This is a genomic window from Planococcus sp. NCCP-2050 (genome assembly GCF_023708025.1).
Classification (GTDB): domain Bacteria; phylum Bacillota; class Bacilli; order Bacillales_A; family Planococcaceae; genus Planococcus.
In genome coordinates this window covers 1-56607 of the sequence record NZ_BRCX01000008.1, presented here as the reverse complement: position 1 = coordinate 56607, position 56607 = coordinate 1, and the positions used below count along the sequence as shown (strand labels likewise).

Below are 56607 nucleotides of genomic sequence, written 5' to 3'. Positions count from 1 at the left end.
CGCGTAAATTGTTAACGCATATTTGGCAATACGTAAAAGAACAAGGCTATGAACTGGGCAATGTCGATTGCACCGTCATCGCACAAAAACCGAAGCTTGCTCCTTATATCGAACAGATGCGCGAGTCGATTGCAGGTTTATTGGAAGCGGACATTTCACAGGTGAATGTGAAAGCCACAACTTCCGAACACCTGGGATTCACTGGACGCGAAGAAGGGATCGCTGCACTTGCAGTCATCTTATTGACAAAACGCCCGCTTCCGCTGGATGCTCCAGAGTGATAAAATAGAACATACTGTTATTCAATTAGGAGGAAAAAACATGACACAAGAAGTACGCGTACGTTATGCTCCGAGCCCGACTGGCCATTTACATATCGGCGGAGCCCGGACAGCGCTCTTTAATTATTTATACGCACGCCACAACAACGGGAAGTTCATCGTCCGCATCGAGGACACGGATATTGCCCGCAATATCGAAACAGGCGAATTATCGCAATTGGATAATTTAAAATGGCTTGGTTTGGAATACGATGAGTCTGTTGATATCGGCGGCGAATACGGCCCTTACCGCCAAATGGAACGTTTGGATATTTACAAAGGCTATGCCGATGAAATGCTCGAAAAAGGAACAGCTTATAAATGCTTCTGTACGCCTGAAAAATTGGAAGCTGAACGCGAAGAGCAAAAAGCGGCAGGAATTGCTGCCCCTCAGTATAGCGGAACATGCCGCAATTTAAGCGCAGAAGAAGTGGCTGAAAAAGAAGCGGCAGGAATGCCTTACACGCTGCGCATGAAAGTGCCGGCTAACGTAACATATGCATTTGAAGATTTGGTCCGTGGACCGGTTTCATTCGAATCGAAAGATGTGGGTGACTGGGTGCTGGTAAAAACGAATGGCATCCCGACTTATAACTTTGCTGTTGTAATTGATGATCATTTGATGAAAATCTCTCACGTATTCCGCGGGGAAGAGCATTTGTCAAATACGCCAAAACAAATGATGGTTTTTGATGCTTTTGGATGGGATTATCCTTCATTCGGGCACATGACCTTGATCATCAACGAAGACCGCAAGAAATTGTCGAAGCGCGATGAGTCGATTCTTCAGTTCATTTCCCAATACAAAGACCTCGGCTATATTCCAGAAGCCTTGTTTAATTTCTTTGCATTGCTTGGCTGGTCTCCAGAAGGGGAAGAAGAGATTTTCTCGAAAGAGGAATTGATCCGCATCTTTGATGTGAAACGCCTTTCTAAATCGCCATCCATGTTCGATAAGCAAAAAATGATGTGGATGAACAATCAATACATTAAGCAAATGCCGCTTGATGAAGTGGTGAAACTCGCGCTTCCTCATTTGCAGAAAGCGGGCAAACTGCCTGAAGAATTATCAGAAGAACAAACCGTTTGGGCTGAAAAGCTGATTGCTTTGTATCATGATCAAATGAGCTACGGTGCTGAAATTACGGAGATTTCGGATCTGTTCTTCACAGAAGAATTGTCGTTCGGCGAAGAAGAGAAAGAAGTGTTGGCTGGCGAGCAAGTGCCGGAAGTGATGGCTTCGTTTATCGAGCAGCTTGAAAGCCTGGAAGCATTTGAACCTGCGGAAATCAAAGCAGCGATCAAAGCGGTCCAAAAAGCGACTGGCCATAAAGGCAAGAATTTATTCATGCCGATCCGCGTTGTTACGACAGGGCAAATGCATGGACCGGAATTGCCGGATTCCATTGCGCTTTTAGGAAAAGAAAAAACCATTGCACGCTTAGCTAAATTCGCACAGGCATAAGGGGAGTAGCTGCCGCAGAGAGTGCAAGAAATTGACTTATGGCGGCAAGCGTGTAAAATGAACTTACTATTAGTAAATCGTTGACGAGAAGAAGTAAATGCAGCAAGCTCCAAAGAGAGGATCATCACCGGCTGAAAATGATCCGGGCCGCTGCTGCGTTGAAATGCCTCTCCGAGTGCTGAGTCGAATCAAGTAGACCAGACGTATCGCCTGCGTTAAAGGCATTCGAGAGAGAAGGGCAAACGCCTTTCTAATCAGAGTGGAACCGCGCAATCATGCGTCTCTGTCATTTTTATGGCAGAGGCGCTTTTTATTTTGTACAAGAAAGGAGAGAGTGAGTTTGTGGAAATTTTTAAAAGAAGACGTTGACGTTGTGTTTGAGCAGGATCCGGCTGCCCGAAGCTATCTGGAAGTCATCTTGACCTATTCGGGGCTGCATGCCATTTGGGCACACCGCTTAGCGCATTTTTTCTTTAAGAAGAAATTATTTTTCATTGCCCGCGTCATTTCGCAGATCAGCCGCTTTTTCACAGGCATCGAAATCCATCCGGGAGCGGTGATCGGCCGCCGGTTTTTCATTGACCACGGCATGGGGGTAGTCATCGGTGAAACGTGTATCATCGGTGATAATGTCACCTTGTACCAAGGTGTGACGCTCGGAGGAACGGGAAAAGAGCGCGGCAAACGCCATCCGACGCTTGAAGATAATGTATTGGTCGCTACAGGCGCGAAGGTCCTCGGCTCAATCGTCATCGGGGAAAATTCAAAAGTCGGCGCAGGTTCCGTCGTGCTGAAAAGCGTTCCGGCAAATGCGACGGTTGTAGGGATTCCCGGGAAAGTGGTGATCCAGGACGGCGTAAAAGTGAAGCCGGATCTGAATCATCAAGATATGCCGGATCCGATGATGGATAAATGCGAAAGCATGGAAATGAAAATAGCTGAACTGAAGCGGGAAATTGAACGATTAAAAAACGCATAAAAGAAAGAAGGGCAACCGAATGGCAATTCAAATTTTTAATTCGCTATCGCGTCAAAAAGAAGCATTTATTCCTTTAGAAGAGGGAAAAGTAAAAATGTATGTGTGCGGTCCAACGGTCTATAATTACATTCATATCGGCAACGCGCGCCCGGTTATCGTCTATGACACGGTTCGCCGTTACCTGACTTACCGCGGCTATGACGTTACGTACGTGTCCAACTTTACGGATGTCGATGACAAACTGATCAAGGCTGCCAATGAATTAGGCGTGGAAGTGCCGGAAATCGCGGAACGCTTTATCCAAGCTTATTTTGAAGATACGAAAGCGCTGGGCTGCGACGAAGCGGATGTGCATCCGCGCGTCATGGACCATATGCCGCAAATCATTGATTTTATCGAAGCGCTTGTTGAAAAAGGCTATGCGTACGAATCACAAGGGGACATCTACTACCGGACGCGTAAATTCGAAGGCTACGGAAAATTATCACATCAATCGGTCGATGAGTTAAAGGTGGGCGCACGAATTGAAACCGGCGATAAGAAAGAAGATGCTTTGGATTTCGCTTTATGGAAAGCGGCGAAGCCAGGCGAAATCTCTTGGGAAAGTCCTTGGGGCAAGGGGCGTCCAGGCTGGCATATTGAATGCTCGGTCATGGCGCGCGAGCATCTGGGTGATACCATCGACATTCATGCAGGCGGACAGGATTTGACATTCCCGCATCATGAAAACGAAATTGCCCAGTCTGAAGCTTATACTGGCAAGACGTTTGCCCGTTATTGGATGCACAACGGCTATATCAATATCGACAACGAAAAAATGTCGAAATCGCTGAATAACTTCGTTTTAGTCAATGACATTTTAAAAGAATTGGACGCGCAGGTACTTCGCATGTTCATGCTGTCTGTGCATTACCGCCATCCGATCAATTATTCCCAGCAGCTGGTCGAAGATGCCATTGCTGGACTTGAGCGCCTGCGGACGGCTTATGGAAACTTGAAGCACCGTTTGGAAACTTCGGCAGGCCTTGGCGACCACTCCGATATTTGGCTGGCTAAAATGAATGCCATTAAAGAAGAGTTTATTGAAACGATGGATGATGATTTCAATACAGCCAACGCGATTTCGAAACTCTTTGATTTATCGCGGTTGTCCAATACGTATTTATTGGAAAAACAGACTTCGACGGAAGTGCTTGAAGCCTTCTTGAGTTTATTCGACGAATTGGCAGGCGTTTTAGGCTTGCCGTTTAAAAAGGAAGAAGAATTATTGGATGCGGAAGTTGAAGCCTTGCTTGCAGAGCGCATTGAAGCCCGCAAGAACCGCGACTTTGCACGAGCTGACGAAATCCGTGACTTGTTCAAAGAGAAAAACATCATTTTAGAAGATACGGCGCAAGGCACGCGTTGGAAAAGGGGGTAAGGGCGTGAATGTTTTACGAAATCAGGACGTCGATCAGATGAACGCACTGGCGCTCGCTTATATGGGCGATGCTGTATACGAGCAGGCTGTGCGTGAACATCTGCTTCGCTCTGGACGCGTTAAACCCAATATTCTACACCGCCAAGCCACCACCTTCGTTTCGGCAAAAGCGCAAGCGATTGTGCTAAAGAAAATGACAGAAGAAACGTTTTTAACCGAGGCAGAATTGGCTGTAATGAGAAGAGGGCGCAATGCGAAATCAGGATCGGTGCCGAAAAATACCGATGTCCAAACTTATAATTTCAGCACCGCTTTCGAAGCGGTCCTTGGATGGCAGTATTTAAAAGGCGAGCAAGGGCGGGTCGATGAAATCATCGCCTATGCGATTAACACAATAGAAGAGCTGAGAGGAGCGGTCAAATGACTGAGGAACTAACACCGGAAATTATCGGCGGCAAAAACCCCGTACTGGAAGCTTTACGCGCTGACCGGGATGTCAATAAAATCTGGATTGCTGAAGGCGTCCAGAAAAAAGGGATTACGGAATTGCTGCAGTTGGCAAAAGAAAAAGGGGTCCTGGTTCAGTTTGTACCGAAAAAGAAAGTGGATGGATTGACGGATTCCAACCATCAGGGAATCGTGGCAGCCGTGGCTGCTTATAATTACGCCGAACTGGATGATTTATTCAAAGCCGCGGCAGCGCGTTCAGAAGATCCTTTCTTTTTGATTTTAGATGAATTGGAAGATCCGCATAACTTAGGGTCAATCATGCGGACTGCGGATGCAATCGGCGTACATGGCATCGTGATTCCAAAACGCCGGGCAGTCGGTTTGACGGCCGTTGTTGCCAAGTCATCAACGGGTGCCATTGAGCACGTGCCGGTCGTGCGCGTCAATAATCTATCCCAAACGGTAGATGAATTGAAAAAACGCGGCGTGTGGATTGCCGGGACGGATGCAAAAGAGTCTACGGATTACCGCAACATGGATGCAGGCTTGCCGCTTGCCGTGATCATCGGAAGCGAAGGGAAAGGCATGAGCCGAATCTTGCGCGACAAATGTGATTTCCTTTACCAATTGCCGATGGTCGGGCATGTGACTTCGCTTAATGCATCAGTGGCTGCGAGTTTATTGATGTACGAAGTTTATCGAAAGCGCCATCCACTCGGGTGATTCCATGGATATTCTGCTGGTTGATGGCTATAACATCATTGGAGACTGGGTGGAACTTAGAGAATTAAAAAAAGACAAGCTTGTAGATGCCAGGGACCGTTTGATCGAACGCATGGCTGAGTATAAAAGTTACAAAGGCTGGCGGGTCATCATCATTTTTGATGCGCATCTGGTCCCGGGAATCGAAGCAAAGAATATGCACCATGAAGTTGAAGTTATCTTTACGCGGGAAAGTGAAACGGCGGATGAACGGATTGAAAAGTTGGCTACGAGTCTAAGCAACCGCAGAGACCAAATTTATGTAGCCACTTCCGATCAAACCGAACAACGGGTTATTTTTGGCAAAGGGGCTCTTCGTATTTCAGCCAGGGAACTGGAAATTGAGATGGAAGAAATTCAACGGAATATTTCGAAAAAAGTGAAAGAAATCCAAGAGCAGCGTGCATTCTCTAAAATTCATCTATCCGAAGAAGTGGCAGAAATTTTCGAAAAATGGCGACGTGGACTGAAATGACTGGTTGACGCTCAATTTTTTCTTCATGTATACTGAAGTTATCGAGGTTCACGCAACCGGAGGGATAGCCGTGGTAAATCATGAGCAAGTTCAAACGCACCGATTCACAGAAATGACAGATGAAGAACTTGTCAGTTTGGTCCACAGCGGAAATACCGAAGCCCTAGATTTTTTAATTACGAAGTTTCGGCATTTTGTTCGCATGAAAGCCCGTTCCTATTTCTTAATAGGGGCTGATAAGGAAGACATCATCCAAGAAGGGATGATTGGCTTATACAAAGCGATCCGCGATTTCCGAAGTGATAAATTGTCTTCTTTCCGGGCCTTTGCCGAATTGTGCATCATCCGCCAAATCATTACGGCGATCAAAACGGCGACAAGGCAAAAGCACATTCCGCTGAATTCCTATGTTTCCTTGGATAAGCCGATCTATGATGAAGAGTCGGATCGGACGTTGATGGATGTTTTGACTGGAACTGGTGTAGATGATCCTGAAGAGTTGATGATTAATAACGAAGAGTTTTTGTATATGGAAGAAAAAATGGGTGAAGTGCTGAGTGACTTGGAACGGGAAGTTCTGGCTTTGTACTTGGACGGCCAATCGTATCAGGAAATTTCCGATAAATTGGAACGGCATGTTAAATCGATTGATAATGCGCTGCAGCGAGTCAAACGAAAACTGGAGCGGCATCTTCAATTTGACGAGACCCAGATGTCCTAAGGCCTAGTTGACAGCTCCGTTTTAAGGTGATAACCTTGAAAAAGCTGCAAACTCGAATAGGGTGAGAAAAATGGCTAAAAAAATGGTTTTAAGCTGCTCGAAATGTGCTTCCCGTAATTATACGGTACCTTCGAAAGAAGGGCGCAGTACACGTTTGGAACTCAAAAAATTCTGTGCTCACTGCAATGGGCATACCGTGCATCAACAAACCTTATGAATTTTAATTGAATGCCGGACGATATAGAGTAATTTTGAAAGTCGGAGGTTTTTAAAACAATGGGCAACATTGGTGGTTTCTTTAAAAATGTCGTTTCGGAAATGAGAAAAGTAAGCTGGCCAAAACGCAAAGAACTGACTCGCTACACGATAGTTGTTCTTTCAACTGTAATCTTTATGGCTCTTTTCTTCGCATTAGTCGATACTGGCATCTCGGAATTATTCCGTTGGTTCTTGGCACTTTGATTTTAGGTATTCAACAAGAATAACGCATAAAAAATAGCCCGTCATTCTTAGAGAACGGGTTTTTTCATTTGGCAAAAAAGGAGGGATGGACGTCTAGTCCGCACGATTATGGAGAAAAATTGGTATGTAGTCCATACGTATTCAGGTTATGAAAACAAAGTAAAAGCAAACTTGGAAAAACGCGTAGAAACAATGGGCATGCAAGATAAAATCTTCCGCGTCATCATTCCCGAAGAACAGGAAACGGATTTCAAAGACGGAAAGAAACGTACAGTTATGCGCAAAACTTTCCCGGGATACGTTTTAGTGGAATTGATCATGACAGATGAATCTTGGTATGTTGTACGGAATACACCAGGTGTAACCGGATTTATCGGTTCATCAGGCGGAGGCGCGAAACCGACGCCTTTATTGGATGAGGAAGTTGAGTTCATCTTGAAACAGATGGGCATGACAGCGCGCAAAGTGGATATCAACTTTGCTGTGGCCGACGTGGTCGAAGTTATGGAAGGGCCATTCGCGAACTTCCAAGGCAAAGTGGAAGAAATCGATGAAACAAAAGGCAAGGTAAAAGTTTCAATCGATATCTTCGGCCGGGAGACAAAAATGGAACTTGATTTCGAGCAGGTTCAAAAAATATAAAAGCCACTTGCTATTATGGTGAAGAAGTGGTATTATTTCATAGGTCAGACTGTCATAGGACAATTTGTACAATTTAGCTAATTCTATCAACAAAGTTGACAGACAGATATTGAGTGGGAGGGGAAACCCTATTACCACATCACGGACTTAAGGAGGTGTGTTTCGTGGCTAAAAAAGTGATTAAAGTTGTAAAATTGCAGATCCCTGCAGCAAAAGCTAATCCAGCGCCGCCGGTTGGTCCAGCATTGGGTCAAGCAGGTGTTAACATCATGGGCTTCTGTAAAGAGTTCAACGCACGTACTGCTGAACAAGCAGGACTGATCATTCCGGTTGAGATTTCGGTATTTGAAGACCGTTCATTTACATTCATTACGAAAACTCCGCCCGCTGCTGTTCTATTGAAAAAAGCAGCTGGTATTGAATCAGGTTCAGGCGAACCGAACCGCAATAAAGTAGCGACTGTGAAACGCGACCAAGTTCGCGAAATCGCAGAAACTAAAATGCCAGATCTAAATGCTGCTTCAGTTGAAGCTGCAATGTTGATGGTTGAAGGTACTGCTCGCAGCATGGGCATTACAATCGAAGACTAATACAGTAGTTGTTTTTGGATGGGTTGCGCGCGTTCGCCAGAACCGCGCAGCCTTTAATCGTGGGAGGTTTAAAACCGCTCGACCACAACAAGGAGGACATTTAAAATGGCTAAAACAGGCAAAAAGCTGCAAGAAGCAGCAAAATTAATTGACCGTTCAAAATTGTACGATGTAAAAGAAGCAATCGAACTTGCGAAAAAAGCTAGCACAGTTAACTTTGACGCAACAGTAGAAGTAGCTTTCCGTCTTGGAATTGATACGCGCAAGAACGACCAGCAAATCCGCGGAGCAGTAGTGCTTCCAAACGGAACTGGTAAAACTCAAAGCGTATTGGTTTTCGCTAAAGGCGAAAAACTTAAAGAAGCTGAAGCAGCTGGCGCAGATTTCGTCGGCGATGCTGAATATATCCAAAAAATCCAACAAGGATGGTTTGACTTCGATGTAATCGTTGCAACTCCTGACATGATGGGTGAAGTTGGTAAACTTGGACGCGTATTAGGACCAAAAGGCTTAATGCCAAACCCTAAAACAGGCACAGTTACATTTGATGTAACAAAAGCTGTTCAAGAAATCAAAGCTGGTAAAGTGGAATACCGTGCAGACAAATCAGGTATCATCCACGCGCCAATCGGAAAAGTTTCTTTTGATGACAGCCAACTTGCTGAAAACTTAGAAGCGATCCACGAAGTAGTTCTTAAAGCGAAGCCATCTTCTGCTAAAGGAACTTACATCAAATCACTTAACGTTACTACTACAATGGGACCTGCTGTAAAAGTAGATGCAAACAGCGTAGCTAAGTAATTTAAGTGTTGACAATCTATTTCACGCTTGCTACAATGGCTTAGTTGTGAAATGCATATTTGTACCGCAGACAGCAGGGGCGCTAGTCGCTTAAATCTTATCCCTGCCGAGGACATGATGAATTCAGTAAACATCTTTTTGATGCTGATATTATGCCTCTGTGTCTGTAAAGACCAGAGGCTTTTCTTATGGACGAACGGTACGAATGAAAAATCTATAGGAGGTGCCAAAATGAGAAAAGCAGTTGAAACGAAAAAAGTTGTTGTGCAAACGATCGCTGACAAATTCGAAGCTGCAGCTTCGGTTGTAGTTGTGGATTACCGCGGCTTGAACGTTGCTCAATTAACAGAACTTCGTAAACAGCTTCGTGAAGAAGGCATTGAGTTTAAAGTTTACAAAAACTCAATGACTCGTCGTGCTACTGAAATGCACGGACTTGAAGCAATCAACGAACACTTTACAGGACCAAATGCGATTGCATTTTCTAACGAAGATGTAGTAGCACCAGCGAGAATCATCAACGATTTCGCTAAAAAGAACGAAGCGCTTGAAATTAAAGCGGGTATCATCGAAGGCACTGTATCGTCTGCTGACGATATCAAAGCATTGGCAGAACTTCCATCACGCGAAGGTCTACTTTCTATGCTACTCAGCGTACTACAAGCTCCAGTCCGCAACTTCGCTGCTATTACAAAAGCAGTTGCAGACAGCAAAGAAGAACAAGGCGCTTAATAAGTTAGCCGGATAAGCACGACAAAAAAATCAACTTTCCATAGGAGGAAACTATAATGACACAAGAACAAATCTTAGACGCAATCAAAGAAATGACAGTTCTTCAACTTAACGACCTAGTAAAAGCAATCGAAGACGAGTTCGGCGTAACTGCTGCTGCTCCTGTTGCTGCAGCTGCTGCTGGCGGTGCTGCTGCTGAAGAACAAACTGAATTTGATGTAATCCTAGCTTCTGCTGGAGATCAAAAAATCAAAGTTATCAAAGCAGTACGCGAAGTTACTGGCCTAGGCTTGAAAGAAGCTAAAGCACTAGTTGACGAAGCTCCTAAAGCACTTAAAGAAGGCGTTTCTAAAGAAGAAGCTGAAGAAATCAAAGCTAAAGTTGAAGAAGTTGGCGCTTCTGTAGAAGTTAAATAATTTCAACAACTTATGAATAAGAAAGAAAGCTCGTCAGTTTATACCGACGGGCTTTTTCTTCTTTTTATATTCAAATCAGCTGAAGGTTTCACGGGTAAGTTGATTATTGTAAGGAGGGCTATCGATGTCCCAGCATTATTATTCTAAAAATCCTCAAACAAAAAGCAATCCTCAAGAATGGACAAATACATTGCGAGGCGAGAAATTCCATTTTCAGACAGATTCAGGCGTATTCAGCAAAGGCGATATTGATTTTGGTTCCCGTTTATTGGTTGAAACGTATGAAGATTCATCAATTGATGGCCCCGTTTTAGATGTGGGTTGTGGGTATGGACCGATCGGAATGGCGATCGCCAAAGCGTTTCCTCAAAAAGAAGTCCACATGGTTGACGTAAACATGCGCGCAATTGAATTAGCAAAGAAAAATGCGGAAAAAAACAGCATTGAGAACGTGAAGATCTATGAAAGCGATGGGTTGTCTGCTGTGGCAGAAAACGACTTCTCAGCGATTTTGACCAATCCGCCGATCCGTGCAGGCAAAGAAACGATTTTCCGTTTTTATGAAGAAGCTTACGAGAAGCTGAAGCAGGGTGGATCGTTGTGGGTTGTGATACAGAAAAAGCAAGGGGCGCCTTCGACTCAAGAGAAATTAACGGAGCTTTTCGGAGATTGCCAAGTAATTGACAAGAAAAAAGGGTATTTTATTTTCGAGGCAAGAAAAGTTTGACTTGACAAAACCGCTATGGTATTATAACTAAATGCAAAATTTATTATTTTGAGGTCGTTTGCCCTTTTTAGGGCATGGCATAGCGACAGATTTGATCACGGTAAACCGAGAATGAGCTAATTTTTAGCCTCGTTTTCTTTTTGTCTTTTCGATATCATACACTATTTAGTGGAAATCGCAAAGACCTATAATCGTTTTATTGAGGGGTGAATAAGTTGGTAGGTCAACTAGTTCAGTACGGGCAACATCGTCAACGTAGAAGTTTTTCGAGAATTAAAGAAGTGCTTGAACTTCCTAACCTGATTGAAATCCAATCAGCGTCTTATGAGTGGTTCCTCGAAGAAGGACTGCGCGAAATGTTCCGAGATATCTCGCCGATCGAAGATTTCACAGGAAATCTATCGCTTGAGTTTGTTGATTACAGTCTCGCGGAACCAAAGTATCCAGTCTCTGAATCGAAAGAGCGCGACGTCACTTATGCGGCTCCTTTGCGCGTGAAAGTTCGCTTGCACAACAAAGAGACAGATGAAGTGAAAGAACAGGATGTCTTTATGGGTGATTTCCCATTAATGACTGAAACAGGAACTTTTGTCATCAATGGAGCAGAACGCGTTATTGTTTCTCAATTAGTGCGTTCACCAAGCGTTTATTTCCACGACAAAACCGACAAAAACGGTAAAAAAGGCTTTGGAGCTACGGTTATTCCGAACCGTGGAGCTTGGCTGGAATATGAAACAGATGCAAAAGACGTCGTTTACGTAAGAATCGACCGCACACGTAAATTGCCGGTAACAGTTCTTTTAAGAGCGCTTGGCTTCGGATCTGACCAAGAAATCATTGATTTGCTTGGGGATAACGAATTCCTTCAAAATACGCTTGAAAAAGACAACACGGAAAGCACGGAAAAAGCGCTTCTTGAAATCTACGAACGTTTACGTCCGGGCGAGCCACCGACAGTTGAAAGTGCAAAAAGCTTACTTTATTCGCGTTTCTTCGACCCAAAACGCTATGACTTAGCGAATGTGGGCCGCTATAAAATGAACAAAAAGCTTCACATCAAAAACCGCCTCTTCAACCAAACCATCGCTGAAACTTTGGTGGATCCTGAAACAGGCGAAATTTTAGTGGAAGCTGGTACAGTCATTGACCGCCGAGTATTGGATCGTCTAATTCCTTATTTGGAAAGTGGCGTCAATTTCCATACTGTAAGTCAAACAGGCGGAGTTCTTGAAGGCGATGTTACATTGCAATCAGTTAAGATCTATGCGCCGAATGACGAAAACCAAAAAGAGATCAATGTCATCAGCAATGCTTATATTGAAGACAAGATCAAACATGTAACGCCAGCTGATATTATTTCATCCATCAGTTACTTCTTTAACCTTCTTTACGGAGTTGGAAACACAGATGATATCGATCACTTGGGTAACCGCCGTTTGCGTTCAGTAGGAGAGCTTCTGCAAAACCAGTTCCGCATCGGTTTATCCCGTATGGAACGTGTTGTGCGTGAGCGTATGTCTATCAATGATACGCAGGCAATCGTGCCTCAGCAATTGATCAATATCCGTCCGGTTATTGCGTCAATTAAAGAGTTCTTCGGAAGTTCACAGCTTTCCCAGTTCATGGATCAAACAAATCCATTGGGTGAGTTGACGCACAAACGCCGTCTATCAGCGCTTGGGCCTGGTGGTTTGACACGTGAGCGCGCTGGATTTGAAGTGCGTGACGTTCACTATTCGCATTATGGCCGCATGTGTCCGATTGAAACGCCTGAGGGGCCGAACATTGGATTGATCAATACACTTTCAACATTCGCGAAAGTGAACAAATTCGGTTTCATCGAAACGCCTTACCGCCGGGTTGACCCGGAAACTGGAGTGGTTACTCCTCACATCGACTACTTGACTGCAGACGAAGAAGATAACTATGTAGTGGCTCAGGCCAACTCCGAGTTATCGGAAGACGGCTCTTTCGTAGAAGAAGAAGTAGTAGCACGTTTCCGTGGGGAAAACACATTGATCAAACGCGACCGCATTGATTATATGGACGTTTCTCCAAAACAGGTAGTATCTGTAGCGACAGCTTGTATTCCGTTCCTTGAAAATGATGACTCCAACCGTGCATTAATGGGAGCAAACATGCAACGCCAAGCAGTTCCATTGTTAAACCCTGAAGCGCCGTTCGTCGGTACAGGAATGGAGCATTTGGCAGCGCGTGATTCTGGTGCAGCTGTAATTGCAAAATACGAAGGTATCGTAGAATCCGTAGAAGCAAGAGAAATCAAAGTTCGTCGCATCGAAGAAATCGATGGCAAAGAAGTAAAAGGTGATCTGACTACTTATAAATTGCAAAAATTCGTCCGTTCAAACCAAGGTACCAGCTATAACCAACGTCCGATTGTAAAAGTCGGCGACCGCGTGTCAAAACGCGATATCTTAGCAGATGGCCCTTCGATGGAACGCGGAGAAATGGCTCTTGGCCGCAACGTCCTTGTCGCATTCATGACTTGGGACGGCTTCAACTATGAAGATGCGATCATTATGAGCGAACGTCTTGTAAAAGACGATGTATATACTTCTGTCCATATCGAAGAATACGAATCAGATTCGCGTGATACAAAGCTCGGACCTGAAGAAATCACACGCGACATTCCAAACGTTGGTGAAGATGCACTTCGTAATCTTGATGACCGCGGAATTATCCGTGTGGGAGAAGAAGTGAAAGACGGAGATATCCTAGTCGGGAAAGTAACGCCTAAGGGTGTAACGGAACTGACAGCTGAAGAACGTCTATTGCATGCAATCTTTGGAGAAAAAGCACGTGAAGTCCGCGATACTTCATTACGAGTGCCTCACGGCGCCGGCGGTATTGTTCTTGACGTGAAGATCTTCAATCGTGAAGACGGCGATGAGTTGCCACCAGGTGTAAACCAATTAGTGCGCGCTTATATCGTCCAAAAACGTAAAATCCAAGTCGGGGATAAGATGGCTGGACGTCACGGAAACAAAGGTGTAATTTCACGCATTCTTCCAGAAGAAGATATGCCGTTTATGCCAGATGGAACTCCGGTTGATATCATGCTTAACCCGCTTGGTGTACCATCCCGTATGAATATCGGACAAGTACTTGAGCTGCACTTAGGTATGGCTTCTCGTTCACTTGGTATTCACATGGCATCTTCAGTATTTGACGGTGCAAATGAAGCGGATGTATGGGAAACGATGGAAGAAGCAGGGATGTCACGTGACGGAAAAACCATCCTTTATGATGGCCGTTCAGGTGAAGCATTCGATAACCGTGTATCGGTAGGGATCATGTACATGATCAAACTTGCCCACATGGTTGACGATAAATTGCACGCCCGCTCTACTGGACCATACTCATTGGTTACACAACAGCCACTTGGCGGTAAAGCTCAATTCGGTGGACAGCGTTTCGGTGAGATGGAAGTGTGGGCACTTGAAGCATACGGTGCCGCTCATACACTCCAAGAAATCTTAACGGTCAAATCGGATGATGTTGTTGGCCGAGTGAAAACTTATGAAGCGATTGTAAAAGGCGAAAGTGTTCCTGAACCAAGCGTTCCAGAATCATTTAAAGTTTTGATCAAAGAGCTTCAAAGTTTAGGTATGGATGTAAAAATGCTAACGATCGATGACGAAGAAATTGAATTGCGAGATTTGGACGAAGAAGAAGACCTTCAACCTGCGGATTCATTGAATATCTTGCCAATTGCAGATAAAGAAGAAACAGTTGGAACAGTTGATTGATAAAATTTTGGAAGCAGACGGTCCAAGCCTACCGTCTGTCTTCTAATCACTTGGTCGTAAACGAGGAAGAGCCACATAGAAACTCGAGACAAAAGGGAGGTAGGCTCCTTGATAGATGTTAACAATTTTGAGTATATGAAAATCGGATTAGCTTCACCCGATAAAATCCGCTCATGGTCTTATGGAGAAGTCAAAAAGCCAGAAACAATTAACTACCGTACATTAAAACCAGAAAAAGACGGTTTGTTCTGTGAACGTATTTTCGGTCCTACAAAAGACTGGGAATGCCACTGCGGAAAATACAAACGTGTCCGTTATAAAGGCGTAGTCTGCGATCGCTGTGGCGTTGAAGTCACTCGTTCGAAAGTTCGCCGTGAACGCATGGGGCATATTGAACTTGCAGCTCCTGTATCACATATTTGGTATTTCAAAGGGATTCCGAGCCGCATGGGCCTTATCTTGGATATGTCTCCGCGCTCACTAGAAGAAGTTATTTACTTTGCTTCTTACGTAGTAATCGATCCTGCAGATACACCGCTTGAGAAGAAACAGCTTCTTTCAGAAAAAGAATACCGTGCATACCGCGACAAGTTTGGCAAGAAATTCCAAGCTGCTATGGGTGCAGAAGCGATCAAACGCCTTCTTCAAGAAATCGATCTTGAACGCGAAACAGATTCGTTGAAAGAAGAATTGAAAACTGCCCAAGGCCAACGCCGTACGCGTGCAATTAAACGCCTTGAGGTTGTAGAATCTTTCCGTAACTCTGGGAACAACCCAGACTGGATGATTCTAGATGTTCTTCCGGTTATTCCACCTGAGCTTCGCCCGATGGTTCAATTAGATGGCGGACGTTTTGCAACTTCCGACTTAAACGATTTGTATCGCCGGGTAATCAACCGGAACAACCGTTTAAAACGTCTATTAGATCTTGGCGCTCCAAGCATCATCGTTCAAAACGAGAAACGCATGCTTCAGGAAGCTGTAGATGCGCTAATCGATAATGGTCGCCGTGGCCGTCCAGTAACTGGACCAGGTAACCGTCCATTAAAATCTCTTTCTCATATGCTAAAAGGGAAACAAGGACGTTTCCGTCAGAACCTTCTTGGTAAACGTGTTGACTATTCAGGCCGTTCCGTTATCGTTGTTGGACCGAACTTGAAAATGTATCAATGTGGATTGCCGAAAGGGATGGCGATTGAGCTGTTCAAGCCTTTCGTAATGAAAGAACTTGTTGAGCGCGGACTTGCCCATAACATTAAGAGTGCGAAACGCAAAATTGAACGTCTGCATTCAGAAGTCTGGGATGTATTAGAAGACGTAATCAAGGAGCATCCGGTTCTATTGAACCGAGCACCAACTCTTCACAGACTTGGTATCCAGGCATTTGAACCGACACTTGTTGAAGGTAAAGCGATCCGTCTGCATCCGCTTGTATGTACAGCATACAATGCCGATTTCGATGGTGACCAAATGGCTGTTCACGTACCATTGTCATCAGAAGCGCAAGCTGAAGCACGCCTTCTCATGCTTGCTGCTCAAAACATCTTGAACCCTAAAGATGGTAAACCGGTTGTAACGCCGTCTCAGGATATGGTATTAGGAAACTACTACTTAACTCTTGAACGCGAAGGAGCTACTGGTGAAGGTGCTACATTCTCAGGTCCTGAAGAAGTGCTTGTCGCTTATCAAAATGGCCATGTCCACCTTCACACAAGAATTGCAATCCTTGCCGGATCGGTTAAAAACCCGACTTTCACAGAAGAACAAAACAAAATGCTTTTATTGACTTCTGTCGGTAAAGTCATTTTCAATGAAATTCTGCCGGAGTCGTTCCCGTACATCAACGAACCGACTGATTACAATTTGCAGGTAGAGACACCTTCGAAATATTTTGTTCCAACTACTACAGATATCCGCAGTTATTTTGCGGAAGCTGAATTAGTAACTCCATTCAAGAAGAAAATTCTTGGAGAAATCATTGCGGAAGTCTTCAAACGTTTCCATATTACGGAAACTTCTAGAATGCTTGACCGCATGAAGAGTCTTGGGTTCAAATATTCAACACAAGCAGGAATCACTGTTGGTGTTGCAGATATCGTCGTTCTTCCTGATAAAGGGGAAATCCTAGAAGAAGCGCAAGCGAACGTTGATAAAGTAATGAAACAATTCCGCCGTGGATTGATTACTGAAGAAGAACGCTATTCGCGTGTTATTTCTTATTGGAGCAGTGCAAAAGATATCATTCAGGAAAAACTGATGGCATCTCTTAACAAACTGAATCCAATTTACATGATGAGTGATTCTGGAGCACGTGGTAACGCGTCCAACTTTACTCAGCTTGCTGGTATGCGCGGATTGATGGCCAACCCGGCTGGACGAATCATTGAACTTCCGATTAAATCTTCGTTCCGTGAAGGTTTAACGGTATTGGAATACTTCATCTCTACTCACGGTGCCCGTAAAGGTCTTGCCGATACAGCACTGAAAACAGCTGACTCAGGTTACTTGACACGCCGTTTGGTTGACGTTGCACAAGATGCAATTGTACGCGAAAACGACTGTGGAACAGATCGTGGCTTGCTGGTTGGAGCATTGATGGAAGGCACAGAAGTGATCGAAGAGCTGGATGAGCGTATCTTAGGCCGCCATGCGAAGAAAACGATCCGCCACCCTGAAACAAAAGAAGTTATTGTAGCGAAAGACGAATTAATCACTCAAGATTTGACTCGCTTGATTATGGAAGCGGGCATAAAAGAAGTGACAATCCGTTCTGCGTTTACATGTAATACGAAGCACGGCGTTTGTAAGAAATGTTACGGTACAAACTTAGCGACTGGAGACGAAGTTGAAGTAGGCGAAGCAGTAGGTATTATTGCCGCTCAATCAATCGGAGAGCCAGGAACTCAGCTTACAATGCGTACATTCCATACAGGCGGGGTTGCAGGAGACGATATTACTCAAGGTCTTCCGCGTATCCAGGAAATTTTCGAATCACGAAATCCAAAAGGTCAAGCAGTCATTTCAGAAATCAACGGTACGATTACCGAAGTGGATGAAATCCGTGAAGGCCAAAAAGAAATCACGATTCAAGGCGACGTCGAAACGCGTAAATACCTTGCTCCATATAATGCACGTTTGAAAGTGCAAGAAGGTGATGTAATTCGCCGCGGAGAAGTATTGACAGACGGTTCGATTGATCCTAAGCAATTATTGCAAGTTAAAGATGTTCAATCTGTCCAAGTGTACCTGTTGAAAGAAGTTCAAAAAGTTTACCGTATGCAAGGGGTAGAAATCGGCGATAAACACGTAGAAGTTATGGTTCGTCAAATGTTCCGTAAAGTCCGCGTAATCGAAGCCGGCGATACTGACTTGTTGCCAGGTTCACTTTTAGACATTCACCAGTTTACAGAAGCGAACGAAAAAGCGGTTCTAGAAGGCAACTTGCCAGCTACTAGCCGTCCGGTAATTCTCGGTATTACGAAAGCTTCGCTTGAGACAGAATCCTTCCTATCAGCAGCGTCATTCCAAGAAACGACTCGCGTCCTTACAGATGCAGCAATCAAAGGAAAACGTGATGAATTACTAGGTCTGAAGGAGAACGTTATCATCGGTAAACTTGTTCCAGCTGGAACAGGGATGCAGCGTTACCGCCAAATTAAGATTGCGCAAAGTGAAAAACAAGCGCAGGAAGAAATTGTCGGAACAGAATCATAAAATTTGAATTCCGGAGAGTGCGCAAAACTCTCCGGGGTTTTTTAAGAAAAATTGTTGACACTATTTGAATACAGTGGTAACATGTTGAGGGTTGATGGTTTAACCGTCTGAAACTTTGGAGGATATGCAAATGTCTTATGAAAAAGTAAAGCAGGCAAGCAAAACGATCATCGGTACAAAGCAGACAGTAAAAGCATTGAAAAGCGGCATTGTCCAAGAGGTAATAGTGGCAAAAGACGCGGACGATCGAATGACCGAACAGATTATACAACTAGCTCAAGAAAAAGGTATTCCGATCGGATTTGCAGATTCACGATTAAAGCTTGGAAAAGCATATGGCATTCATGTCGGTGCAGCTGCTGTAGCGATTACTGGATAACAGTTTTTGTGTAGAAAACACAAAGACTTTGTTTTTACCCAAAAAATGAACCACCTGGATATGTGGTATTAGAACACCTTTTGAGAGGAGGAAAAAATCGATGCCTACAATTAACCAATTAGTTAACAAGCCTCGTAAACCAAAAAGCACGAAATCAGACTCACCAGCGTTGAACAAAGGGTATAACAGCTTCAAAAAGTCTCAGACTAACGTGAGCTCACCTCAAAAACGCGGCGTTTGTACTCGTGTTGGTACGATGACACCGAAAAAACCTAACTCCGCATTACGTAAATATGCGCGTGTACGGTTAACAAACCAAATTGAGGTCAATGCATACATTGGCGGCGAAGGCCACAACCTTCAAGAGCACAGTGTTGTACTTCTACGCGGAGGACGCGTAAAAGATTTACCGGGTGTACGTTACCATATCGTTCGTGGAGCACTTGATACTGCTGGAGTAAACGGCCGTATGCAAGGACGTTCTAAATACGGAACTAAACGCCCTAAAGTCAAAAAATAATAACTTGAAATAACGAAGAGAATTCGTTTGAAAGGAGGAACATACATGCCTCGTAAAGGTCCTGTAGCTAAACGTGACGTGTTGCCAGATCCAATTTATAATTCGAAATTGGTGACACGCTTAATTAATAAAATGATGGTTGACGGAAAAAGAGGTACTTCACAAAAGATCCTATACGGAGCGTTTGAACTAGTTAAAGAACGCAGCGGTAAAGATCCGATTGAAGTATACGAACAAGCATTGACAAATGTTATGCCAGTTCTTGAAGTTCGCGCTCGCCGTGTTGGTGGAGCTAACTACCAAGTACCGGTTGAAGTTCGCCCTGAACGCCGTACAACTTTAGGTCTTCGCTACCTTGTAAACTATTCACGTCTTCGTGGAGAGAAAACAATGGAAGAGCGTTTGGCTAATGAAATTTTAGATGCTGCTAACAACACTGGTGCAGCTGTTAAGAAACGTGAAGATATTCATAAAATGGCGGAAGCAAACAAAGCGTTTGCTCACTATCGCTGGTAATTTCTTTCGAGATGTCTATGGCATCTTAATCCGAAACGGAAGGAGAAAAACAACATGGCTAGAGAGTTCTCCTTAGACAAAACACGTAATATCGGAATCATGGCACACATTGATGCCGGTAAAACGACTACTACGGAGCGTATTTTGTACTACACAGGTAAAATCCACAAAATCGGAGAAACACATGAAGGTGCTTCTCAAATGGACTGGATGGAGCAAGAGCAAGAGCGTGGAATCACGATCACTTCTGCTGCAACAACTGCTGCATGGAAAAACCACCGTGTTAATATCATCGATACTCCTGGGCACGTAGACTTCACTGTTGAAGTTGAACGTTCACTACGAGTACTTGATGGTGCGGTAACGGTTCTTGATGCACAATCAGGTGTTGAACCTCAAACTGAAACAGTTTGGCGTCAAGCAACAACATATGGCGTGCCACGTGTTGTGTTTGTCAACAAAATGGATAAAATCGGAGCTGACTTCCTATATTCTGTAGGAACATTGCATGACCGCCTACAAGCGAATGCACATCCGATCCAATTGCCAATCGGTGCTGAAGACGAATTTTCAGGGATCATTGATCTTGTAGAAATGAAAGCGCGCTTCTATGCAAACGATTTGGGAACTGATATTACTGAGGGAGATATTCCTGAAACTCATCGTGAACTTGCTGAGGAATGGCGCACTAAATTAGTGGAAGCTGTTGCTGAGCTTGACGAAGAATTGATGGAAAAATATCTTGGTGGGGAAGAACTCACAATTGATGAACTTAAAGCGGCTATCCGTAAAGGAACTTTAGACGTTGAGTTTTATCCTGTGGTTTGCGGAACTGCTTTCAAAAACAAAGGTGTTCAGTTAATGCTTGATGCAGTAATTGATTACCTACCATCACCATTGGATGTACCTCCAATGACTGGTGTACTTCCGGATTCTGATGAAGAAGTATTGCGTAAACCTAGCGAAGACGAGCCATTCTCAGCGCTAGCGTTTAAAGTAATGACAGATCCATACGTAGGGAAATTAACATTCTTCCGCGTATACTCTGGTACTTTGAAATCAGGTTCTTACGTACAAAACTCTTCTAAAGGCAAGCGTGAGCGCGTTGGACGTATCCTTCAAATGCACGCAAACTCCCGTGAAGAGATCTCTGAAGTATATTGCGGAGATATCGCTGCTGCAATCGGCTTAAAAGATACTTCAACTGGAGATACGTTGAGTGATGAGAAACACCAAGTAATCCTTGAGCGCATGGTGTTCCCAGAACCAGTTATCTCATTGTCAGTTGAGCCGAAATCAAAAGCGGACCAAGACAAAATGGGTCAAGCCCTTGCTAAATTGCAAGAAGAGGATCCAACATTCCGTGCGCATACAGATCAGGAAACTGGTCAAACGATCATCGCAGGTATGGGTGAACTTCACCTTGATATCCTAGTTGACCGTATGCGCCGTGAGTTCAATGTTGAGGCTAACGTAGGAGCGCCTCAGGTATCTTACCGTGAGACATTCCGTAGTTCAGCTCAAGTTGAAGGTAAATTCGTACGCCAATCTGGTGGTCGCGGACAATTCGGACACGTTTGGATCGAGTTCTCTCCAAACGAAGAAGGAGCAGGTTTTGAGTTTGAAAATGCTATCGTTGGTGGTGTTGTTCCACGTGAATACATCCCAGCTGTTGAAGCGGGTCTTCGTGACTCTCTAGACAACGGTGTTATCGCCGGATATCCATTGATCGACATCAAAGCTAAATTGTTTGATGGATCTTACCACGATGTTGACTCGAACGAAATGGCATTTAAAGTAGCTGCATCTATGGCTCTTAAAAACGCTATCTCTAAGGTTAACCCTGTAATTCTTGAGCCTATTATGCGCGTTGAGGTTGTTATCCCTGAGGAATACCTTGGAGATATCATGGGTGACATTACGTCACGCCGCGGCCGTGTAGAAGGTATGGACGCTCGCGGAAACGCACAAGTTGTCCGTGCTATGGTTCCTCTTGCAGAAATGTTTGGTTATGCAACTTCATTGCGTTCTAATACGCAAGGCCGTGGTGTGTTCTCAATGCACTTCGATCACTATGAAGAAGTACCAAAATCAATTTCTGAAGAAATTATCAAAAAAAATAAAGGTCAATAATTGAATTTTGATCTTTAATAAAGTATAAATAGTTTGTATGCCTGGAATAATAGGGCCCTATTATTCCGGCACTTCAAACGACCAATTAACTTATATTTCGAGGAGGATTTTTCTAATGGGAAAAGCTAAATTTGATCGCTCTAAAACACATGCGAATATTGGTACAATCGGTCACGTTGACCATGGTAAAACAACTTTAACTGCTGCAATCGCTACAGTTCTTGCTAAAGCATCAGGCGGGGAAGCTCGTTCTTACGACCAAATCGATAACGCACCTGAAGAAAAAGAACGCGGTATCACTATCAATACTTCACACGTTGAGTACGAAACTGCTACTCGTCACTACGCACACGTTGACTGCCCAGGACACGCTGACTATGTTAAAAACATGATCACTGGTGCTGCACAAATGGACGGCGGGATCCTAGTAGTATCTGCTGCTGACGGCCCAATGCCACAAACTCGCGAGCACATCCTTTTGTCTAAACAAGTAGGTGTTCCATACCTAGTTGTATTCATGAACAAATGTGATATGGTTGACGACGAAGAATTACTAGAATTAGTTGAAATGGAAGTTCGTGATCTTCTTTCTGAATACGATTTCCCTGGCGACGACATTCCTGTAATCAAAGGTTCTGCTCTTAAAGCTCTTGAAGGCGAAGCAGAATGGGAAGAAAAAATCATGGAATTGATGGACGCTGTAGATAGCTACATCCCAACTCCAGAACGCCAAACTGACAAACCATTCATGATGCCAGTTGAGGATGTATTCTCAATCACTGGTCGTGGTACAGTTGCAACTGGTCGCGTTGAACGTGGACAAGTTAAAATTGGTGACACTGTTGACATCATCGGTCTTACTGAAGAACCAAAACCTACTACTGTAACAGGTGTAGAAATGTTCCGTAAATTGTTAGACTATGCTGAAGCTGGCGATAACATCGGTGCTCTTCTTCGCGGGGTTTCTCGTGACGACGTTCAACGTGGACAAGTATTGGCTAAACCAGGCACAATCACTCCACACACTGATTTCAAAGCTGAAGTTTATGTTCTTTCAAAAGAAGAGGGTGGACGTCACACTCCATTCTTCTCAAACTACCGTCCTCAGTTCTACTTCCGTACAACTGACGTAACTGGTGTTTGTAACCTTCCTGAAGGCGTAGAAATGGTTATGCCTGGAGATAACGTTGAAATGACTGTATCTCTAATCTCTCCAATCGCTATCGAAGAAGGAACTAAGTTCTCTATCCGTGAGGGTGGACGTACTGTAGGCGCTGGCGTTGTAGCTTCTATCCAGAAGTAATTCGTAAGTGTTTAATCCCTAGCTCATTAAATGAGCTAGGGATTTTTTTGTGGAATAAAAGACAGGCGGCTGATTAGATTTTTCAGGCACTCTCTTTATTTAGAGTTAGGAAGTTAGAAAGGACAACCTATTTACACATTTCTCGTTGGTTTTCTAACTTTTTTTGTCAATTTGATCCCTGTCTGCTAACTTTTTAAATAGATTGATCGATTGGATTTATGGATCATAATTAGTCATTAAAAAGAATTTCTTATAAGTTAGGAGCAGCAAATAGGCTGCCCTTTTTTTGATTTTATCGCATATGTAATATATTGCGTACAAAAATTTTTCGCTTTTTTGGATTTCTTCAAACCGTTGGTATCACAACAATGTAAACGGATACATAAAAATATAATATTCAAAATAAACTAAAAAGTCGTAAAAAGGCGATTGACAGCCCTTAGAATAGGCGATATGATAACAACAATTTACAAGAAGGAAACAATTATTTGACGTTAAAGTAAACAAAACTTTTTCAGAAAGAAGTGGAAAGCATGGGACAACAAGTTATCTACATGAATGGTGAATTTGTTAAAAAGGAAGATGCGAAAGTTTCGGTTTATGATCATGGATTCTTATATGGAGACGGAGTCTTCGAAGGAATTCGTTCTTACAACGGAAACGTATTCCGGCTAGAGGAACATTTGGAACGCCTTTACGATTCAGCAAAATCAATCATGCTTGAAATTCCACATACTTTTGAAGAAATGACGAGTCTCGTTGTTGAAACGCTCCGGCAAAATCAATTAAAAGATGCTTACATCCGATTGATTGTTTCAAGAGGCGTTGGAAACTTAGGAATTGATCCGCAGACATGTTCTAAACCAAGCGTCATTGTCATTGCAGAAGCTTTGTCCTTGTTTCCAAAAGCATTATATGAAAAAGGCATTGAGATTGTTTCAGTGGCAACCAGAAGAAATCGCTCAGATGTCTTAAGCCCAAAAGTGAAGTCCTTAAATTACATGAATAATATTCTAGTGAAAATCGAAGCTAATCTTGCCGGCGTTTCTGAAGCGCTTATGCTCAATGACCAAGGATATGTTGCCGAAGGATCAGCCGATAATATATTCATCGTTCGAAAGAACAAATTGCTCACACCTCCAGGTTATGTTGGAGCGCTTGAAGGCATTACCCGAAACGCCATCATGGAAGTAGCTGCTGAGAAAGGATATGACATTCAAGAAGGCGTCTTTACAAGACACGATGTATATGTAGCGGACGAAGTATTCTTAACCGGTACTGCAGCAGAAGTGATCGCCGTAGTCAAAGTAGACGGCCGAGTGATTGGAGATGGAACTCCTGGGCCTGTGACGAACGATTTGCTTGGTTCATTCCGAGAACTCGTACAGCAAGATGGAGTAAAAGTTTATTCGGAACAATTGAATGTGGTGTGATTTTTTCTAGACAATTACATAAAACAATTCGATGACGAGGTTAAAGTTAATGGGATTTGTAATCACAGAGAGCCGGTATTGGTGGAAGCCGGCATTACTGCCATTAGCGACATCCCCTCTGAGTGGAGTGCTGAAAGGTTCGAACCGTTTAGGCATTCCCGGTAACTGGTCTGAATAAGTTATCGTTAACAAAGGATAAGTTCAACTTATCCATGAGGCTGCGGTTGCGCAGCGAAATAGGGTGGTACCATGAAGCTTTTTCATCCCTATGCAAAGAACAAGTTTCTTTGTGTAGGATGAAAAAGCTTTTTTTATTCTACCGAAGACATAATCCAAAAGGAGGCGGAGAGATTGGGAGTAAATGTAGAAGTTGAAGAAAAAACGGAACTAAAACTGAAAGGCAGCGGGGCTGATATCCTGATTCAATCTTTGAAAGAGCAAGGTGTGGATATCATCTTTGGCTACCCAGGAGGAGCGGTGCTGCCGATTTACGATGCTTTGCATAGAAACCCAATCCGGCACGTGCTTGCGCGACATGAGCAAGGCGCGATCCACGCCGCCGAAGGATACGCTCGGGTGTCAGGAAAGCCGGGAGTGGTGATTGCGACTTCGGGGCCGGGAGCAACTAACCTAGTAACGGGAATTGCAGATGCGATGTTGGATTCGCTGCCATTGGTTGTATTTACGGGACAAGTTGCCAGCACCGTCATCGGAACAGATGCTTTCCAAGAAGCCGATATCATCGGCATCACGCAGCCGATCACGAAGCATAATTACCAAGTGAAAAATGTAGAAGATTTCCCCCGGATTATTAAAGAAGCTTTTTATATCGCTTCCACGGGGCGCCCGGGACCGGTAGTGGTAGACGTTCCGAAAGACATCTCAAACGAATTGTTCAAAGGCACTGAAGAACAGTCGAAAGTAAATCTTCCAGGCTATCAGCCGACGACGCATCCAAATTACCTGCAAATCCAGAAAGCAGTCCAGCTTTTATCGAAAGCCGAAAAACCTTTGATCTTGGCAGGTGCGGGTGTACTTGCAGCGGAAGCAACTGAAGAGCTGAAGGCGTTTATCGAACGGCATCAAATCCCGATAACGAATACTTTGCTCGGGCTTGGAACGATAGAAGGCACTCATCCTTTATTCCTCGGGATGGCTGGAATGCACGGAACATATACCGCGAACACTGCAATTTGCGAATGTGATGTGCTACTGAATATCGGAGCCCGTTTTGATGATCGGCTGACTGGCAACTTAGCCCACTTTGCTCCGAATGCAAAAGTGATTCATGTAGATATCGATCCAGCGGAAATCGGCAAAAATGTACCGACGGCGATTCCGATTGTAGCAGATGCAAAAGAGGCGCTAAAAGCATTGCTGGAACAAAACTTTGAAACATCAGAGAAAGCGGAATGGCTGGACAAGCTGACCGCGAATTCAGAAGAATATCCGCTTTGCTATAAAACGGGTGAAGAAAAAGGTATTCTTCCTCAACAAGCGATTGAGTTGATCCAGCGATTGACTGATGGAAATGCAGTGGTTACGACGGATGTCGGGCAGCACCAGATGTGGACGGCCCAGTATTATAAGTTCAATCATCCACATAATTGGGTGACTTCCGGAGGGCTTGGAACGATGGGCTTTGGATTCCCGGCGGCCATCGGAGCACAGCTCGCCAGACCGGATGACCAAGTCATCTCTGTTGTTGGAGATGCAGGTTTCCAAATGACGCTGCAGGAATTATCGTTATTGCAGGAATTGAGGCTTCCAGTCAAAATCATCATCTTGAACAATCGAAGCCTCGGGATGGTCCGGCAATGGCAAGAGACTTTCTACGAGGAACGTTATTCTCAATCATTGGTGCACGTACAGCCGGATTTCGTCAAACTTGCTGAAGCCTATGATGTAAAAGGCTATAAAGTGGAAACGATGGAACAAGCGGAAGTGGTTTTTGCCGAAGCGTTAGCTTCAACTGAACCGGTATTGATCGATTGCCGAGTGGTTCAGATGGAATGCGTTTATCCAATGGTAGCACCAGGCAAGGGGCTGAATGAAATGATCGGAGTGAAAATCGAATGAAACGAGTCATAACAACGACGGTAATCAATCAAAGCGGCGTCTTAAATCGTGTGACCGGGCTTTTGATGAAAAGGCAGTTCAATATCGAAAGCATTTCAGTCGGGCACACCGAGCAGCCCGGAATGTCGAAAATGACCTTTGTCGTAAATGTTGAAGATGAGGGGAAACTGGAGCAGCTGCTAAAACAGCTTCAAAAGCAAATTGATGTGATCAAGGTAAATGATATCACCGATAAAGCGATGGTGATGAGAGAACTCGCGTTAATCAAAGTGGTCACGCCGCCGGCTGCGAGAAATGAAATCTACAGCATCGTTGAACCGTTCCGGGCGACGGTAGTGGATATGAGCAAAAACGTCACCACTTTCCAAGTGGCAGGCGATCCTGAGAAAATTGAAGCTTTTATTGATTTAATGCGGCCTTATGGCATCAAGGAGTTAACGAGAACCGGCGTATCCGCGTTTGTCCGTGAAACTCAGAAAACACATACAGCACAGCTATCCATTTTATAAAAAACCTAAAAACCCGAGGAGGAAATGAAAATGGCAAAAATGTATTACAACCAAGATGTAAACGAGGAAGTACTAAAAGGACAAAAGATCGCAATTATCGGATATGGTTCACAAGGCCATGCACATGCACAAAACTTAAAGGAATCAGGCTTTAACGTAGTCGTTGGTGTAAGACCCGGAAAATCGTTCGAACAGGCAAAAGAAGACGGCATGAATGTTACGACAGTAGCAGAAGCGGCACAGGCAGCGGATGTCATCATGATTTTAGTGCCGGATGAAAAGCAGACGAAAATCTACAACGAAGAAATCAAACCGGCGTTAACGGCTGGAAAGTCTTTAGTTTTCGCTCATGGTTTTAACGTCCACTTCAACCAGATCGTTGCACCGGAAGATGTAGATGTGTTCTTAGTCGCACCAAAAGGGCCAGGCCATCTTGTACGCCGCACATATGAAGCGGGAGCTGGAGTTCCGGCATTGTTCGCTATCCATCAAGATGTTTCGGGGCAAGCGCAAGAAGTGGCACTTGCTTATGCCAAAGGGATCGGAGCTGCACGCGCGGGAGTACTTGAAACTTCGTTTAAAGAAGAAACGGAAACGGATCTATTCGGAGAACAAGCGGTACTTTGCGGTGGGGTTACGTCATTGGTGAAAGCCGGATTTGAAACCTTGGTGGAAGCAGGTTATCAGCCGGAAGTTGCTTACTTCGAATGTATGCACGAACTGAAATTGATCGTTGATTTGATGTATGAAGGCGGACTTTCAGGAATGCGCTACTCCATCTCGGATACTGCCCAGTGGGGCGATTTCGTTTCAGGGCCGCGTGTGGTGGATGCAGCAACAAAAGAGCGTATGAAAGATGTGTTGACGGATATCCAAACAGGCAAATTTGCTAAAGGCTGGCTGCTTGAGAACCAATTGAACCGCCCGGAATTTACGGCTATTGAAAAAGCGGAAGAAACGCATCAAATCGAACAAGTTGGCCGCGTGCTACGTGCGATGATGCCTTTCGTCAATGAAGGCAAAAAGACAAAAACAAAAGAGGTGGTCGCCAGTGCGCAAAATTGACATCTTTGATACAACGCTTCGGGACGGAGAACAGTCGGCTGGGATTAACTTAAATACAGCGGAGAAAATCGAGATTGCCCGCCAGCTGGAACGTTTTGGCGCTACAATCATCGAGTCCGGGTTTCCAGCAGCTTCACCAGGCGATTTCGATGCCGTCAAACGCATCGCAGATACAGTGAAGAATTCAATCGTAACGGGCCTTGCCCGTTCGGTTGAAAAAGATATTTCCACTGCGTGGGAAGCGTTAAAAGGCGGCGAACAGCCCCACGTCCATATTTTCCTGGCGACATCACCGATCCATATGGAACATAAGTTAATGAAAACGCCGGAACAAGTGGTTGAGATCGCGGTAGAGTCAGTCAAATACGCCCGCAAATACTTCCCGCTTGTCCAGTGGTCAGCAGAAGATGCTTCGCGTTCAGATCCAGAATTCTTGGCTCATATTATCCGTAAAGTCATCGCGGCTGGAGCGACAACGATCAACCTTCCGGATACGGTCGGATACGCAACACCGGAAGAATACGGTGCCATGTTCCGTTATATCCAAGAAAATGTAGTCGGCATTGAACATGTAAAACTGTCGGCACATTGCCATAATGATCTCGGGATGGCGACAGCGAATACGCTGGCAGCAATCGAAAACGGAGCGACGCAAATTGAAGGAACGATCAACGGCATCGGAGAACGGGCCGGGAACGTCGCTTTGGAAGAAATTGCAGTAGCTCTGCATATTCGCAATAAAATCTATCAAACTGAAACGGGCATTCAGTTAAAGGAAATCAAACGGACCAGCCAATTGGTCAGCCAATTGACCGGCAGCCTGATCCAGCCCAATAAAGCGGTAGTCGGCAAAAATGCATTTGCACACGAATCCGGCATCCATCAGGACGGCATGCTGAAAAATCCGTTGACGTATGAAATTATTACGCCGGAATTGATTGGCGATGCATCGACTGAATTGGTGCTTGGCAAACATTCCGGCAGACATGCTTTCAAAGACCGTGCGATTAAAATGGGCTTTGAATTGACGGACGAGAAATTGAATAAAGCTTTTGCGGAATTCAAGAAATTAGCGGATAGCAAAAAGGAAATTGTGGAAGATGATTTGTTTGTTTTATTGACGGATCAGCAGATCAATGAAAAAGAGGTCGCGGTCTACGAATTGGAAAGTGTGCAAGTGCATTATGGTTCCGTAAACATTCCGACTGCGACGGTTTCAGCCACTCATCCGAACGGTGAATTGGTGACAGAAGCAGCAACCGGTGCCGGCTCCGTGGAAGCGATTTTCAACACATTGGAGCGAGTGGTTGCAGGAGAAGCGCATATCTTAGATTACCGCGTCACTTCAATCGGCAAAGGCCGGGACGCACTTGGCGAAGCAGTCGTCAATATGACATATAACGGGGAAACGGTCACGGGTCGGGATGTAGCGCAAGATGTCTTGGAAGCTACAGCGAAAGCCTATTTAAATGCCGTTAACCGCCAGTTGGTAAAAGTGGGGCAGAAAGCAAAAGCAGCCGTGGTTTAAACGGATAAATCGAAAGAGGAGGAATTTAAAATGAAAAAAACAATAGCGGTATTGCCAGGAGACGGAATCGGACCAGAAGTAACAGAAGCGGCAGTAAAAGTGCTGCAATCCATTGCAATGCGTTATGGACATACTTTTCATTTGAAGCACGCGTTGATCGGAGGCAGTGCTGTAGATGCGCATGATACACCGCTTCCGGATGAAACCATCGCAGCATGCGAGGCGAGCGACGCGATTCTCCTTGGTGCTGTCGGAGGTCCGAAATGGGATCAGAAACCTGCGCATCAGCGTCCGGAAAAAGGATTGCTGAATATCCGGAAGCATTTTGATTTATTCGCGAATATCCGCCCGGTCAAAGCTGTGCCTGCGTTGCTTGGCTCTTCTCCATTAAAGGAGGAAGTGGCAAAAGAGGTGGATATGGTGATTGTCCGTGAGTTGACGAGCGGTTTGTATTTTGGGGAACCGAAACGCCGGACAGAAAAAGCAGCGGTGGATACACTTGTATATACCCGAAAGGAAATCGAGCGGATTGTGGACCAGGCGTTTGAAATCGCACGCGGCCGAAGAGGGAAAGTGACGTCGGTCGATAAAGCGAATGTACTGGAGACGAGCAAACTTTGGAGAGAAGTCGTAGAAGAACGCAAGGCATTCTATCCAGATGTTGAAGTGGAGCATATGCTAGTCGATTCAGCTGCGATGAAGTTAATCACCGACCCGCGAGCATTTGATGTCATGGTGACGGAAAATATGTTCGGCGACATCTTGAGCGATGAAGCTTCGGTAATCACGGGGTCACTTGGCATGCTGCCATCCGCAAGTGTACGTTCAGATGGTTTCGGCCTTTACGAACCGGTACACGGATCGGCACCGGACATTGCCGGACAAAATAAAGCCAATCCATCCGCAGCTATTTTGTCAGCGGCGATGATGCTGCGCCATTCGTTCGGAATGCAGACAGAAGCGGCAGCAATCGAAGAAGCCGTCATGAGCGTTTTGGAAGACGGCTATTGCACAGGCGACTTGTCAGCTACAGGAAAGCGCGTCGTTTCAACCGAACGGTTTGTTGAAAAAGTGATCGAAGAGCTAGAGCGTGAATTGGTGTCAGAACACATCATGTATTCATATGTCTAAGTAAGAGGAGCGGTTAAAATGGCAAAAACGATTATTGAAAAGATTTGGGAACAACATATTGTCTTTGAAGAAGCAGGGAAGCCGGACCTTCTCTATATTGATCTTCATTTATTGCACGAAGTAACTTCTCCTCAGGCGTTTGAAGGGCTGCGGTTGAACGGGCGGAAAGTGCGCCGCCCGGATCTATGTTTTGCAACGATGGACCATAACGTGCCGACGCGGAACCGGGAGACGATTAAAGATCCCATTTCCCGTAAGCAAATCAAGACTTTGCAGGAGAACTGCGAAGAGTTCGGCGTGCCGCTGGCGGGTATCAACCACCCGGACCAAGGCATCGTGCATGTTATCGGACCAGAGCTTGGACTGACGCAGCCGGGGAAAACGATTGTCTGCGGCGATAGCCATACGTCGACGCACGGGGCTTTTGGGGCGCTTGCTTTCGGAATCGGTACGAGCGAAGTCGAGCACGTACTTTCCACTCAAACGCTGTGGCAATCAAAGCCGAAAACGATGCAGATCCGCATTGACGGAGAACTTGGATTTGGCGTTTCTGCAAAAGATGTGATTTTAGCGATCATTTCAAAATACGGCGTCGATATGGGGACAGGCCATATCGTGGAATACACAGGTGAAGCCATCCGAAAGCTTTCGATGGAAGAGCGCATGACCATTTGCAATATGTCGATTGAAGCGGGAGCGCGTGCCGGCTTGATCAGCCCGGATGAAACGACGATTGAATACATGAGAGGGCGCAGACATGTGCCGCAAGGAGAGGCGTTTGACAGAGCGGCGGCAGAGTGGTTAGCGCTGGCGACAGATGAAGGTGCGGCATACGATGTAACGCGCACCATTCATGCGGATGAAATTTCTCCTTTCGTTACATGGGGCACGAACCCGTCGATGGGATCTGGAATCGCAGAGCACGTTCCTTACGCAAAAGACTACAAAGACCCGGCAGATCAGGAAGCGCTCAAACAGGCTTTGGCTTACATGCAGCTTGAAGAAGGTGCACCATTAGCTTCGATTGAAATCCAGCATGTCTTTATTGGATCTTGTACGAACGCCCGGATTGGAGATTTACGGGCAGCAAGTGAGATCATTGCCGGCAAAAAAGTTCATCCTTCGGTTACGGCGATTGTGGTACCGGGTTCTGAATCGGTTAAGCGGGCTGCAGAAGCGGAAGGGCTGGATCAGATTTTCTTAAAAGCCGGATTTGAATGGCGGGAAACGGGCTGCAGCATGTGCTTGGCGATGAATGATGACGCTGTGCCGGCTGGAGAGCGTTGTGCTTCTACTTCAAACCGGAATTTCGAAGGACGCCAAGGCGCCGGGTCGATGACGCATTTAGTCAGTCCAGTAATGGCAGCGGCAGCGGCGATTGAAGGGCATTTGACCGACGTCCGCAAGTATATGAGAGAACCTGTACCGACAGCGTAAGAGACAAGGAGGCAATAAAATGGAACCGATCAATAAAATCACAAGCGTCATGACCCCGCTTGACCGTAAAAACGTTGATACCGACCAAATCATTTCAAAAGAGTTTCTGAAGCGCATTGAGCGCACCGGCTTCGGCAAGTATTTATTTTACCATTGGCGGTTCCACCCGGATGGCTCACCGATCCAAGAATTTGTATTGAATGACCCGCGTTTCCAAAGCTCTGAAATTCTAGTTGCGCAAGAGAATTTCGGCTGCGGATCTTCACGTGAACATGCCCCATGGGCGATTCTCGATTATGGTTTTCGAGTGGTCATTGCACCGAGTTATGCGGACATCTTCTATAATAACTGCGTGAAAAACGGCATCTTGCCGATTCGCTTAGGTGAACAGGAAGTGGATGAATTGATCCGAAAAGGGCAGCAAGAAGTTTTCCGGTTGGACATCAACTTAGAAGAACAGACGGTCACGGGCCAAGACGGAAGCCGTTATGCTTTTTCGATTGATCCGTATTGGAAAGAAATGCTGTTAAAAGGATGGGACGAAATCGCATTGACCATCCAGTACGATTCGTATATTGCCGCTTATGAACAAAAACAACAGCAAGCGTAGCTAATAAAATTGGCTCCAAAAAGACAAAAAGTTATACAGTGAAACCCTTCATGAATGGCATGAAGGGTTTTTGTGTGTCCGAAAAAGGGATTACTAAGATTAATGGGGACCATAAGATTTTCAGATTTTTTCTTCATTAAGGAGTAGAGGCATTTCGTGTTGACAAGGCCATCAAAGATTTGTTAATTTAAAGTGTATACTTTAACGCTTTAGCAAACTAAAGGAGATAATATTATGAATGCAGTACTAGTTGCCGTCCTGGTCATGCTTGTGTTGAGCTTGCTGCGGGTCAATGTGGTCTTTGCCTTATTGATCGGAGCGCTCGCAGGTGGGGTCAGCGGCGGTTTATCATTTATGGATACCGTAACATCGTTTACCAATGGATTAGGAGCAGGTGCGACGATTGCTCTCAGCTACGCCATGCTCGGCGGGTTCGCGGTTGCCATTTCAAGAACCGGAATTCCAGAGCTTCTCGTGAACGGCGTCTTGAAGCTGGTCAATAAAGAAGGAGAAGCAACGCGGCAAAACTTGGCGAAAGCGCTGATCATTTTGGCTTTGCTTGTCATGGCGATATTTTCCCAAAACCTTATTCCGATCCACATCGCGTTTGTTCCTTTATTGGTTCCACCGATTTTGCACATTTTGAACGAGCTGCGGATCGATCGCCGCTTGATTGCTTCTGTGCTGACATTCGGTTTGACCGCGCCTTATATTTTATTGCCTTACGGCTTCGGCTTATTGTTCCATGAAATCATTGAGAAGCAAATGGGACTTGCGGGCTTGGCGATCGATATGGCGGATATTCCAAAAGCGATGGCGATTCCAGTAGGAGGCATGGCCATCGGTTTGGCGGTGGCGGTTTTCATCTCGTACCGCAAACCTCGGGACTATAATGAACCGACAACAAGTATTATAGAAGAAACTCAAAACAAAACGACTTCGAAGAAAGATATTGTGGTGACGATCCTTGCGCTCGCTGCTGCTTTGTACGGACAGATTGAAACAGACTCTATGCTCATTGGAGCGCTTGCCGGCATTGTAGTCCTTTATCTATTCGGTGCGATGAAATGGCGTGAAGCGGATGAAGTGCTGACAGCTGGCATGCGGATGATGGCATTCATCGGCTTCGTCATGATTTCAGCGAACGGATTTGCTTCCGTCATTCAGGCGACAGGAGCGATCGAGCCGCTCGTTGAAAGCGTCGCCGATTTATTCGCAGGCAATAAAGGAATCGCGGCGTTCGTGATGCTGATCGTCGGCTTAGTCGTCACGATGGGCATCGGTTCATCGTTTGCCACCATTCCGATCATTGCAGCCATCTTTGTGCCGCTCAGCATGGAGTTCGGATTTTCAACGATTGCCATCATCGCTTTGATCGGCACAGCGGGTGCGCTTGGAGACGCAGGATCACCGGCATCCGATTCGACGCTCGGACCGACTGCCGGGCTGAACGCGGACGGACAGCATAACCACATCTGGGATACATGCGTTCCAACCTTCATCCATTACAATATTCCGCTCGTAATTTTCGGCTGGATTGCCGTCATGGTACTGGCTTAAGATTAAAATGTTCGGACTATTATCGTATGTGTTGAACTCTCGAGAAATCCTGTTATACTAATAAAAGCGAATTGAAAAGAATTTCGTGGAAACACTTGCGGAATTCTTTTTTCTTTTGTATAATGGTGAATGTTGGTCTTTGACTGCGATGAAGCGAGAGGTTACTGATACACCCGGCCGCTTTGCCATGGCGAGTGTGCAGAAAATTTTCGTGGAGAATGTCTATCAAAAATAGGCGAAAAGGAGGGAAAATAATGGCAAAACAAAAAATTCGTATCCGTTTAAAAGCATATGATCACAGAATTCTAGATCAGTCTGCAGAGAAAATTGTGGAAACAGCTAAACGTTCAGGTGCAAGTGTATCGGGTCCAATCCCGTTGCCAACTGAAAAGTCGGTTTACACAATCTTGCGTTCAGTCCACATCTATAAAGATTCTCGTGAGCAATTTGAAATGCGCACACACAAACGTCTAATCGATATCGTTAACCCAACACCACAAACTGTGGATGCGTTAATGAAACTGGATTTACCATCCGGCGTAGACATTGAAATTAAACTTTAATCGGTAAACGAAATAGAAAAACACAAATATTATCAGGAGGTGTGACAACATGACCAAAGGAATCTTAGGTAGAAAAATCGGTATGACGCAAGTTTTTGCTGAGAACGGTGATTTAATCCCTGTAACTGTAGTTGAAGCTGCTCCAAACGTAGTACTTCAAAAGAAAACAGTTGAGGTTGACGGCTACGAAGCAATCCAGTTAGGTTTTGAAGATAAGCGCGAAAAGCTTTCTAACAAACCTGCTAAAGGACACGTAGCTAAAGCGAACACTGCTCCTAAGCGCTTCATTCGCGAACTTCGCAATGTAAACTTAGCTGATTACGAGGTTGGTCAAGAAGTCAAAGTAGATGTATTCGCAGAAGGCGATGTAGTAGATGTCACAGGTACAACAAAAGGTAAAGGTTTCCAAGGTGTTATTAAACGCCACGGACAATCACGCGGGCCAATGGCTCACGGTTCACGTTACCACCGTCGTCCTGGATCAATGGGTCCGGTTGCTCCAAACCGTGTATTCAAACAGAAGAAATTACCTGGTCAAATGGGTGGAACAACAATTACAATCCAAAACTTGCAAATCGTACGAGTTGATACGGATCGTAACTTGCTTCTAATCAAAGGTAATGTTCCTGGTTCTCGCAAAGCACTTATCCGAGTAAAATCGGCTATTAAAGCGAAATAATATTTTTAAATGAAAGGAGGAAACAGGAATGCCTAAAGTAGCTTTATTAAATCAAACAGGTTCACAAGTGGGCGACATCGAATTGAATGATTTCGTATTCGGTATCGAACCAAATGAAGCCGTGTTATTTGACGCTGTAATCGCTCAACGCGCTTCACTTCGTCAAGGTAACCATAAAGTAAAAAATCGTTCTGAGGTAGCAGGCGGCGGTAAAAAACCATGGCGCCAAAAAGGAACTGGACGTGCGCGTCAAGGTTCTATCCGTTCACCACAATGGCGCGGAGGCGGTATCGTTTTCGGACCGACACCACGCAGCTACAGCTATAAATTACCTAAGAAAGTCCGTCGCTTAGCTTTACGCTCTGCACTTTCATCAACAGTAGTTGGAGAAAAATTGATGGTACTTGAAGGTTTGACTTTCGATGCACCAAAAACAAAAGCATTTACTCAATTGATCTCAGATCTTTCAATCGGTAAAAAAGCTTTGTTCGTAACTGCTGACCCGGATGAAAACGTAGCATTATCTGCTCGCAACATCCAAGGTATGACAGTGGTAGCAGCGACTGGCATCAACGTTTTAGACTTGCTTGGACATGACAAAGTTGTTATGACAAAAGCAGCAGTAGAAAAAATAGAGGAGGTGCTTAGTTAATGGAAGCACGTGATATTTTAAAGCGTCCGGTCATTACTGAGCGTTCTTCTGAAGTAATGGCAGATAAGAAGTACACTTTTGAAGTGGACACTCGCGCTAACAAAACACAAGTTAAACATGCAGTTCAAGAAATCTTCGGAGTTCAAGTTGAGAAAGTCAACATCATGAACTACAAAGGGAAATTCAAACGCATGGGCAAACACGCAGGATACACTAACAAACGCCGCAAAGCGATCGTTAAATTGACTGCTGAATCTAAAGACATCGAATTATTCGAGATTTAATTCTCATAAGTTCTTTTAGGAACTAATAAAAGAAGGAGGGGACACAACGTGGGGATTAGAAAATATAAACCTACCACAAACGGTCGTCGTAACATGACAACTTCGGATTTCGCTGAAATCACTACGAACAAGCCAGAAAAATCGCTTTTGCAACCAACGAAGCGTAAAGGCGGCCGTAATAACCAAGGTAAAATCACTGTACGCCACCACGGTGGTGGACACAAACGTCAATACCGTGTCATCGATTTCAAACGTAACAAAGATGGCATTCCAGGACGCGTTGCTACAATCGAGTACGATCCAAACCGCTCTGCAAACATCGCATTGATTCATTATGCTGATGGTGAAAAACGTTACATTTTGGCTCCTAAAGGAATCGAAGTTGGAACGCAGATCATGTCAGGCGTAGAAGCTGATATCAAAGCAGGTAACGCTTTGCCACTATCAAACATCCCAATGGGTTCTACAATCCATAACATTGAATTGAAGCCAGGCGGAGGCGGACAATTAGTACGCTCTGCAGGAACTTCAGCTCAGGTGCTTGGTAAAGAAGGCAAATACGTAACTGTGCGTTTGCAATCAGGAGAAGTTCGTATGATCCTTGCTACTTGCCGTGCTACTATCGGTTCAGTTGGTAACGAACAACACGAATTGATCAACATTGGTAAAGCAGGACGTAACCGCTGGAAGGGCAATCGCCCAACAGTTCGTGGTTCTGTAATGAACCCTAACGATCACCCACACGGTGGTGGTGAAGGACGTTCGCCAATCGGACGTAAATCACCAATGTCTCCATGGGGCAAACCAACTCTTGGATACAAAACACGCAAGAAAACGAACAAGTCAGACAAGTTCATCGTGCGTCGTCGTAAAAAATAATTTGATTCCGCTGCGGTTCGCCAAAAGAGCCGTGGTGCAATCACGAAGGGAGGATCCCAAATGGGTCGCAGCTTGAAAAAAGGACCTTTTGTTGATGATCATCTTATGAAAAAAGTTGAAGCACAAAAGGACTCTGAGAAAAAACAAGTGATTAAAACGTGGTCTCGCCGTTCTACAATTTTCCCGACATTTATCGGACAAACAATTGCAGTCTACGATGGTCGCAAACACATTCCCGTATACGTAACAGAAGATATGGTAGGCCATAAACTTGGTGAATTTGCTCCAACACGCAAATACGCAAGCCATGGTGCAGACGATAAGAAAACAAGACGTTAATTGAGAGGAGGATTTCCCCATGCAAGCAAAAGCTGTCGCTAGAACAGTACGTATTGCTCCTCGTAAAGTCCGTTTAGTAGTAGATTTAATCCGAGGCAAGCAAATTGGCGAAGCCGTTGCGATTTTACAACATACTCCGAAAGCATCATCTATTGTTGTTGAGAAGTTACTAAAATCTGCAGCTGCGAACGCTGAACATAACTACGAAATGAACCTGGACAACTTGATCGTTAGCGAAGTATTCGTTGATGAAGGTCCAACATTGAAACGTTTCCGTCCACGTGCAATGGGACGCGCAAGCGCAATCAACAAACGTACAAGCCACATCACACTAGTGGTATCTGAGAAGAAGGAGGGATAATTCGTGGGACAAAAAATACATCCAATCGGGATGCGTATCGGAATCATTCGTGACTGGGAGTCAAAATGGTACGCTGAAAAAGACTATGCGACACTTCTTCACGAAGATATTAAAATCCGTGAATACATCGAAGCACGTTTGAAAGAAGCTTCAGTTTCTAAAGTAGAAATCGAACGCGCTGCAAACCGTGTAAACGTAACAATTCACACTGCGAAACCAGGTATGGTAATTGGTAAAGGTGGTTCTGAAGTAGAAGTACTTCGCAAGCAACTTAACACAATGACTGGCAAGCGTGTACACATCAACATCATTGAAATCAAAAGAGCTGACCTTGATGCGAGACTAGTTGCTGAAAGTGTAGCACGTCAATTGGAAAACCGCGTGTCTTTCCGTCGTGCACAAAAACAAGCAATCCAGCGCACTATGCGTTCTGGCGCTAAAGGGATCAAAACTCAAGTATCTGGACGTCTAGGCGGCGCTGACATTGCGCGTGCTGAACACTACAGTGAAGGTACTGTTCCGCTCCATACGCTTCGTGCTGATATCGACTATGCACATGCTGAAGCAGACACTACTTACGGCAAACTTGGCGTAAAAGTATGGATCTACCGCGGTGAAGTCCTTCCAACTAAGAAGAAATCTGAGGAAGGAGGCAAATAATATGTTAATGCCTAAACGCGTTAAATATCGTCGTGAGCACCGTGGCAAGATGCGCGGAGAAGCTAAAGGCGGCAAAGAAATCGCATTCGGTGAATTTGGTCTCCAAGCTTTGGAATCATCTTGGATCACTAACCGCCAAATCGAAGCAGCACGTATTTCCATGACTCGTTACATGAAACGTGGCGGTAAAGTCTGGATTAAAATCTTCCCACATAAGCCATATACGAAAAAGCCTCTTGAGGTTCGTATGGGATCCGGTAAAGGTTCACCTGAAGGCTGGGTAGCAGTAGTAAAAACAGGTAAAATTATGTTTGAACTTGCAGGAGTATCAGAAGAAGTGGCACGCGAAGCATTGCGCCTTGCATCTCACAAACTTCCGATCAAAACGAAGTTCGTAAAACGCGAAGAAATTGGTGGTGAATCGAATGAAAGCTAAAGAAATCCGTGACTTAACCACTGCTGAAATCGAACAAAAAGTGAAATCACTGAAAGAAGAGCTTTTCAACCTTCGCTTCCAATTGGCTACTGGTCAATTAGAAAATACTGCTCGCATCCGCGAAGTACGTAAAGCGATTGCCCGTATGAAAACTGTGATTCATGAAAGAGAAATCAGTGGAACTAACTGATAATTCGAGAGGAGGTTTGCAAGTATGACTGAGCGTAACCAACGCAAAGTATACACAGGCCGTGTTGTGTCTGACAAAATGGACAAAACCGTTACAGTAATGGTTGAAACTCAAAAGAAGCACGCACTTTATGGCAAACGTGTAAAATACTCTAAGAAATTTAAGGCTCATGATGAGCAAAACGAAGCTAAAATGGGCGACATCGTTCGCATCATGGAAACTCGTCCGCTATCAGCTACTAAACGTTTCCGCGTATTGGAAATTGTAGAAAAAGCGGTTATTATCTAATTTAAATAATTTCGGAACCTAAGAAATTCCGAAGGGAGGTAACCTAAGTGATCCAACAGGAAAGTCGTTTAAAAGTTGCAGACAACTCGGGTGCTCGTGAAGTACTAGCGATTAAAGTACTTGGTGGTTCTGGTCGTAAGACTGCAAACATCGGTGACGTAATCGTTTGTACCGTGAAGAAAGCAACACCAGGTGGCGTTGTTAAGAAGGGTGAAGTCGTTAAGGCTGTCATCGTTCGCACGAAAAGCGGAGCTCGCCGTAAAGACGGTACTTACATCAAATTTGATGAAAATGCATGTGTTATCATTCGTGACGACAAAGGTCCACGCGGAACACGTATTTTCGGACCTGTTGCACGCGAACTACGCGACAACAGTTTCATGAAGATCGTTTCACTTGCTCCTGAAGTTCTTTAATAAATCAATGTGCCATACCAAGGAGGTGCGACAGAATGCATGTTAAAAAAGGCGATACAGTTAAGGTAATCTCAGGTAAAGACAAAGGCAAAACAGGTGTTGTTTTATCTGCTCTACCTAAGAAAGACCGCGTGCTTGTTGAAGGTATCAATATCATCAAGAAGCATACAAAACCGAACCAGGCAAACCCACAAGGTGGAATTGTCAGCCAAGAAGCAGCAATTCACGTTTCTAACGTTATGTTACTTGACCCTAAATCCGGCGAGCCGACTCGTGTAGGATACAAGGTTGAAGATGGTAAAAAAGTTCGTGTTGCAAAAAAATCCGGTGAAAAATTAGATAAATAAAATTCCTGAATGAAGGGAGGTACACACATGAACCGCCTAAAAGAAAAATATGTGAATGAAATCACTCCTGCTCTAGTGAGCAAGTTTGAATATAAATCAGTAATGCAAACACCGAAAGTTGATAAAATCGTTATCAACATGGGTGTGGGCGAGGCTGTCCAAAACACTAAGTCACTTGACTCAGCTGTTGAAGAATTACAAACGATCACTGGTCAAAAACCAGTTATTACTAAAGCTAAGAAATCTATCGCTGGCTTCCGTCTTCGTGAAGGTATGCCAATCGGATGTAAAGTTACACTACGCGGAGAGCGTATGTATGACTTCCTGGATAAATTGATTGCTATCTCACTTCCACGTGTTCGTGACTTCCGTGGGGTTTCGAAGAAATCTTTCGACGGCCGCGGCAACTACACACTTGGTGTGAAAGAACAGTTAATCTTCCCTGAAATCGATTATGATAAAGTTTCGAAAGTACGCGGTATGGACATCGTAATTGTAACAACTGCGAACTCTGATGAAGAAGCTCGTGAGTTATTAACACAATTCGGAATGCCGTTCCAAAAGTAAATATGAGGGAGGCGTAAACGTGGCTAAAAAATCTATGATCGCAAAACAAAAACGCACGCCAAAGTTTAAAGTACAAGAGTACACACGCTGTGAAAGATGCGGACGTCCGCATTCAGTATTACGCAAATTTAAACTTTGCCGTATTTGTTTCCGTGAACTTGCATATGTGGGACAAATTCCTGGCGTGAAAAAAGCCAGCTGGTAATCCCCTAATTTGGGAAGGAGGTAAATGTAATGACAATGACAGATCCGATTGCAGATATGCTGACACGCATCCGTAATGCGAACATGGTTCGTCACGAGAAATTAGAGCTTCCAGCTTCTAATGTGAAAAAAGAGATCGCTGAAGTTCTTAAGCGTGAAGGTTTCGTTCGTGACGTTGAGTACGTTGAGGATGACAAACAAGGCATGATCCGCATTTTCTTAAAATACGGTGCTAACAACGAACGCGTTATTACTGGTTTGAAACGTATTTCTAAACCAGGACTACGTGTATATGCTAAAACTGATGAGGTGCCACGTGTACTAAACGGTCTTGGTATCGCTTTAGTCTCTACATCACAAGGTTTGGTAACTGATAAAGAAGCCCGCGCGAAAAAAATCGGCGGAGAAATCATAGCATACGTTTGGTAATAAACAACAAACGAATGGAGGTGCAACAGAATGTCACGTGTAGGTAAAAAACCAATTGAGGTTCCTGCTAACGTTACGATCACTATTGCTGACAATAACGTCGTAACTGTAAAAGGCCCTAAAGGCGAGTTAACTCGTACTTTCAATAAAGATATTGCAATTACAGTAGAAGAAAACGTACTAACAGCGACACGTCCTTCAGATTCGAAAGAACACCGCACAATCCACGGTACAACTCGTGCTTTGTTAGCGAACATGGTTCAAGGAGTTTCAGAAGGATTCGAGCGTACGCTTGAATTAGTCGGTGTCGGTTATCGTGCACAATTACAAGGCCAGAAGCTAGTTCTTAACGTTGGATACTCTCACCCGGTAGAATTTACTCCGGAAGAAGGAGTTCAAGTTGAAGTTCCTGCTAACACGAAGGTCGTTGTAAAAGGTATCGATAAAGAACGCGTTGGAGCTCTTGCTTCAAACATCCGTCAAACACGTCCACCAGAGCCATATAAAGGCAAAGGTATTCGTTATGAAGGTGAAGTTGTTCGCCGCAAAGAAGGTAAGACAGGTAAATAATGCTGCTTAGGCAGGCTGAAAGGAGTGACCTCAGTGATTACGAAACTCGATAAAAACGCATCTCGTAAAAAACGTCATGCACGCGTACGTTCTAAAATTACGGGTACAGCAGAACGCCCACGTTTAAACGTATTCCGTTCAAATAAATACATTTACGCTCAATTGATCGACGATACTAAAGGCGTTACACTTGTTAGTGCTTCATCTATGGAAAAAGATTTCACAGGCGAATCTACTGGCAACTTGGAAGCTGCTGCAAAAATCGGCGAAACAATCGCTAAACGTGCAACTGAACAAGGCTTAAACTCAATCGTTTTCGACCGCGGTGGTTATTTATATCACGGACGTATCAAAGCTCTTGCAGAAGCAGCACGTGAAAACGGTTTACAATTTTAAAAGAAGGAGGGACACATTTCATGCGTCGTATTGATCCAAACAAACTTGAACTTGAAGAACGCGTAGTTACGATTAACCGCGTAGCGAAAGTTGTAAAAGGTGGACGTCGTTTCCGTTTCTCCGCATTAGTTGTTGTAGGCGACAAAAATGGTAAAGTCGGTTTTGGTACTGGTAAAGCACAAGAAGTTCCAGATGCAATCCGTAAAGCTATTGAAGATGCGAAGAAAAACTTAATCGAAGTACCTATGGTTAAAGGTACAACTCCACACTTAGTAACTGGTCGTTTTGGTGCAGGCCAAATTCTTATCAAACCAGCTTCACCTGGTACTGGAGTTATTGCAGGCGGACCTGTTCGTGCGGTACTTGAATTGGCTGGAGTACAAGACATCTTGTCTAAATCTCTAGGTTCAAGCACACCAATCAACATGGTACGTGCTACTATTAACGGTTTAACTCAACTGAAGAGCGCTGATGAAGTTGCAAAACTTCGCGGTAAAACTACAGAAGAGCTATTAGGATAAGGAGGGAAAATTACATGGCTACTAAACTAGAAATTACCCTCACAAAATCAGTAATCGGTTCAAAACCAGCACAACGTAAAGTTGTTCAAGCTTTGGGCTTGCGTAAAATGCATCAAACAGTTGAGCAGCAAGATAATGCCGCTATCCGTGGTATGATCACTAAAGTCGCTCACTTAGTAACTATCAAAGAAGTTTAATCCCTGATTTCTATAGAAGGAGGTGCCAAACCACATGAAACTTCATGAATTAAAACCAGCAGAAGGTTCACGCAGTTCTAGAAAGCGTATCGGACGCGGTATCGGTTCAGGTACTGGTAAAACAGCAGGTAAAGGTCATAAAGGACAAAACGCACGTTCAGGCGGCGGAGTTCGTCCTGGATTTGAAGGTGGACAAAACCCATTGTTCCGTCGTTTGCCTAAACGTGGATTTACGAACATTAACCGTAAAGACTACGCTATTGTGAACCTTGATGTATTGAACCGTTTCGACGAAGGCACAGAAATTACACCTGCATTGTTAATCGAATCAGGTGTCGTGAGCAACGAACGTTCAGGTATCAAGATTCTTGGTAACGGAAGCTTAGAGAAAAAATTGACTGTTAAAGCTCACAAATTCTCTGGATCAGCTAAGGAAGCAATCGAAGCTGCTGGCGGACAAACTGAGGTGCTTTAATGTTTCAGACAATCTCCAATTTTATGCGCGTGACTGATATTCGAAATAAAATCATCTTTACATTACTGATGCTCATCATTTTCCGTATCGGAACTTTCATTCCGGTACCGAATGTTGATGCGGATGTACTGCAAGCTACCGATCAAGCTGGCTTGATTGGATTCTTAAATACTTTCGGTGGTGGCGCCCTTGCTAACTTTTCGATTTTAGCAATGGGAATTATGCCATACATTACAGCATCGATCATTGTGCAATTATTGCAGATGGATGTTGTACCGAAATTTGCTGAGTGGGCGAAACAAGGAGAAGTCGGAAGACGGAAACTTGCTCAATTCACTCGCTACTTCACAATTGTATTAGCCTTTATCCAAGCGATTGGAATGTCTTATGGGTTTAACCAAATTTATGGTGGCTCTTTGATTCAAGATGACTCGATTATGACCTATGTGGTAATCGCGATTGTCTTAACTGGCGGTACAGCATTTCTACTGTGGCTTGGTGAGCAGATTACGGCAAAAGGTGTGGGGAACGGTATTTCGATTATCATCTTCGCTGGGATTGTCGCTGCAATACCTGGAGCTATCAACCAATTATATGCACAGCAGATTGAAGGAGCTGGCGATCAGCTTCCAATCAATATCGCTATCATGGCGTTGCTTGCATTAGCAGTTGTTGCTGTTACAGTATTGGTCATTTATGTTCAGCAAGCGCTGCGCAAAATTCCAATTCAGTATGCAAAACGAGTTGCTGGCCGTGGCCAAACAACGAGTGCACAACAGACGCATTTGCCTTTGAAAGTAAACGCGGCCGGAGTTATCCCGGTAATCTTCGCAGTGGCGTTCATCATTACGCCGCAAACCATCGCTTCTTTCTTTGGTGCCAACGCGTTTACAGATGCAATCCAGAATACATTTGATTATACGCGTCCGGTCGGCATGATCATTTATGTCGCTTTGATCGTAGCATTCACTTACTTCTATGCATTCATTCAGGTTAACCCTGAAAACGTGTCGGACAACTTGAAAAAGCAAGGTGCTTATATTCCAGGAATCCGTCCGGGTAAAAATACGCAAGATTATTTAACAAGTGTGTTATACCGTTTAACATTTGTCGGCGCTATCTTCTTGGCACTGATTGCCGTAATGCCAATTTTCTTCATTAACCTTGCGGGCTTGCCCCAATCGGCACAAATTGGCGGAACGAGTCTTCTAATTGTCGTAGGTGTAGCACTTGAGACAATGAAACAACTGGAATCTCAGCTTGTTAAACGTCATTATAAAGGCTTTATGAAATAATCAATGGGCGCTTAGGAACGTGAAGACGTTCCTTGTCCAATTGTCTGAGGGGGCAAACGTATGAATATCGTATTAATGGGTCTGCCTGGTGCCGGCAAAGGTACTCAAGCAGACAAAATTGTTGAGAAGTACGACATCCCTCATATTTCTACAGGTGATATGTTTCGCGCTGCTATCAAAGGCGGAACGGAACTAGGCTTGGAAGCAAAATCGTTCATGGATAAGGGTGCATTAGTACCTGATGAAGTGACTATCGGTATCGTCCGTGAGCGTCTTAGCGCTGCGGATTGTGCAGAAGGCTTTCTATTAGACGGCTTTCCGCGTACAGTCCCACAAGCTGAAGCGCTGGAATCTCTTCTTGTCGATCTCGGCAAAAGAATCGAGCATGTCGTAAACATCCAAGTTGAACAAGACGAACTTGTCAAACGATTAACGGGTCGCCGTATCTGTAAAGTTTGTGGAACAGCTTACCATCTTATTTTCAATCCTCCTCAAGTTGAGGGTGTGTGCGATAAAGACGGCGGCGAACTCTACCAACGTGCAGACGACAATCCAGAAACCGTCACAAACCGTTTAGAAGTAAATATCCAACAAACTCAGCCGCTTCTTGATTTCTATGAAAGCAAAGGCGTGTTGAAAAATATAAATGGACAGCAGGACATTCAAAAAGTATTTGCTGACATTGATGCTCTTCTAAAGGGCGACCGAGGCTAAATCTTCGGCGCCGGGCGCAGTTAGTTGCCTCCATGTGGCTTTAAGGAGCACCGGAGATATGAATTTTCGAGAGCTGCAAAAGCATAAAATGCCTGGTTATATGAAATCCGGTGCAGATTGCTCCAGACCATGTCTGAACCGTGCAATCCCGCACTGGAAATAGTATAATGGGTTTCGTGGAAGCATCTGTGTAACGGGTTTGGAACTCATCCTAGGCAGTCCGGGCGGTCGAGGATTCATGAGGCAGACTGGCTTAACCGGATTACCCCCTATTCGCTGCTATGCGGAAAGCGGAACTCGGAGACTGTCTTTCAACTGTCACTCATGCATTCCTGGTGAATGAATACTATTATTCAATCAGCAAATACTGTTTGAAGATGAGAACCTGATTTGTATACAGAAGGGAGACTGGGTCGATGGCGAAAGACGATGTAATTGAAATCGAAGGAACAGTCGTTGAGACTTTGCCTAACGCGATGTTTAAAGTGGAACTGGAGAACGGCCATACGATTCTTGCGCATGTATCTGGCAAGATCCGCATGCACTTCATCCGCATTCTGCCAGGAGATAAAGTTACAGTGGAACTCTCTCCTTACGATTTAACACGCGGTCGTATCACATACCGTTTTAAATAATCTTTTGCACTCCGGACTACTAAGGAGGTTGGGTTAGATGAAAGTGAGACCATCTGTGAAACCGATCTGCGAAAAATGTAAAGTTATTCGCAGAAACGGTAAAGTAATGGTAATCTGTGAAAATCCGAAACATAAACAAAGACAAGGCTAATAAGAAGGAGGTGCATCATACACATGGCACGTATTGCTGGTGTTGATATTCCGCGCGACAAACGCGTTGTTATTTCATTAACATACATTTTCGGTGTTGGTAAAACTACTGCTCAGAAAGTACTTGCAGGAGCTGGTATCTCAGAAGATACTCGCGTACGCGATCTTACTGAAGACGAGTTGAACAATATCCGTGAACAATTGGATCAATACAAAATTGAAGGTGACCTTCGCCGTGAAGTTTCAATGAACATCAAACGTTTGATGGAAATTGCTAGCTTCCGAGGTATCCGCCACCGTCGTGGACTTCCAGTTCGCGGACAAAATACGAAGAACAATGCGCGTACGCGTAAAGGTCCTCGTAAAACTGTAGCTAACAAGAAAAAATAATCAGTAAAGGAGGTTTCTTCTTAACATGGCACGTAAACAACAAACTCGTAAGCGTCGTGTGAAAAAGAATATCGAATCAGGTATTGCTCACATCCGCTCAACATTTAACAACACAATTGTTACGATTACAGATATGCAAGGGAACGCAGTATCATGGTCAAGCGCTGGTGCTCTAGGATTTAGAGGTTCACGTAAATCTACACCTTTCGCTGCTCAAATGGCTGCAGAAACCGCTGCTAAAACGTCAATCGAACATGGTCTTAAAACTTTAGAAGTTACTGTTAAAGGTCCTGGTTCAGGCCGTGAAGCTGCAATTCGTGCACTTCAAGCTGCTGGACTAGAAGTTACTGCAATCAGAGACGTAACTCCAGTTCCTCATAACGGTTGCCGTCCGCCTAAACGCCGTCGCGTGTAATCGTTAATTCTGAATGGGATTTTTGAACATCACGACTTGCTGGATGGATCTAAATCGTAACGAAAGTCTGTGACTATCGAATTCTTGATGAAACGAAAAAACACCGACGTTTTGAAGGAGGGTAAAATGAATGCTCGAAATAGAAAAACCAAAGATTGAAACGGTTGAGATCAGCAATGACGCCAAATTTGGCAAGTTTGTTGTTGAACCCCTTGAGCGTGGATATGGAACCACTTTAGGAAACTCCTTACGTCGAATCTTACTTTCATCTTTACCAGGCGCTGCTGTTACTTCAATTCAAATTGATGGTGTGTTGCACGAATTCTCCACTGTTGAAGGTGTAGAAGAAGATGTTGCGTCAATCATTTTGAACATAAAGAAACTGGCTCTTAAAATTTACTCTGACGAAGAAAAAGTCATTGAAATTGATGTTAAAGGTGATGGAACGGTTACGGCTGCAGATATCACTCACGATAGTGACGTGGAAATTCTGAATCCGGATCTATATATTGCATCAATCGCTAAAGGTGGCCATCTCCGTATGCGCATGTATGCGAACAGAGGCCGCGGATATGCCCGTGCAGATCAGAACAAACGTGAAGATCTTCCGATCGGCGTTATCCCGATTGACTCTATTTACACTCCAGTTTCACGCGTTAATTTCCAAGTTGAAAATACACGAGTAGGTCAACTCGCTAATTTCGATAAATTATCTCTTGATGTTTGGACAGATGGAAGCATTGGTCCGAAAGAGGCAATTGCACTTGGGGCAAAAATTTTCACTGAGCACTTAAACATTTTCGTTGGTTTGACTGATGAGGCACAAACGGCTGAAATCATGGTTGAAAAAGAAGAAGACCAAAAAGAAAAAGTCTTGGAAATGACAATCGAAGAACTTGATCTTTCGGTTCGCTCTTACAACTGCTTGAAACGTGCGGGTATCAATACGGTACACGAACTGGCAAGCAAGTCGGAAGACGACATGATGAAAGTCCGCAACCTTGGACGCAAATCACTAGAAGAAGTTAAAGTGAAGTTGGAAGATTTAGGACTAGGCCTTCGCAAAGAAGACTGATTGCCTTAAATTCTGATCCGAACTATTCAACAAAGGAGGGAAACTTCAATGAGAAAGCTTCAACGTACAAGTTCTCAACGTAAAGCACTATTACGTGACCTTACAACAGACTTAATCGTACACGAACGCATTCAAACGACTGAAGCTCGTGCGAAAGAAGTGCGTTCAACTGTAGAAAAAATGATTACGCTTGGTAAACGTGGAGATATCCATGCACGCCGTAAAGCTGCAGCATATATTCGTCGTGAGCTAGTAACATCTACGGACGCTGAAGGTAACGAAAACACAATCTTTGCTTTGCAAAAATTGTTTGATGACGTTGCTCCACGCTACGCAGAACGCCAAGGCGGTTACACGCGCATCATGAAAATGGGGCCTCGTCGCGGAGACGGCGCACCGATTGTCATTATTGAATTAGTTTAATTTGAATTACGGGGAGAGGGTTAACGCCCTCTTCTTTTAGCATAATGATTTATACGACATATATGAAAAGCTGAGTGTTATGATGAGCGAGCCGAAAGGCGGCGTCTTGTCTAGCTCTACGCACCTCATTCAACCCTGGCTTAAGCAACCGGGGAGCCATAGAGACAGAAAAGCGCATTTCTCTGAATGAGGTGCGCGCTTTTTTTATTTATACCAATATTTACAGATGCTTAGGAAACCGAGTAGAGTAGAGATGAGAACAGCCAGAGGAGGTTAGCTGAGATGACTTTGAACATAATGTCTTTTGAAAATGTGACATTTACATATATGCCAGATGATGAAACAGTAAAGCCGGCAGTTGAAGGACTTTCCTTTTCCATTGAACAAGGGGAGTGGATCGCTCTCGTGGGCCATAACGGTTCCGGGAAATCCACTATTGCGAAATTGATGAACGGATTGCTGTTTCCGCAAAGCGGCACAGTGACTACGATGGAACAGAAGATGTCTGAAGAAAGCCTATGGGAGATCCGTTCGCAGATGGGCATGGTCTTTCAAAATCCGGACAATCAATTTGTGGGAGCAACGGTGCAAGATGACGTAGCTTTCGCTTTGGAAAACAACGGCGTCCCGCATGCAGAAATGGTACAGCGCGTGCATGAGTCGCTGCGGCAAGTGAAGATGGAAGATTACCTGAATCATGAACCGCACCACCTCTCAGGGGGCCAGAAGCAGCGTGTGGCAATTGCAGGGGCACTTGCATTGCGTCCGAGGCTCCTGATCTTGGATGAAGCGACTTCGATGCTCGATCCGCAAGGGCGCATGGAAGTGATTGAGACCATCCGGGAATTGCGGAAAGAGACCGGTTTGACGGTTATCTCAATTACCCATGATTTAGAGGAAGCGGCATTGGCGGATCGCATCATCGTGATGAATGCGGGCCATAAGCAATTGGAAGGAACGCCGGAAGCTGTATTCTTCGCGGGTAATAAATTAACGGATCTTGGACTGGATTTGCCGTTTGCGATGCGGATGTCAAAGCTCTTAACGGAAGCCGGCGTCCAATTGAGCAGTGAACATATGTCAGAAGACGGGCTGGTGGAGGATTTATGGACATTCTACTCCAAGAAGTAGGCTATAGCTATGCTGAAAATACGCCTTTTGAGAAAAGGGCGCTGCATCATGTGAACATCCACATTCCTTCGGGATCTTATACAGCGATTATCGGCCATACGGGATCCGGGAAATCGACCGTTCTACAGCATTTAAATGCGTTATTGAAACCGACAGAAGGATCCGTCATCATTGGCGACCGTAAAGTGGAAGCGGGCGTTAAAGCGAAAAACCTACGGGATATCCGCCGGCAAGTGGGGATCGTCTTTCAATTTCCGGAACAGCAATTATTTGAAGAAACGGTATTAAAAGATATCATGTTTGGGCCGATGAATTATGGCGTGCCGGAAGAAGAGGCAAAACGGCGGGCTGTTGAATTAGTGGCTCAACTGGGGTTGCCGCCGGAAGTGCTTGAAAAGTCGCCATTTGATTTGTCCGGAGGGCAGATGCGCCGAGTAGCCATTGCAGGAGTCCTAGCGATGGAACCGGAAGTGCTGGTGTTGGACGAACCGACGGCAGGGCTTGATCCAAGAGGGCGCCGGGAGATTATGGATTTATTCCATCAATTGCATGTGCAAAAAGGGCTGACGACGGTATTGGTGACGCACAGCATGGAAGATGCTGCGCGGTATGCCGATCAAATCGCGATTATGCATAACGGAAAATGCGTCGTATCCGGAGAGCCGAGAGACATTTTTGCGAATGAAGAACAATTGATGGATTACCGGCTAGAGCCGCCGCGGACCGTGAAATTACAGCGGATGTTGGAAGAAAAGCTGGGAATCGAATTGGACGGGATTTCGTTGACCGAAGAAGTTTTGGCGAAGAATATCGCGTTGGCTCTTGCGAAAGGGCGTGGCGCTGAATGATGGAGAAAATGATTTTCGGACGGTTTATTCCGGGAGACTCATTGGTTCACCGTTTGGACCCACGAGCTAAAATCCTATTTGTCTTCCTGTTTATCGCTATCGTCTTTGTGGCGAATAATGCCCTGACGTATTTGCTTTTGTTGATATTCACTTTGCTCGTGGTCTTTTTATCGAAGATTCGTTTGTATTTCTTGATTAATGGATTAAAGCCGGTCTTTATTTTATTGATCTTTACGTTTCTTTTGCATATCTTCTTCACAAAAGAAGGGGATGTGCTGTTCAGCTTCTGGTTCGTTGAAGTGTATGAAGAAGGCTTAAAGCAAGGGATATTCATTTCCATCCGGTTCTTGGTTCTGGTGTTCATTACGAGCATCCTGACCTTGACCACATCGCCGATTTCGATTACGGACGGGATTGAAGTGCTGCTGGGGCCGTTTAAGCGGGTTAAATTGCCTGTGCATGAATTGGCCTTGATGATGTCCATTTCGCTGCGCTTTATCCCGACCTTAATGGATGAAACTGGCAAGATTTTAAAAGCACAGATGGCAAGAGGTTCGGATATCGGCTCAGGTCCGATCAAAGAGCGCATCAAAGCGGTTGTGCCACTTTTGATCCCGTTATTTGTCAGTGCGTTCAAACGGGCAGAAGATTTAGCGACAGCCATGGAAGTGCGGGGCTATCGCGGCGGCGAAGGGCGGACACGCTACCGGCAGCTGGATTGGCGGCTGATTGACAGTTTGAGTTTATTGCTGCTAGCTGGGTTTACGGCTGCACTTTGGTATTTCCGCACTTAAGGAGAGAAAGCATGAAACGATTAAAAGCGAAAATCGCCTACGACGGTTCAGGATTTGCAGGATATCAAGTTCAGCCGGAATCTAGAACCGTTCAGGCAGAATTAATGAAAGTCCTAAAAACCATCCATAAGGGAGAAACGATTCAAGTGGTGGCGAGCGGGCGCACCGATTCAAAAGTGCATGCCACGGGGCAAGTGATCCACTTTGATACGCCTCTATTGATTCCGATGAGCGGTTGGCTGAAAGCGCTGAATGTTTTATTGCCGGAGGATATTCGGGTGTTCGAGATTGAAGAGGCAGATCCAGCGTTTCATGCACGCTATCATGCGGCGGGCAAGACGTACCGCTATAAATGGGACCGCAGTTCAATCATTAGTCCGTTTACCCGGAATTATATGGTTCATGTCAAACAGAAGCCAGATGTTGAAGAAATGCGGAAAGCGGCGGAAGCGGTTCTTGGGACGCATGATTTCTCGAGTTTCTGTGCCGCGAATACGGCTGTAGTGGATAAAGTGCGGACTGTTCGCCGCCTGGAATTCGAAGAGCATGGGGAAGAATTGCATATGGTGATCGAAGGTACAGGGTTCCTCTATAATATGGTGCGGATTATTGCAGGTACGATGATGGAAATCGGAACGGGGCGCAGGGAGGCTTCGGAGATGGCTGGAATCATCGCCGGAGCGGATCGCAGTTTGGCTGGTAAAACCGCGTCAGCACACGGTTTATACTTGGAAAATGTGGAGTATGAAAGCTGAAGCAACTTTTCCTGGTGTTTTTATAAAAACCCTTGACTTTAAGAGCTATCCATTATATGATGATGTATGGTATTTTCATTACCCCCACGATATGCCCCGGAAGGTTATTTGTGTTTAGGGATAACGAAAAAACGGAACAACGGAACTATAGGAACATGTGATTTTAAAAAAGAGATGATATATTAGGAGGACAATATACATGCGTACAACATTCATGGCTAAAGGTCACGAAGTCGAGCGTAAATGGTTAGTTGTCGATGCAGAAGGGCAAACTCTTGGACGTTTAGCTTCTGAAGTCGCTTCAATCTTACGCGGTAAATACAAACCAACATTCACACCAAACGTTGACACAGGTGATCACGTGATCATCATCAACGCTGACAAAATCCACTTAACTGGTAAAAAGTTAACTGACAAAATCTACTATCGCCACACACAATTCAGCGGCGGGTTGAAACAGCGTACTGCACTTGAAATGCGCACAAAATACCCAACGAAAATGCTTGAATTGGCTATCAAAGGGATGCTTCCTAAAAACTCTTTAGGACGTCAAATGTTCAGAAAACTACACGTTTATGCTGGACCAGAACATGCTCACCAAGCACAACAACCAGAAGCTTACACGCTTCGCGGATAATCATTAGTAAATAAGAGGAGGATACACCTTTGGCACAAGTTCAATATTTAGGTACAGGTCGCCGTAAAAACTCAACAGCTCGCGTACGTTTAGTACCAGGAGACGGCACAATTACAATCAACAACCGTGACGTATCGGACTACGTTCCATACGAAACACTTGAGCAAATCATCAAACAACCATTAGTAGCTACTGAAACTCTTGGAAGCTATGATGTACTTGTAAACGTAAGAGGCGGAGGCTTCACAGGTCAAGCTGGAGCAGTACGCCACGGAATTGCACGCGCTCTACTTACTGTAGACCCTGCTTTCCGTCCAGCACTTAAATCTGCTGGATTGCTAACTCGTGACCCACGTATGAAAGAACGTAAGAAACCAGGTTTGCGTTCAGCTCGTCGTGCACCACAGTTCTCAAAACGTTAATATTACAGAAACCCCTTTTCTCTTTTGGAGAAAAGGGGTTTTATTTTGCTTTGAAACTGGTAGAACGGTACTGCTTTCAGGAATGAAAATGAGCGTCACCGCTTTTCTGAGTGTCCAGCTGCGGTGCCCAGCTCTTCGGGTCATAAGCCGATCCGGCTGTGCAGCAAATAAACGCCGCTTCGCCGAATCGGCTTATGCCGGTCAGAGCTAAGCGGGCACCTCCGCTTTTCTAAGTCGCATTAGATTTAATTTAAAAGTCGGTATGTTATACTTTAGGGTGAGCAAAAGTGATAGGGAGTGTATGAGATATGTTGACTGAAGTACAAGTTCGCGAATTACTCGGAGAGCTTCAAGATCCGTTTTTACATAGATCGCTGACTGAGACAAACGGCATTACGTCCGTGAAGATAAAAGAAGAGAAAAACCACGTAAGTGTGAAACTGGCGATTGCGAAAGCGAATACACCGGAACAGATGCAGCTTCAGATGAAAGTGGTCGAAGTGCTAAAAGGAGCGGGAGCAGGATCTGTCGGAATCCGTTTCGAAGAATTGCCGCCTGAAGCTTTGGCGCAATTCCGTGGAACTGCCAGCGAATCGGAAGCACAAGATTTATTATCTCCGCTGAATAAAGTTGAATTCATTTCGATTGCCAGCGGTAAAGGCGGCGTCGGTAAATCAACAGTATCGGTCAACTTGGCTGTAGCGTTAGCGCGCCTCGGCAAAAAAGTTGGTTTAATCGATGCGGACATTTACGGATTTAGTGTTCCAGACATGATGGGAATCGACAAATCCCCGGTTGTGCGCGGCGATACGATTATTCCGGTAGAACGTTTCGGCGTGAAAGTCATTTCAATGGGATTCTTCGTTGAAGACAATATGCCGGTTGTGTGGCGCGGCCCAATGCTCGGGAAAGTCTTGGACCAATTCTTCCGTGATGTAGAATGGGGCGACCTGGACTATCTTCTATTGGACCTTCCACCAGGGACTGGAGACGTAGCGCTAGATATCCACCAGATGCTTCCTGCATCTAAAGAGATCGTTATTACTACTCCTCACCCGACTGCGGCATTTGTTGCTGCACGTGCAGGAGCGATGGCGATTCAAACCGATCATGAAGTACTAGGCGTCATCGAAAACATGTCTTGGTTTGAAAGCAAAGAAACAGGCAAGAAAGAATATTTATTCGGACAAGGCGGCGGTCCGAAACTTGCAGAAGAATTGCAAGCGCCATTGCTGGGCCAGATCCCACTTGGCCAGCCGGATTGGAACGAAGAAGATTTTGCGCCTTCCGTCTACTTGGAAGATCATCCAACTGGAAAGATCTACGGCGAAATTGCTGAACAGATCCTTGCGCAGTTTGCTAAAAAACAATAATGATGAACCCGATTGCCGATGCCGGCTCTCGGGTTTTTCTTCTATATATGGCAAATTGTCACGACTTTCAAGCTTTGTTCACATCTTACCTGAGAGCTCAATGGATTTTTCCTCTGGGGGTTGGTACAATCTTAAGAGGATTTTAAACAATGGAGGCATTGATGTGACGATACGAAATTGGGTCAAATTTTTTTTTAAAGCGCTTTTAATCGGTGGAGGAGTAACTGGGGTACTAGGATTATTCATTCGCTGGGATGATATATTTTCACAAGCAGTAGCGGACGGCGCCTGGGGCGAAGTATTGGCAGGCTTTGTCTGGATGGTCATTATCGGTTTAACGATGAGCATCATCAGTCAGCTTTGTTTCTTTGCCTACTTGACGGTTCACCAAATCGGCATGAACATTTTCCGTACACTGCGGCTATGGAACTGGGTGCAGCTGTTGATCATTGCAGTAGTCATTCTCGATTTGATCGTGTTCCGTTTTGCACCTAACGCGGAAACGGTCGGACAAGTTTGGCTCTACGGCGTATTGCTGGCGATTTTATTAATCACAGCTGTGGTAACAGCTTACTTCAAAGCGAAATGGACAAACAAAGACACGTTCATCTCAGCTTTATTCTTCATGATCGTCATTACTACCGTAGAATGGCTGCCTGCATTGATGGTGGAGGCAGGGAATATCGATAGCTGGGTAACTTTGCTGTTGTTCCCATTCTTAGCAGTCAACGCATATCAATTACTGGTACTGCCAAAATACAATCAGCAGTCGGATATCGACCGCCAGAGATTGGAAGAGCGGCGAGCAGCTCGTAAAGCAGCGGCTCAAGCAACTGCAAAAAAATAAAAAAAGCGTTTTGAACTTCTCTATATAGAAGAAGTTCAAAACGCTTTTTCTTATAAGAAAGGAATAAACGAAATCGAAGAAGAAAACGAAACTGCCAACAAATAAAATTTCAGAAAAGTATTACTTTCTAAAATCTCGCTCATTCGGTTATTAAAATCGCTGATTGTAATTCCTTAAAAACGCGGTGCAATAAGGTTTTATAGAAAGGAATTCAAGAATGAAGAAAATGAAAAAAGAACTTCGGTAAAAAGTTTTTCAAAAGTGTTGACAGGAATATAAACATGCTTTAATATAATAAAAGTCGCCAAGCAACAACGAACAACACAAATAATAACGGCGGCAACATGAACCTTGAAAACTGAACAGCAAAACGTCAACAATATCGGCAACGGACCTTCGGGTCCCGCGCCACAACTTACTGATCAGGCTTAGCCAGATCAAAGCGAATCGTGCGTCTTTTCGGAGACGGCGATGCGCCAGCATTGAGCAATCAATACTACTCTATAATGGAGAGTTTGATCCTGGCTCAGGACGAACGCTGGCGGCGTGCCTAATACATGCAAGTCGAGCGGAACACTTGGAGCTTGCTCCAAGCGTTTAG

General features: G+C 44.7%; 70 protein-coding genes, 1 rRNA gene and 2 other annotated features (1 of these 73 only partly in view). All 71 genes read left to right on the top strand.

Going from position 1 to position 56607, the window contains the following annotated elements; all coding sequences use genetic code 11:
- Nucleotides 1-281 carry the 3' portion of a 2-C-methyl-D-erythritol 2,4-cyclodiphosphate synthase gene (gene ispF / locus NFU07_RS16915; RefSeq protein WP_052654236.1) on the top strand. It extends 220 nt beyond the left edge of the window, so the window shows 281 of its 501 coding nt (coding positions 221-501); its start codon lies off the left edge, out of view; the stop codon is at nt 279-281.
- Between the two features lie 40 nt (nt 282-321).
- Nucleotides 322-1785 carry a glutamate--tRNA ligase gene (gltX, locus tag NFU07_RS16910; RefSeq protein ID WP_251480275.1) on the top strand — a complete coding sequence of 488 codons (1464 nt, stop codon included), beginning with the start codon at nt 322-324 and terminating at the stop codon, nt 1783-1785.
- Between the two features lie 71 nt (nt 1786-1856).
- Nucleotides 1857-2073, top strand: a binding site (T-box leader).
- 52 nt (nt 2074-2125) lie between these two features.
- Nucleotides 2126-2764 carry a serine O-acetyltransferase gene (gene cysE / locus NFU07_RS16905; RefSeq protein WP_235197793.1) on the top strand — a complete coding sequence of 213 codons (639 nt, stop codon included), beginning with the start codon at nt 2126-2128 and terminating at the stop codon, nt 2762-2764.
- A 19-nt stretch (nt 2765-2783) separates the two neighbouring features.
- Nucleotides 2784-4184, top strand: coding sequence for a cysteine--tRNA ligase (gene cysS, locus NFU07_RS16900; RefSeq protein ID WP_251480272.1), 1401 nt, complete (start codon nt 2784-2786; stop codon nt 4182-4184).
- A 4-nt stretch (nt 4185-4188) separates the two neighbouring features.
- Complete coding sequence (locus NFU07_RS16895) at nt 4189-4608, top strand: Mini-ribonuclease 3 (protein ID WP_285835977.1); 420 nt, start codon at nt 4189-4191, stop codon at nt 4606-4608.
- Nucleotides 4605-5357: a 23S rRNA (guanosine(2251)-2'-O)-methyltransferase RlmB gene (gene rlmB, locus NFU07_RS16890; protein WP_251480269.1), complete on the top strand. Its 753-nt coding sequence runs from the start codon at nt 4605-4607 to the stop codon at nt 5355-5357. The genes NFU07_RS16895 and rlmB overlap by 4 nt, the downstream gene beginning before the upstream one ends.
- Nucleotides 5358-5361: 4 nt before the next feature.
- Nucleotides 5362-5871: an NYN domain-containing protein gene (locus tag NFU07_RS16885; protein WP_251480266.1), complete on the top strand. Its 510-nt coding sequence runs from the start codon at nt 5362-5364 to the stop codon at nt 5869-5871.
- A 70-nt stretch (nt 5872-5941) separates the two neighbouring features.
- Complete coding sequence (gene sigH / locus NFU07_RS16880; RefSeq protein WP_052654218.1) at nt 5942-6592, top strand: RNA polymerase sporulation sigma factor SigH; 651 nt, start codon at nt 5942-5944, stop codon at nt 6590-6592.
- Nucleotides 6593-6662: 70 nt separating this feature from the next.
- Nucleotides 6663-6809: a 50S ribosomal protein L33 gene (gene rpmG, locus NFU07_RS16875; protein ID WP_110925679.1), complete on the top strand. Its 147-nt coding sequence runs from the start codon at nt 6663-6665 to the stop codon at nt 6807-6809.
- Between the two features lie 59 nt (nt 6810-6868).
- Nucleotides 6869-7054 carry a preprotein translocase subunit SecE gene (gene secE, locus NFU07_RS16870; protein ID WP_052654215.1) on the top strand — a complete coding sequence of 62 codons (186 nt, stop codon included), beginning with the start codon at nt 6869-6871 and terminating at the stop codon, nt 7052-7054.
- A gap of 108 nt (nt 7055-7162) precedes the next feature.
- The gene (nusG, locus tag NFU07_RS16865; RefSeq protein WP_235197797.1) at nt 7163-7696 is read left to right on the top strand and encodes a transcription termination/antitermination protein NusG; all 534 of its coding nucleotides are present in this window, start codon (nt 7163-7165) and stop codon (nt 7694-7696) included.
- A 164-nt stretch (nt 7697-7860) separates the two neighbouring features.
- Nucleotides 7861-8286, top strand: a complete 426-nt coding sequence (gene rplK / locus NFU07_RS16860; RefSeq protein ID WP_052654209.1) for a 50S ribosomal protein L11 — start codon at nt 7861-7863, stop codon at nt 8284-8286.
- A 105-nt stretch (nt 8287-8391) separates the two neighbouring features.
- Complete coding sequence (gene rplA / locus NFU07_RS16855; protein WP_251480262.1) at nt 8392-9087, top strand: 50S ribosomal protein L1; 696 nt, start codon at nt 8392-8394, stop codon at nt 9085-9087.
- A 46-nt stretch (nt 9088-9133) separates the two neighbouring features.
- Nucleotides 9134-9283: a sequence feature (ribosomal protein L10 leader region), on the top strand.
- A 35-nt stretch (nt 9284-9318) separates the two neighbouring features.
- Nucleotides 9319-9819 (top strand): 50S ribosomal protein L10, encoded by a 501-nt coding sequence (gene rplJ, locus NFU07_RS16850; protein WP_235197799.1) that lies wholly within the window; start codon nt 9319-9321, stop codon nt 9817-9819.
- Between the two features lie 56 nt (nt 9820-9875).
- Nucleotides 9876-10235 (top strand): 50S ribosomal protein L7/L12, encoded by a 360-nt coding sequence (gene rplL / locus NFU07_RS16845; protein ID WP_235197800.1) that lies wholly within the window; start codon nt 9876-9878, stop codon nt 10233-10235.
- A gap of 124 nt (nt 10236-10359) precedes the next feature.
- On the top strand, nt 10360-10962 hold the full coding sequence (locus NFU07_RS16840) for a class I SAM-dependent methyltransferase (protein WP_251480258.1): 603 nt from the start codon (nt 10360-10362) through the stop codon (nt 10960-10962).
- Nucleotides 10963-11177: 215 nt separating this feature from the next.
- Nucleotides 11178-14732: a DNA-directed RNA polymerase subunit beta gene (gene rpoB, locus NFU07_RS16835; RefSeq protein ID WP_251480256.1), complete on the top strand. Its 3555-nt coding sequence runs from the start codon at nt 11178-11180 to the stop codon at nt 14730-14732.
- Between the two features lie 108 nt (nt 14733-14840).
- Nucleotides 14841-18446 (top strand): DNA-directed RNA polymerase subunit beta', encoded by a 3606-nt coding sequence (gene rpoC / locus NFU07_RS16830; protein WP_235197803.1) that lies wholly within the window; start codon nt 14841-14843, stop codon nt 18444-18446.
- Nucleotides 18447-18576: 130 nt separating this feature from the next.
- Complete coding sequence (locus NFU07_RS16825) at nt 18577-18825, top strand: 50S ribosomal protein L7ae-like protein (protein ID WP_235197804.1); 249 nt, start codon at nt 18577-18579, stop codon at nt 18823-18825.
- Between the two features lie 100 nt (nt 18826-18925).
- The gene (gene rpsL, locus NFU07_RS16820; RefSeq protein WP_052654186.1) at nt 18926-19345 is read left to right on the top strand and encodes a 30S ribosomal protein S12; all 420 of its coding nucleotides are present in this window, start codon (nt 18926-18928) and stop codon (nt 19343-19345) included.
- Nucleotides 19346-19390: 45 nt separating this feature from the next.
- Nucleotides 19391-19861 carry a 30S ribosomal protein S7 gene (gene rpsG, locus NFU07_RS16815; RefSeq protein WP_008432480.1) on the top strand — a complete coding sequence of 157 codons (471 nt, stop codon included), beginning with the start codon at nt 19391-19393 and terminating at the stop codon, nt 19859-19861.
- 54 nt (nt 19862-19915) lie between these two features.
- Nucleotides 19916-21994, top strand: a complete 2079-nt coding sequence (gene fusA / locus NFU07_RS16810; RefSeq protein ID WP_251480252.1) for an elongation factor G — start codon at nt 19916-19918, stop codon at nt 21992-21994.
- A gap of 115 nt (nt 21995-22109) precedes the next feature.
- On the top strand, nt 22110-23297 hold the full coding sequence (gene tuf, locus NFU07_RS16805) for an elongation factor Tu (protein WP_251480248.1): 1188 nt from the start codon (nt 22110-22112) through the stop codon (nt 23295-23297).
- A 533-nt stretch (nt 23298-23830) separates the two neighbouring features.
- Nucleotides 23831-24730 carry a branched-chain-amino-acid transaminase gene (gene ilvE / locus NFU07_RS16800; RefSeq protein WP_052654708.1) on the top strand — a complete coding sequence of 300 codons (900 nt, stop codon included), beginning with the start codon at nt 23831-23833 and terminating at the stop codon, nt 24728-24730.
- Between the two features lie 49 nt (nt 24731-24779).
- On the top strand, nt 24780-24908 hold the full coding sequence (locus tag NFU07_RS17725) for a hypothetical protein (protein WP_285835976.1): 129 nt from the start codon (nt 24780-24782) through the stop codon (nt 24906-24908).
- A gap of 173 nt (nt 24909-25081) precedes the next feature.
- On the top strand, nt 25082-26809 hold the full coding sequence (gene ilvB / locus NFU07_RS16795) for a biosynthetic-type acetolactate synthase large subunit (protein ID WP_251480245.1): 1728 nt from the start codon (nt 25082-25084) through the stop codon (nt 26807-26809).
- Nucleotides 26806-27318 carry an acetolactate synthase small subunit gene (gene ilvN / locus NFU07_RS16790; protein ID WP_052654169.1) on the top strand — a complete coding sequence of 171 codons (513 nt, stop codon included), beginning with the start codon at nt 26806-26808 and terminating at the stop codon, nt 27316-27318. The genes ilvB and ilvN overlap by 4 nt, the downstream gene beginning before the upstream one ends.
- Before the next feature lie 30 nt (nt 27319-27348).
- Entirely contained in the window at nt 27349-28383 is a 1035-nt protein-coding gene (gene ilvC, locus NFU07_RS16785) for a ketol-acid reductoisomerase (protein WP_251480241.1), read from the top strand.
- Nucleotides 28370-29911, top strand: coding sequence for a 2-isopropylmalate synthase (locus NFU07_RS16780; RefSeq protein WP_251480237.1), 1542 nt, complete (start codon nt 28370-28372; stop codon nt 29909-29911). Before ilvC ends, NFU07_RS16780 begins: the two co-directional genes overlap by 14 nt.
- Before the next feature lie 30 nt (nt 29912-29941).
- Nucleotides 29942-31042: a 3-isopropylmalate dehydrogenase gene (leuB, locus tag NFU07_RS16775; RefSeq protein WP_251480234.1), complete on the top strand. Its 1101-nt coding sequence runs from the start codon at nt 29942-29944 to the stop codon at nt 31040-31042.
- A gap of 18 nt (nt 31043-31060) precedes the next feature.
- Complete coding sequence (leuC, locus tag NFU07_RS16770; RefSeq protein ID WP_251480232.1) at nt 31061-32479, top strand: 3-isopropylmalate dehydratase large subunit; 1419 nt, start codon at nt 31061-31063, stop codon at nt 32477-32479.
- A 19-nt stretch (nt 32480-32498) separates the two neighbouring features.
- On the top strand, nt 32499-33089 hold the full coding sequence (gene leuD, locus NFU07_RS16765; protein WP_251480227.1) for a 3-isopropylmalate dehydratase small subunit: 591 nt from the start codon (nt 32499-32501) through the stop codon (nt 33087-33089).
- Between the two features lie 234 nt (nt 33090-33323).
- Nucleotides 33324-34649, top strand: coding sequence for a Na+/H+ antiporter family protein (locus tag NFU07_RS16760; protein ID WP_251480225.1), 1326 nt, complete (start codon nt 33324-33326; stop codon nt 34647-34649).
- A gap of 254 nt (nt 34650-34903) precedes the next feature.
- Complete coding sequence (gene rpsJ / locus NFU07_RS16755) at nt 34904-35212, top strand: 30S ribosomal protein S10 (RefSeq protein WP_033542800.1); 309 nt, start codon at nt 34904-34906, stop codon at nt 35210-35212.
- Between the two features lie 49 nt (nt 35213-35261).
- Nucleotides 35262-35891, top strand: a complete 630-nt coding sequence (rplC, locus tag NFU07_RS16750; RefSeq protein ID WP_251480222.1) for a 50S ribosomal protein L3 — start codon at nt 35262-35264, stop codon at nt 35889-35891.
- A 28-nt stretch (nt 35892-35919) separates the two neighbouring features.
- Entirely contained in the window at nt 35920-36543 is a 624-nt protein-coding gene (gene rplD / locus NFU07_RS16745) for a 50S ribosomal protein L4 (protein ID WP_251480217.1), read from the top strand.
- Complete coding sequence (rplW, locus tag NFU07_RS16740; RefSeq protein WP_235197811.1) at nt 36543-36827, top strand: 50S ribosomal protein L23; 285 nt, start codon at nt 36543-36545, stop codon at nt 36825-36827. The genes rplD and rplW overlap by 1 nt, the downstream gene beginning before the upstream one ends.
- Nucleotides 36828-36875: 48 nt before the next feature.
- Nucleotides 36876-37706: a 50S ribosomal protein L2 gene (gene rplB, locus NFU07_RS16735; protein WP_052654133.1), complete on the top strand. Its 831-nt coding sequence runs from the start codon at nt 36876-36878 to the stop codon at nt 37704-37706.
- A gap of 60 nt (nt 37707-37766) precedes the next feature.
- The gene (gene rpsS / locus NFU07_RS16730) at nt 37767-38045 is read left to right on the top strand and encodes a 30S ribosomal protein S19 (RefSeq protein ID WP_006828932.1); all 279 of its coding nucleotides are present in this window, start codon (nt 37767-37769) and stop codon (nt 38043-38045) included.
- A gap of 19 nt (nt 38046-38064) precedes the next feature.
- Complete coding sequence (gene rplV / locus NFU07_RS16725; RefSeq protein ID WP_052654130.1) at nt 38065-38406, top strand: 50S ribosomal protein L22; 342 nt, start codon at nt 38065-38067, stop codon at nt 38404-38406.
- Nucleotides 38407-38409: 3 nt separating this feature from the next.
- A complete protein-coding gene (gene rpsC, locus NFU07_RS16720) occupies nt 38410-39066 on the top strand; it encodes a 30S ribosomal protein S3 (protein ID WP_235197813.1) in 657 nt (218 codons plus the stop codon).
- A 1-nt stretch (nt 39067) separates the two neighbouring features.
- Complete coding sequence (rplP, locus tag NFU07_RS16715) at nt 39068-39502, top strand: 50S ribosomal protein L16 (protein WP_052654124.1); 435 nt, start codon at nt 39068-39070, stop codon at nt 39500-39502.
- A complete protein-coding gene (rpmC, locus tag NFU07_RS16710; protein WP_052654121.1) occupies nt 39492-39692 on the top strand; it encodes a 50S ribosomal protein L29 in 201 nt (66 codons plus the stop codon). The genes rplP and rpmC overlap by 11 nt, the downstream gene beginning before the upstream one ends.
- A 24-nt stretch (nt 39693-39716) precedes the next feature.
- Complete coding sequence (gene rpsQ / locus NFU07_RS16705) at nt 39717-39980, top strand: 30S ribosomal protein S17 (protein ID WP_052654109.1); 264 nt, start codon at nt 39717-39719, stop codon at nt 39978-39980.
- A gap of 47 nt (nt 39981-40027) precedes the next feature.
- On the top strand, nt 40028-40396 hold the full coding sequence (gene rplN, locus NFU07_RS16700) for a 50S ribosomal protein L14 (RefSeq protein WP_052654106.1): 369 nt from the start codon (nt 40028-40030) through the stop codon (nt 40394-40396).
- Nucleotides 40397-40431: 35 nt separating this feature from the next.
- Complete coding sequence (rplX, locus tag NFU07_RS16695) at nt 40432-40743, top strand: 50S ribosomal protein L24 (RefSeq protein WP_235197814.1); 312 nt, start codon at nt 40432-40434, stop codon at nt 40741-40743.
- A gap of 27 nt (nt 40744-40770) precedes the next feature.
- The gene (rplE, locus tag NFU07_RS16690) at nt 40771-41310 is read left to right on the top strand and encodes a 50S ribosomal protein L5 (RefSeq protein ID WP_036803924.1); all 540 of its coding nucleotides are present in this window, start codon (nt 40771-40773) and stop codon (nt 41308-41310) included.
- A 19-nt stretch (nt 41311-41329) separates the two neighbouring features.
- Nucleotides 41330-41515, top strand: a complete 186-nt coding sequence (gene rpsN, locus NFU07_RS16685; protein WP_006828941.1) for a 30S ribosomal protein S14 — start codon at nt 41330-41332, stop codon at nt 41513-41515.
- 29 nt (nt 41516-41544) lie between these two features.
- Nucleotides 41545-41943, top strand: a complete 399-nt coding sequence (rpsH, locus tag NFU07_RS16680) for a 30S ribosomal protein S8 (protein WP_052654104.1) — start codon at nt 41545-41547, stop codon at nt 41941-41943.
- Between the two features lie 30 nt (nt 41944-41973).
- A complete protein-coding gene (gene rplF / locus NFU07_RS16675) occupies nt 41974-42513 on the top strand; it encodes a 50S ribosomal protein L6 (protein WP_235197815.1) in 540 nt (179 codons plus the stop codon).
- A gap of 33 nt (nt 42514-42546) precedes the next feature.
- Complete coding sequence (rplR, locus tag NFU07_RS16670) at nt 42547-42909, top strand: 50S ribosomal protein L18 (RefSeq protein WP_251480205.1); 363 nt, start codon at nt 42547-42549, stop codon at nt 42907-42909.
- A gap of 20 nt (nt 42910-42929) precedes the next feature.
- Nucleotides 42930-43430, top strand: coding sequence for a 30S ribosomal protein S5 (gene rpsE / locus NFU07_RS16665; protein WP_052654093.1), 501 nt, complete (start codon nt 42930-42932; stop codon nt 43428-43430).
- A gap of 14 nt (nt 43431-43444) precedes the next feature.
- The gene (rpmD, locus tag NFU07_RS16660) at nt 43445-43627 is read left to right on the top strand and encodes a 50S ribosomal protein L30 (RefSeq protein ID WP_052654090.1); all 183 of its coding nucleotides are present in this window, start codon (nt 43445-43447) and stop codon (nt 43625-43627) included.
- A 34-nt stretch (nt 43628-43661) separates the two neighbouring features.
- The gene (gene rplO / locus NFU07_RS16655; RefSeq protein WP_052654087.1) at nt 43662-44102 is read left to right on the top strand and encodes a 50S ribosomal protein L15; all 441 of its coding nucleotides are present in this window, start codon (nt 43662-43664) and stop codon (nt 44100-44102) included.
- Nucleotides 44102-45397, top strand: coding sequence for a preprotein translocase subunit SecY (secY, locus tag NFU07_RS16650; protein ID WP_235197818.1), 1296 nt, complete (start codon nt 44102-44104; stop codon nt 45395-45397). Before rplO ends, secY begins: the two co-directional genes overlap by 1 nt.
- Nucleotides 45398-45457: 60 nt before the next feature.
- Nucleotides 45458-46111, top strand: a complete 654-nt coding sequence (locus NFU07_RS16645; protein WP_251480203.1) for an adenylate kinase — start codon at nt 45458-45460, stop codon at nt 46109-46111.
- Between the two features lie 416 nt (nt 46112-46527).
- Nucleotides 46528-46746, top strand: coding sequence for a translation initiation factor IF-1 (infA, locus tag NFU07_RS16640; protein WP_006828950.1), 219 nt, complete (start codon nt 46528-46530; stop codon nt 46744-46746).
- 37 nt (nt 46747-46783) lie between these two features.
- Complete coding sequence (gene rpmJ, locus NFU07_RS16635; protein WP_006828951.1) at nt 46784-46897, top strand: 50S ribosomal protein L36; 114 nt, start codon at nt 46784-46786, stop codon at nt 46895-46897.
- Nucleotides 46898-46920: 23 nt separating this feature from the next.
- Complete coding sequence (rpsM, locus tag NFU07_RS16630; protein WP_052654076.1) at nt 46921-47286, top strand: 30S ribosomal protein S13; 366 nt, start codon at nt 46921-46923, stop codon at nt 47284-47286.
- Between the two features lie 25 nt (nt 47287-47311).
- The gene (gene rpsK, locus NFU07_RS16625) at nt 47312-47701 is read left to right on the top strand and encodes a 30S ribosomal protein S11 (RefSeq protein ID WP_052654071.1); all 390 of its coding nucleotides are present in this window, start codon (nt 47312-47314) and stop codon (nt 47699-47701) included.
- A 130-nt stretch (nt 47702-47831) separates the two neighbouring features.
- Nucleotides 47832-48776, top strand: a complete 945-nt coding sequence (locus NFU07_RS16620; RefSeq protein ID WP_052654068.1) for a DNA-directed RNA polymerase subunit alpha — start codon at nt 47832-47834, stop codon at nt 48774-48776.
- 48 nt (nt 48777-48824) lie between these two features.
- The gene (rplQ, locus tag NFU07_RS16615; RefSeq protein ID WP_052654065.1) at nt 48825-49199 is read left to right on the top strand and encodes a 50S ribosomal protein L17; all 375 of its coding nucleotides are present in this window, start codon (nt 48825-48827) and stop codon (nt 49197-49199) included.
- 282 nt (nt 49200-49481) lie between these two features.
- The gene (locus NFU07_RS16610; protein ID WP_251480201.1) at nt 49482-50330 is read left to right on the top strand and encodes an energy-coupling factor ABC transporter ATP-binding protein; all 849 of its coding nucleotides are present in this window, start codon (nt 49482-49484) and stop codon (nt 50328-50330) included.
- Nucleotides 50306-51178: an energy-coupling factor ABC transporter ATP-binding protein gene (locus tag NFU07_RS16605; RefSeq protein WP_251480199.1), complete on the top strand. Its 873-nt coding sequence runs from the start codon at nt 50306-50308 to the stop codon at nt 51176-51178. Before NFU07_RS16610 ends, NFU07_RS16605 begins: the two co-directional genes overlap by 25 nt.
- A complete protein-coding gene (locus NFU07_RS16600; protein ID WP_251480197.1) occupies nt 51175-51972 on the top strand; it encodes an energy-coupling factor transporter transmembrane component T family protein in 798 nt (265 codons plus the stop codon). Before NFU07_RS16605 ends, NFU07_RS16600 begins: the two co-directional genes overlap by 4 nt.
- Nucleotides 51973-51983: 11 nt before the next feature.
- Nucleotides 51984-52727: a tRNA pseudouridine(38-40) synthase TruA gene (gene truA, locus NFU07_RS16595; RefSeq protein ID WP_251480195.1), complete on the top strand. Its 744-nt coding sequence runs from the start codon at nt 51984-51986 to the stop codon at nt 52725-52727.
- Between the two features lie 199 nt (nt 52728-52926).
- Nucleotides 52927-53364 (top strand): 50S ribosomal protein L13, encoded by a 438-nt coding sequence (gene rplM / locus NFU07_RS16590; protein WP_235197823.1) that lies wholly within the window; start codon nt 52927-52929, stop codon nt 53362-53364.
- Nucleotides 53365-53393: 29 nt separating this feature from the next.
- The gene (rpsI, locus tag NFU07_RS16585) at nt 53394-53786 is read left to right on the top strand and encodes a 30S ribosomal protein S9 (RefSeq protein WP_033542771.1); all 393 of its coding nucleotides are present in this window, start codon (nt 53394-53396) and stop codon (nt 53784-53786) included.
- Nucleotides 53787-54094: 308 nt separating this feature from the next.
- The gene (locus NFU07_RS16580; RefSeq protein ID WP_052654045.1) at nt 54095-55159 is read left to right on the top strand and encodes an Mrp/NBP35 family ATP-binding protein; all 1065 of its coding nucleotides are present in this window, start codon (nt 54095-54097) and stop codon (nt 55157-55159) included.
- 163 nt (nt 55160-55322) lie between these two features.
- Nucleotides 55323-56006, top strand: a complete 684-nt coding sequence (locus tag NFU07_RS16575) for a KinB-signaling pathway activation protein (RefSeq protein WP_251480193.1) — start codon at nt 55323-55325, stop codon at nt 56004-56006.
- A 503-nt stretch (nt 56007-56509) separates the two neighbouring features.
- Nucleotides 56510-56607 (top strand): 16S ribosomal RNA (locus NFU07_RS16570); the annotation flags it as partial.

What these genes read in the sequence shown, in the direction of transcription:
- gltX (WP_251480275.1), top strand. Translation starts at nt 322, where the DNA reads ATGACACAAGAAGTACGCGTACGTTATGCTCCGAGCCCGACTGGCCAT.
- cysS (WP_251480272.1), top strand. Translation starts at nt 2,784, where the DNA reads ATGGCAATTCAAATTTTTAATTCGCTATCGCGTCAAAAAGAAGCATTT.
- rlmB (WP_251480269.1), top strand. Translation starts at nt 4,605, where the DNA reads ATGACTGAGGAACTAACACCGGAAATTATCGGCGGCAAAAACCCCGTA.
- NFU07_RS16885 (WP_251480266.1), top strand. Translation starts at nt 5,362, where the DNA reads ATGGATATTCTGCTGGTTGATGGCTATAACATCATTGGAGACTGGGTG.
- rpmG (WP_110925679.1), top strand. Translation starts at nt 6,663, where the DNA reads ATGGCTAAAAAAATGGTTTTAAGCTGCTCGAAATGTGCTTCCCGTAAT.
- secE (WP_052654215.1), top strand. Translation starts at nt 6,869, where the DNA reads ATGGGCAACATTGGTGGTTTCTTTAAAAATGTCGTTTCGGAAATGAGA.
- nusG (WP_235197797.1), top strand. Translation starts at nt 7,163, where the DNA reads ATGGAGAAAAATTGGTATGTAGTCCATACGTATTCAGGTTATGAAAAC.
- rplA (WP_251480262.1), top strand. Translation starts at nt 8,392, where the DNA reads ATGGCTAAAACAGGCAAAAAGCTGCAAGAAGCAGCAAAATTAATTGAC.
- rplJ (WP_235197799.1), top strand. Translation starts at nt 9,319, where the DNA reads ATGAGAAAAGCAGTTGAAACGAAAAAAGTTGTTGTGCAAACGATCGCT.
- rplL (WP_235197800.1), top strand. Translation starts at nt 9,876, where the DNA reads ATGACACAAGAACAAATCTTAGACGCAATCAAAGAAATGACAGTTCTT.
- NFU07_RS16840 (WP_251480258.1), top strand. Translation starts at nt 10,360, where the DNA reads ATGTCCCAGCATTATTATTCTAAAAATCCTCAAACAAAAAGCAATCCT.
- NFU07_RS16825 (WP_235197804.1), top strand. Translation starts at nt 18,577, where the DNA reads ATGTCTTATGAAAAAGTAAAGCAGGCAAGCAAAACGATCATCGGTACA.
- rpsL (WP_052654186.1), top strand. Translation starts at nt 18,926, where the DNA reads ATGCCTACAATTAACCAATTAGTTAACAAGCCTCGTAAACCAAAAAGC.
- rpsG (WP_008432480.1), top strand. Translation starts at nt 19,391, where the DNA reads ATGCCTCGTAAAGGTCCTGTAGCTAAACGTGACGTGTTGCCAGATCCA.
- fusA (WP_251480252.1), top strand. Translation starts at nt 19,916, where the DNA reads ATGGCTAGAGAGTTCTCCTTAGACAAAACACGTAATATCGGAATCATG.
- tuf (WP_251480248.1), top strand. Translation starts at nt 22,110, where the DNA reads ATGGGAAAAGCTAAATTTGATCGCTCTAAAACACATGCGAATATTGGT.
- ilvE (WP_052654708.1), top strand. Translation starts at nt 23,831, where the DNA reads ATGGGACAACAAGTTATCTACATGAATGGTGAATTTGTTAAAAAGGAA.
- NFU07_RS17725 (WP_285835976.1), top strand. Translation starts at nt 24,780, where the DNA reads ATGGGATTTGTAATCACAGAGAGCCGGTATTGGTGGAAGCCGGCATTA.
- ilvN (WP_052654169.1), top strand. Translation starts at nt 26,806, where the DNA reads ATGAAACGAGTCATAACAACGACGGTAATCAATCAAAGCGGCGTCTTA.
- ilvC (WP_251480241.1), top strand. Translation starts at nt 27,349, where the DNA reads ATGGCAAAAATGTATTACAACCAAGATGTAAACGAGGAAGTACTAAAA.
- leuB (WP_251480234.1), top strand. Translation starts at nt 29,942, where the DNA reads ATGAAAAAAACAATAGCGGTATTGCCAGGAGACGGAATCGGACCAGAA.
- leuC (WP_251480232.1), top strand. Translation starts at nt 31,061, where the DNA reads ATGGCAAAAACGATTATTGAAAAGATTTGGGAACAACATATTGTCTTT.
- leuD (WP_251480227.1), top strand. Translation starts at nt 32,499, where the DNA reads ATGGAACCGATCAATAAAATCACAAGCGTCATGACCCCGCTTGACCGT.
- NFU07_RS16760 (WP_251480225.1), top strand. Translation starts at nt 33,324, where the DNA reads ATGAATGCAGTACTAGTTGCCGTCCTGGTCATGCTTGTGTTGAGCTTG.
- rpsJ (WP_033542800.1), top strand. Translation starts at nt 34,904, where the DNA reads ATGGCAAAACAAAAAATTCGTATCCGTTTAAAAGCATATGATCACAGA.
- rplC (WP_251480222.1), top strand. Translation starts at nt 35,262, where the DNA reads ATGACCAAAGGAATCTTAGGTAGAAAAATCGGTATGACGCAAGTTTTT.
- rplD (WP_251480217.1), top strand. Translation starts at nt 35,920, where the DNA reads ATGCCTAAAGTAGCTTTATTAAATCAAACAGGTTCACAAGTGGGCGAC.
- rplW (WP_235197811.1), top strand. Translation starts at nt 36,543, where the DNA reads ATGGAAGCACGTGATATTTTAAAGCGTCCGGTCATTACTGAGCGTTCT.
- rpsS (WP_006828932.1), top strand. Translation starts at nt 37,767, where the DNA reads ATGGGTCGCAGCTTGAAAAAAGGACCTTTTGTTGATGATCATCTTATG.
- rplV (WP_052654130.1), top strand. Translation starts at nt 38,065, where the DNA reads ATGCAAGCAAAAGCTGTCGCTAGAACAGTACGTATTGCTCCTCGTAAA.
- rplP (WP_052654124.1), top strand. Translation starts at nt 39,068, where the DNA reads ATGTTAATGCCTAAACGCGTTAAATATCGTCGTGAGCACCGTGGCAAG.
- rpmC (WP_052654121.1), top strand. Translation starts at nt 39,492, where the DNA reads ATGAAAGCTAAAGAAATCCGTGACTTAACCACTGCTGAAATCGAACAA.
- rpsQ (WP_052654109.1), top strand. Translation starts at nt 39,717, where the DNA reads ATGACTGAGCGTAACCAACGCAAAGTATACACAGGCCGTGTTGTGTCT.
- rplX (WP_235197814.1), top strand. Translation starts at nt 40,432, where the DNA reads ATGCATGTTAAAAAAGGCGATACAGTTAAGGTAATCTCAGGTAAAGAC.
- rplE (WP_036803924.1), top strand. Translation starts at nt 40,771, where the DNA reads ATGAACCGCCTAAAAGAAAAATATGTGAATGAAATCACTCCTGCTCTA.
- rpsH (WP_052654104.1), top strand. Translation starts at nt 41,545, where the DNA reads ATGACAATGACAGATCCGATTGCAGATATGCTGACACGCATCCGTAAT.
- rplF (WP_235197815.1), top strand. Translation starts at nt 41,974, where the DNA reads ATGTCACGTGTAGGTAAAAAACCAATTGAGGTTCCTGCTAACGTTACG.
- rpsE (WP_052654093.1), top strand. Translation starts at nt 42,930, where the DNA reads ATGCGTCGTATTGATCCAAACAAACTTGAACTTGAAGAACGCGTAGTT.
- rpmD (WP_052654090.1), top strand. Translation starts at nt 43,445, where the DNA reads ATGGCTACTAAACTAGAAATTACCCTCACAAAATCAGTAATCGGTTCA.
- rplO (WP_052654087.1), top strand. Translation starts at nt 43,662, where the DNA reads ATGAAACTTCATGAATTAAAACCAGCAGAAGGTTCACGCAGTTCTAGA.
- secY (WP_235197818.1), top strand. Translation starts at nt 44,102, where the DNA reads ATGTTTCAGACAATCTCCAATTTTATGCGCGTGACTGATATTCGAAAT.
- NFU07_RS16645 (WP_251480203.1), top strand. Translation starts at nt 45,458, where the DNA reads ATGAATATCGTATTAATGGGTCTGCCTGGTGCCGGCAAAGGTACTCAA.
- infA (WP_006828950.1), top strand. Translation starts at nt 46,528, where the DNA reads ATGGCGAAAGACGATGTAATTGAAATCGAAGGAACAGTCGTTGAGACT.
- rpmJ (WP_006828951.1), top strand. Translation starts at nt 46,784, where the DNA reads ATGAAAGTGAGACCATCTGTGAAACCGATCTGCGAAAAATGTAAAGTT.
- rpsM (WP_052654076.1), top strand. Translation starts at nt 46,921, where the DNA reads ATGGCACGTATTGCTGGTGTTGATATTCCGCGCGACAAACGCGTTGTT.
- rpsK (WP_052654071.1), top strand. Translation starts at nt 47,312, where the DNA reads ATGGCACGTAAACAACAAACTCGTAAGCGTCGTGTGAAAAAGAATATC.
- NFU07_RS16620 (WP_052654068.1), top strand. Translation starts at nt 47,832, where the DNA reads ATGCTCGAAATAGAAAAACCAAAGATTGAAACGGTTGAGATCAGCAAT.
- rplQ (WP_052654065.1), top strand. Translation starts at nt 48,825, where the DNA reads ATGAGAAAGCTTCAACGTACAAGTTCTCAACGTAAAGCACTATTACGT.
- NFU07_RS16610 (WP_251480201.1), top strand. Translation starts at nt 49,482, where the DNA reads ATGACTTTGAACATAATGTCTTTTGAAAATGTGACATTTACATATATG.
- NFU07_RS16605 (WP_251480199.1), top strand. Translation starts at nt 50,306, where the DNA reads ATGGACATTCTACTCCAAGAAGTAGGCTATAGCTATGCTGAAAATACG.
- NFU07_RS16600 (WP_251480197.1), top strand. Translation starts at nt 51,175, where the DNA reads ATGATGGAGAAAATGATTTTCGGACGGTTTATTCCGGGAGACTCATTG.
- truA (WP_251480195.1), top strand. Translation starts at nt 51,984, where the DNA reads ATGAAACGATTAAAAGCGAAAATCGCCTACGACGGTTCAGGATTTGCA.
- rplM (WP_235197823.1), top strand. Translation starts at nt 52,927, where the DNA reads ATGCGTACAACATTCATGGCTAAAGGTCACGAAGTCGAGCGTAAATGG.
- NFU07_RS16580 (WP_052654045.1), top strand. Translation starts at nt 54,095, where the DNA reads ATGTTGACTGAAGTACAAGTTCGCGAATTACTCGGAGAGCTTCAAGAT.